We start from the raw sequence: 57,671 nt of genomic DNA, 5'->3' as shown, positions 1-57,671 counted from the left end.
GCAAATACTGGGATACCTAGGTTGTTAGCTTCTTTGATTGCGATGTGCTCACAGTCAGCGCCGATTACGAACATTGCGTCTGGTAGGCCGCCCATGTTCTTAATACCACCTAGTGACTTCTCAAGCTTTTCCATTTCACGAGTACGCATTAGCGCTTCTTTCTTGGTTAGCTTGTCGAAAGTACCATCAGTAGATTGAGCTTCAAGATCTTTAAGACGCTTGATTGATTGACGAACAGTTTTCCAGTTAGTCAACATACCACCCAACCAACGGTTGTTTACGTAGTACTGATCACAGCTGATTGCTGCTTCTTTGATTGATTCGCTAGCTGCGCGCTTAGTACCAACGAAAAGAACTTTACCCTTACGAGCTGCAATTTTTTCAATTTCAGCTAGTGCTGCATTGAACATTGGTACAGTTTTTTCTAGGTTGATGATGTGTACACGGTTACGAGCGCCGAAAATGAATGGCTTCATTTTTGGGTTCCAGTAACGAGTTTGGTGACCAAAGTGTACACCAGCCTGAAGCATGTCGCGCATTGATACAGTTGCCATTGAATAATCCTCTATGGGGTTAGGCGTCCACATATCCCATCTTAAAACCGACCCGATAATAACTATATAAAGCTATTGTTACCTTATTAGGTAACCGAGCACCCCGGCAGATGTGTCGATATGTGTGAATAATAAAATAAGTATGTGTGACTCAATCAAGTCGCACCTTCGTATCTAATATTAGTGCTTACGCAAAAACATAGGTTATCGAAAGAAACAAAATTACCGATCACGGCGCGCTTTATACCACATATTTAGGCGCTAAATCTAGTCAAATCTGGTTATGAGAATGAATCTTATCTTTCCATTAGCCCTAAGCGACTGGTAATATAGTGTTATAGCAAAACATACAAATAGAGACGATTATATGAGCATTAAGATCAAAACGGCTGAAGAAATTGAAAAAATGCGCGTTGCGGGCCGTTTGGCTGCTGAAGTGCTAGAAATGATCGAACCCCACGTTAAAGCTGGTGTAACTACAGAAGAGCTTGACCGTATTTGTCATGACTACATCACTAAAGATCAGCAAGCTATTCCAGCACCACTGAATTATCATGGTTTTCCAAAATCAATCTGTACTTCAATTAACCACGTAGTCTGTCATGGTATTCCAGCACTAACTGATGAAGAAGTACCAGAAGCAAATGGCAAGTACATTAAGCCTGCAGTGCTAAAAGATGGTGACATTATTAATATCGACGTAACCGTTATTAAAGATGGTTACCATGGCGATACATCAAAAATGTTTGAAGTAGGTGAAGTATCACTTGAAGACAAGCGTCTATGTCGAGTGGCACAAGAAAGCCTTTACTTAGCCATTAAAAAAGTAAAACCAGGTGCTCGTGTCGGTGATATTGGTACCGCTATTCAGAAGTTTATCAAATCTGGTAATAGCCGTTTCTCTATTGTTAAAGATTACTGTGGTCACGGTATCGGAAATGAGTTCCACGAAGAACCACAAGTAGTTCACTACAAAAACAGCGATCGTACCGTACTAAAAGAAGGCATGTGTTTCACTATCGAGCCAATGATCAACGCCGGTAAATTCGGTTGTGAATCTGATGATCAAGACGGTTGGACTGTTTACACTGTCGATGGTAAGAAATCAGCACAGTGGGAACATACCCTGCTAGTGACAAAAGATGGTTGTGAAATTTTAACACTTCGTACAGAAGAGACACTTCCACGCGTTATGCATAACGCATAACATACCGACTTCGTTAACACGATCATAAAAACCGACCTTCTGTGTCGGTTTTTTTCTCCCTATACATGTTGTTCCTCACTGGTAGTCGTTATAGTAAAGATAAGATTTAGCAATAGCACGGACTGCCATGACAGATACCCTCTCTCTTCAACTTGATCGTTACCTTGATCAAGACATCACCCTCGATAATTTACGTAATGCATTAACCACCTTTGCAGAACAACAAAAAGAAAGTTTTTTTCAGCATGTCCCTATTGCCGATCTAGTTACCGCTCGCAGTAACTATATAGATCAACTACTACAACGTTTATGGCATTTTTATGGATTTTCACAGCAATCAGATTTAGCTTTTGTTGCCGTCGGTGGTTATGGTCGTGGTGAGCTTCATCCCCTTTCGGATGTCGATATTTTAATTTTAAGTGAACAACCCATTAGCGATGAGATTGGCACAAAAGTCAGTGAATTTATTACGCTACTGTGGGATCTTCGATTAGAAGTAGGACAAAGTGTCCGTACTGTTGCTGAATGTATTGATGTAGGCAAAAATGACCTAACCGTTGCAACAAACTTAACCGAAGCCCGTTATTTATGCGGTAATAAAGGCACCTATAATCACCTTATTGAATCCCTTAATGATGGCGCATTCTGGCCAAGTCATACGTTTTATAAAGCCAAGTTAGAAGAACAAAAAAAACGCCACGCTCGTTATCACGATACCACCTATAATTTAGAACCTGATATAAAATCTAGCCCTGGCGGACTGCGAGATATTCATACCTTAAGTTGGGTTGCACGCCGACATTTTGGCGCCACCAGCTTATTTGAAATGAGTCGCCATGGTTTTTTAACTGATGCTGAGTATCGTGAACTGGTTGAATGTCAAAATGAGCTGTGGCGAATTCGCTTTGCATTACATATCGAACTTCGTCGTTATGATAATCGCCTTACTTTTGATCATCAGGCATCAGTGGCTAACAACTTAGGTTATCAAGGTGAAGGTAATCGCCATGTTGAAATGATGATGAAAGAGTTCTACCGTACGCTTCGTCGAGTAGCCGAACTCAATAAAATGCTACTACAGCTATTTGAACAAGCGATTATTACTCAACCAAAAGATACCGTACCCACGGTACTTGATGAAGACTTTCAAATTAGGGGGCATTTAATTGAAGCCACCAAGCCAGCGCTATTCCAAGCTCGCCCTGAAACTATTTTAGATATGTTCCTTCATGTTGCTAAAAACTCTGAGATTGAAGGTATTGCGGCGCCAACACTGCGTCAACTTCGCACCGCCCGTCGGCGACTGAATCTCTTTCTAATTGAAATCCCAACCGCTCGTGAAAAGTTCATGGAGTTGGTCCGACAACCCAACGCCTTGCAAAAAGCCTTTCGCTTGATGCATCGTCACGGCGTGTTATCCGCTTATCTACCGCAATGGAGCCACATTGTTGGGCAAATGCAATTTGATTTATTCCACGTTTATACCGTCGATGAACACAGTATTCGTGTGATCAAAAACCTGAATAAATTTAGCGATCCAGAAAATCAACAACGTCACCCGATTTGCTGTGAGATCTATCCCCGCATAGTTAAGAAAGAATTATTAATTCTAGCGGCTATTTTTCACGATATCGCCAAAGGTCGAAAAGGCGATCACTCTGAACTCGGTGCTGTCGATGCCTATGAATTTTGTATCCAACATGGGCTATCACGACCAGAAGCAAATATTGTTTCATGGTTAGTTAAAAAACACCTCCTCATGTCAGTAACCGCACAACGTCGCGATATTTACGATCCCGAAGTGGTCACTGAATTTGCTAAAGAAGTGCGAGATGAAGAACGTCTGGACTATTTAGTCTGCTTAACCGTTGCTGATATCTGTGCCACGAACCAAGACTTATGGAACAGTTGGAAGCGCACTCTCCTCTCCGAGCTTTACCACTCAACCCAAAAAGCATTACGTCGCGGTTTAGAAAATACACCGGATGTGCGTGACCGTATTCGTCACAATCAACAATTAGCCTCTGCTATGCTACGTAGTAAAGGTTTTCAGCCACGTGAAATTGAAGTGTTATGGCAACGCTTTAAAGCTGATTACTTTCTTCGCCATACCCACAAACAACTGGCGTGGCATGCTGAAGCATTACTCACGCACGATCATGACAAACCGCTCATCTTACTCAGTAAAAAAGCAACCCGTGGCGGTACTGAGGTATTCGTGTATAGCAAAGATAAAGCCAAGCTTTTTGCTATCGTCGTTTCAGAGCTAGATAAAAAGAACTTAAGTGTCCATGACGCGCAAATAATGAATAGTAAAGATGGTTACACACTTGATACCTTTATGGTGTTAGATCCTAACGGTAAAGCAATCAATGAAAACCGTCATACCACTATTCGACGCACGTTAACCAAAGCGTTAACCGTAATGAAATCTGAACGAAAAATCCGTCGAGCACCACGTAAGCTATTACACTTTAATGTAAAAACTAAAGTCAGTTTTCTACCGACCAAAACAGGCAAGAAAACGATGATGGAATTAGTTGCGTTAGACATGCCAGGATTATTAGCCAAAGTGGGAGCTGTATTTGCCGAACACAATATTAGTTTGCAAGCGGCAAAAATAACCACGATTGGTGAGCGCGCTGAGGACTTCTTTATTCTGGTTAATGATCAAGGTTGTAATCTTAGCGTTGAGCAGCAAGAAGTATTGGAAGCGTCGCTAATACGCACAATCAATCAACACGCATAACCGATAACGTATTAGGGTAAAAATAACAAAGCCTGCAATTACTGCAGGCTTTCTCTTTTATATCTGTGCAATAAAGGTGTCAAACCAACCTTTAGCGACATCTAACGGCTCAAAATGGATGCCCGCATCAATATCAAGGCGATCTTGTACAGGTTTAGCGCCTAACTCCACTAATAACGCATCAAATTGACGCCCAGCACCACAAAAGCGATCTTCACCATAGCTTGAATCCCCTAACGCTATCACACCAAATTGCTGTTGAGGTAAAAGAGGGAATTGATCTTGCAGTGCAACATAAAGCGGTAACAAGTTTTCAGGGATCTCACCCTGTCCCGTTGTCGATGAAATGATCAGTACATTATCATCTTTGTAATCAAGAAAATCATCTAGCGTGGGGTCAAAATAGACCTGCGTTTCAATTGACGTCGCACTCTCTGCTAATGCTTCTGCCAGATCTTCCGCACCACCATAAACAGATCCGATAAAAATACCTAATCGAGCCATAATGCCCTCCATTGCCACTATAAACTATCACCAATGTGGCAATGATAAGCTTAAAAATCAAGCACTATGATCCGATATAATTAAACTTCAATTAGTCTCGCACTAATAGATTGGGGGACCAATTAAACGCAGTCATGACTTTACGCCACGTCTCATCAATATCTGCACGAATATCAATAGAATCACCTGTGATCGGGTGATCAAATTGTAATCTTGATGCATGCAGCATTAAACGGTGACAATCATAATGTTCACGGAACATACGGTTATGGCGTCCATCACCATGATTTACATCACCAATAATATGATGACTTAAATGATGCATATGTCGACGTAGCTGGTGCTTCCGCCCAGTTTCTGGTTTCATTTCAACTAAACAATAGCGACTGGTTGAGTAGCGCCCTACCGCAATATCTGTTTCAACCGTTGCTAATGGCTCGTAAGCCGTTACAGCTGGTTGTGCTTCTTTCTCTTCTGATGCATTTTTATCAGCGATCTTATCAAGCTCAACCTTCAACGGATAATCGAGCACTGCCGCTTCTTTTATCCAACCACGCACCACGGCATGATACGTTTTATGCATATCGCGCCCAGCAAAAAGTGGCATCATTTGTGATGCAATCTCACTGGATAATCCAAACAACAAAACACCCGATGTTGGGCGATCTAAACGATGTAATGGAAAGACATGCTGGCCAATTTGATCTCGCAATGTTTGCATCACAAAAACAGTCTCATGACTATCTAGCCATGAACGGTGAACCAACATACCGGCAGGCTTGTTAACCGCAATCAAATAGTCATCGCGATATAAAATTTCAAGTTCCATTACATTCACTCAGTGTTGTTTAAATAGTAAATCTAGCTGACGTGTGACCGATAAAATATCGTTAACACCTACTTTTTCTTTCATTGCTTCTTCAATATAAGGACTAATCTCAAACTGTGCTGGTAACGGTAATTGTAAAGCAATCAGTTGTCCGAATTTGGGAATAAAAATCCATTGTAACCATTGGTGGCAATCTAATGTATCAATTGCAAATGGTTCAGTGCTTGTAAGTAACTGCTCATCAGGAGGCGTTAACTGCCAATGAGAATGTTGACGTAGTACCAACTCTAATTCTTCAAGTAAACGTTGACTATGATGATATTTATCCATCTTCCCCCCCTGATAGTAAGCCGCGCAGAATAGCACTTGAAACGAGATGCCCCAAGTAATTCAAGCGTCTTAGCATCGCGGTTATGAAACCTTTAGCCTACCCAATATAAATCCTTTAGTTAATAGGTATGCTTGGCTCACCGCAAAAGTTATACTGACTTTCTGACTTAGGAGCACAGATATGACCATGGATAAATTTCATACCCTGACCCAATTACTTGATAATGCAGGCTGCCAATACAACATTTTTGATCTCGGCCGCCGTGTGAATGAAATTGATGTTTCACAATTTAAAGCTGTCGAAGAAAATCGCCAGCCTTATCCATGGCCATTACAGCAACATGCGCATTTAGCTATTTCTTTTTGGCAACCTCAACATACACCGTGGATCTGGTTTCTTCGATTACCACTCGATGAGCGTGGCTTATTAAAACAAGCAGCTGTTGGTGATTTTATTAAGTATGTGATTGAAGCGATGGGCGCAACACTTAATAGCGAGCCGACTGAAGAAGAACAAGAAAAGCTAGCGGCTAATCCTTACACGTTTAAACCCACCGATGACAAGATGGCTATTTTTCACGCCCAGATCCGTCATCAATTGGATTTACCAGCAAGCCAATATTACGAACATGCTCAGCAATATTTATCCGGTAAATTAGATTGGCAACAGTGGCAAGGTGTTGGTTTACAAGGCATTGCCGATATTTGTGCGCGAATGAAGCAAGAAAATAATGCTACCTTTATTCGTAAAGCAATTGCAAACCTTCCTATGACGCCACTTTATGCCCTGCTTGGCTGCTTAGAGCACTGTACATTACCTGATCCTTTAAGTACTCGTATCAGTGAACATTTAAGTGCTGAAATCAATAGCCAAGATCCGGATCTATTTTTAGTTTCAGCGTTGATCCGTGCAATATCTGGCAGTGATAGCAAAGTCTTAAACCCTGCTCTTGAAAGTATTTTAGCCCAACCTGAATTGTGTCACCGCGAAGTGTTAATCGCTATTGCTGGTCGATGCTGGTCGGGGCTATTAACAACAGACAACGCTGCAAGATTTTTATTACGCCTTGCTGAGACAAACGATCAAGCACTGTTCAATCAATTATTTGCAGATTTAGTTATGCTTCCTGTATTACGCGGCACCATGCTTCAAGTATTACATGGTCAAGCTGAACCTGCTTTAGTCGCCGCGATTGAGAAATTACAGCAACATGCTCGTGGGCAATAAGAGAATAGGAATAAAAATTTGGACAATTTATTCGGAATACTGCTTATCGCTATCATCGGTTTTTTATTTTGGCAGCAAAGACGACAAACAGAGCTAGCGCAATATTTTATAGAGCAACGCTGTAAAAATATGGGACTGCAATTACTGAGCTTTGCGAGAGGAACACATAAAATCAAAGATCATCGTGGAGAATGGGGATGGCGTACTATCTTTGTCTTTGAGTTCTCTGCCGACGGGCATGATGCCTATCAAGGTTATTTAGAAATGAAGCGACTTAGAGCAAGCCATTTTTATATTCCCCCTCATCGTCTTCCTGAGGGTGAAGAGTATTAATTTTTTATAGTGATAAAAAGAACGGGCGCAACTTTCGTTGCGCCCTATGGCTTTACATGCAGCATTCCCGCTACTATGGTGCTCCTTGCCATCAATCCTTGATATACTTAAATCCCCAGTGTAGCTCCAAACTCTATCCTAGAGTTGCTCTTCGGTAGTTCCTTGACCCATCAATATTCCAATATTGACTCTCTCTTCCGTCCTGGAGGTGTCCTTTACTTCATCCTAAAGCTGTTCCTGACTTCATCAATGAAGATTAATCCCTACTCAATCCTAGAGTGTTCCACTCACTCCATCCTAGAGCGCTGTCCCTAAACTTCATCCTGAAGTGTTCCATGTCATCCAGACCAGTAAATATCCTATTTACCTCACTACATCCTGTAGTTTTCCCTGCACAATCCTTGTTAGATAGCTCCGCTATCTATCCTCATCCTGAGGTAGCTAATCCTTAGCTGTTCCGTTTCCTAATGCCGTTCCCTTTCGACAAGGTAGATATTACTAGATTAGTAATCATGAACAACACATATATAGATTATGAAAAATAAAGACTCTTTATTAAATCGCCAACCGCCAATCTAACTAATTGATCTTAAATAATAATCTATTTCCAATTACTATTTTTACGATTAAAAAAAAGAATTAATCCCACAGTGATGTAAGAGATCTCTTACAAAGTGAATAGATAAAAAGCGATGAAGCATAAAAATAAAGACAAAATAGAGAGAAGAGAGGCGTTGAATGTGAGATTAACGCATTAAAAGAAGTATAAAAAAGAGATATGAAAAGTTAGAAAGGCATAAAAAAGAGCGGGCGCGACTTTCGTCGCGCCCTTAGGTCTTACTTGCAGCATTCCCGCTACTATAGTGCTCCCTGCCTCATTCCTTTGACTGCCGATTCCTTCAGCATTGTCCTTGCGCTTCGTCCTGAAGTTGTTCCTTTGGTTATCCTAACCCGTCACCACATCCTGTTATGACTCTCTTCTCCTTCCTGGAGGTGTCCTTTACTTCGTCCTGAAGTGTTCCTTTTGTCATCCTGACTGGTAAACATCCTGCTTACCGAACTCTATCCTAGAGTGTTCCCTTCACAGTCCTTGTTTGATAAACCATCCTAGCTTATCAACCTCTCATCCTGAGACCACTACATCCTGTAGTATATTCCTGTTCCGTTCCGTCAGTTCCTTCCGACACCATTAATATTACGCCAATCACCTTAATAAACACAGACACCGAAATACATTTATTTTCTATTAAAAATAAACCAAACAGTCAAAAAAAAATAAGGTAATAATAATCATACACTTAACAGCACAAGGAAGACATCAAACACTGCTTAAACGACAGATATCCTACGCCTTTGTAAGAGATCTCGCACAACGAAACAAGAGATTAACGACATAAAAACTGAAATATTCTTTTATATTTAATCTTTTTACGCATAAATCGACATATACGTTAAGCTATAAAAACAACTTTCAGTATAAATAGGAGGAAAAGGAACAAAGATATTTTCCTTTAAACAAAAAGAGAGGGCGTGACTTTCGCCACGCCCTTAGGTCTTACTTGCAGCATTCCCGCTACTATAGTGCTCCCTGCCTCATTCCTTTGACTGCCGATTCCTTCAGCATTGTCCTTACGCTTCGTCCTGAAGTTGTTCCTTTGGTTATCCTAACCCGTCACCACATCCTGTTATGACTCTCTTCTCCTTCCTGGAGGTGTCCTTTACTTCGTCCTGAAGTGTTCCTTTTGTCATCCTGACTGGTAAACATCCTGCTTACCGAACTCTATCCTAGAGTGTTCCCTTCACAGTCCTTGTTTGATAAACCATCCTAGCCTATCAACTTCTCATCCTGAGACCACTACATCCTGTAGTATATTCCTGTTCCGTTCCGTCAGTTCCTTCCGACACCAATAAGATTACGCGATTTGCTTTTTTAAACAATAAAGCGCTAGCAATTATTTATAAAATATTTTTTGATAAAATAAACATCAATAAATAAGACATTTAAAATCAATAAGATAGTAAGTTAAGTAACGATAAGTGTTATGTTTGTAGGATTGTTTTCTCACGCTGTTGTAAGCGATCTCTCACAACAGGAATAGTAAAAAAGACAGTTTGAATACACTATACTTTGCTTAATATCTCGGTCATGATTATGAGGAAGCGATGATGGAACAATTTCAGCACAATTTATCTCATTTATTCAGCCAATTAGGACTTAATAATTCAGATGAGTTTATACAATCATTTATCATCCAACATCAGCTAGCCCAACATCAGAATATTGCTGAAGCACCTTTTTTCTCAGTTATACAACGTCGATTTATAAAGGAATGCCAAGAACAAGATGCTGACTGGTGCGAAGTGATTGATCAACTTGATGCTTTACTGAGAAAGTAAATGCGTTGTTATATGTAGGATACTTAAAACAATGTCGACAATTACCCAAGAATTAGAAAACGCAATTAATTCTTTAATCTCAGAGGGAAAAGAGCCTTCTGTTGCATTAATAAAGTCACGATTAGCGAGCCCTCTACCGATCCCGGTTATTATCAAAGCGCTTCAAGCATGGAAAAAAAATGCCAAAGTGCCAACGATTGAAAAGCAAACCAAAGCGCTCACCGCTGATGAACGTATCACTCAACTCGAACAACAAATCATCACACTTTCAACTCGCTTAGCTAAATTAGAAGCTCAGCAATAATAACAAGGCTCCTTTGATCAAATCAGGAGCCTTTTATATTATTGATAGTTCCACGATAAGTTTGAAACTAATCGACATTTATCGCACTTGAAATGAAATAAACCATGTAAAGGATCCTCTACACGCCAATCATTATCACATTTAGGACATGTTCGGTTTATTTCACTCTCGAGACTTTCTCCACCCACACGATAGAGGTAGTAATAAGTAGGGATCTGGGTTGTTGATTCGATCTGTTCACGTAATTTCTCACCACGAGAAAATAGTTCACTATCAACCTCACCAATTTCATCTAGTGCCACTTTTATTGCAGGTTGGCTCTTATTTGCCATCTGAATTTCATCAAAGGCTTGCCATTCTGTTTGCCATTTAACCAGTGCTTTATAATCACCATCAAGATGGGCGCCTGTCTGATAGAGTGGGATCGGCAATAATGAATCACCACTACGTAACGGCGAACATGTATGTACATAAGTTGTATAAAGCACTTGCCATGATGGCTTACTCTGCTCAGCTGCCGCTTCTGAGTTTAAATCAACACCTAACACTTTTATTTTTGGTGTCAGTAAACAAGCATCACTCAACTTTTCAATGCAACGTGTCACTTGTTCACTATTGTACTTGGGATGCAGACTGTCTTTTTCAGGGCATACGGCACGTACACGAAAAATCCCATCATCAATCGTAATCGGAAACTCACGTCCTAGCACTTGACCGTTATAACGTAAATCATCCATTAATCCATTAATGGCACGATCCACACGTGATAGCGTTGTATTATCAAAACACTCAAACTGTAACTCTACAACGTACACTATTTATTCCTCTATTATTACGGGGGTTAACTGAGTTAAGAACTCTTCAACATTAACCGCTAACACTTCACGAATATCTTTACCTAGCGTTTCTCGTAAGACATTCCCCGTTAAATTACAGATAGAGATCACTTCAAACTCAGCTTCTAATGCGGCAATAAAGACGGTTGGCTTTAGCTTTAAACGGCGTTGTGTCACTAAGTGGCCTAAAATATTTTGTTGTAAACGATCTATATCATCTTCATTAAAAGCTTGTAGTAAATCCAACTCAATATCACCAAATTTTGCCTGCATATCACCACTAAACTGTGAGCAGTAAAACGCATGAATATCGTCATGCAATGTCAGTTCAATGCCTTTTTCAACCCCATCTAAACGCCCCATTGGGGTTCTTAGTTCAGGTTTCCATGTCACAGCATCGCCAGAGTCATGAACAACGCAAGGTGAATCTAAGCCAACAAGATCCTGACTTTCTGGAAAACCGCGATCTGCATCACACCATGCTTGCAAATAACGAGAAGAAAAATCAGATAAAGCACAGGTAACTGGATGATTCATTCGCAACCTCATTAAAGATTCAGTAAACTTTAGACTTGAAAACCGTTTTTACGGACTATCAATTCTAATCCAAGAGTGTCATAGACAGTATGAGTAAATATAAAGACGCTAAAGAATTAGCTGGTTTAACCCTTGGTAAAACCACAGAGTATAAAGATCAGTACGACCCATCGCTACTACAAGCAGTGCCGAGAAGCCTAAACCGTACTGATCTCAATATTAGTGATGATGCACTCCCTTTCACTGGCTATGATATTTGGACGTTGTACGAATTGTCATGGTTAAATAGCAAAGGTCTACCACAAGTTGCCATTGGTGAAGTACGTCTACCAGCTTCAAGTCCAAACTTGATTGAATCTAAATCTTTCAAGCTTTACCTTAATAGCTTTAATCAAACACGATTTGAAAGTTGGCAAGGTATCGCAGACACACTGCAGATTGATCTGTCACGTTGTGTAGGTGCTGATGTTGATGTCACGATTCAACCGTTAGAAGATTTTAGCGAACAACCTATCGTGAACTTCTTTGGTACTTGTATTGATGATCAAGATATCGAAATTGAGGATTATGACTTCAACCCTGCACTACTTGAAAATGGTGTCGAGGAGGAAGAAGTAGAAGAAATCCTACATAGCCATTTATTAAAATCAAACTGTCTGATCACCAACCAGCCTGATTGGGGCAGTGTTCGTATTGCTTATAAAGGCAAACGTATTAATCGTGAAAAATTGCTACGTTATGTCGTTTCGTTCCGTAATCACAATGAATTCCATGAGCAATGTGTTGAGCGTATTTTCAGTGATATTATGAAATACTGTAAACCCGAATTATTGACGGTATATGCACGTTATACACGCCGTGGTGGCTTAGATATTAACCCTTATCGTACCAATATGGGTAAATCACCTAGCGACAACTTCCGTCTCGCTCGCCAGTAATTAGACTCTGTTAGCGAAATCAACATTAAGTCCAGCAAAAAACCTGTCTTTGCTGGACTTGATGCCTTAAGCCAGTAAAATCAACCCTATTCTTTTTTTGTTGTATTGGGATGATATGTTTTTTCGCCGTTTGCTTTGCACTGCTCTCTTTGTGTTCTCAATTTCTTTCAGCCTGCAAGCAAAAACCTACACCGTCCCGATGCTTTCTGAAGCTAACAGCTTGCTACTTAGTCAGCCTGAGCGAGCACTTTCTATCACCCAAAAATACCTTAGCCAACGTCGCTTAAGTAAACCTCAAGACCCAGCTAGAGTGCATATCAATGAAGAAAGTGATCATACTATCCGAACACCACTAAATACGGTGAATGCACTCCAAATTCAAGCTAAAGCGCTCTCGATTTTGCAGCGTTCAGAACAAGCTATTGGTGTTATCAAAAAAGCTGAAAAAATCGCAACTGAACATCACCTTATTTATCCTTTATATGAAAGCCAGTTATTGCTAGCTACATTCTATTGGGAAAACCTTCGCAATAGCACTACTGCATTAAAAATGCTCGATAATATTGATACTGAAAGTCGTAAAGCTCCCTCACTCAAGCTAACGAAGCAACTTCAAGTCCTTAAATATCGTTCATTAATGTTACGTGCCAACATTGAATCAAGTATTGGTGCTGATGAAAAAGCAGAAAAACTGTATATCAAAGCCAAAGGTTATTTAGTGGCATTAGATGATCAAGACGAGCTCATTAATTACCAATTGAAACTGGGGCAACATTATTTAAAGCATCACCACTATGATATGGCACTCGATCGTCTACTTAGTGGTTATTGGCTAGCGGTAGAAACGGATGATCAAGGACAAATAGCCCAAGCTAACTATTATTTAGCTGAATTATTTGATGAACGAAAAGTATTTGATAAAGCACTCGATCATGCCACCCAAGCGGGGGAGTTTTTCGAGCGCTATAAGCGCAGTCAGCAACTAGCTAAGACATTAACATTAATTGCTTCTATTTATGAACAACAAGGGCGTTATAACTTAGCGCTGGTTCACTATTTCAACGCGCTAGATCAAGAAAACCAACTTGACCACGATGTTCGCTCTGCACGGTTACGTCTAAATATTGCTCGCGTGTATTTGCATTTATACAACTACACCAAAGCAGAAGCTTATATCGTACAGGCACGTAACTTAGCGCTACAAACCGGTAATGAAAACATTGTAGCTGAAAGCCAAATATTACAAGGTCAATTAGAGCTTGCTGAAAACAAACTCGATGATGCGGTAACCTCTCTTCAAGCAGGTTTAATTTCAGCCAGTCGTATTGGCGCGGTCAAATTACAACTCCTGGGTGAATCCATTCTTTCTGAGGCCTTTGAAAAACAAAATGATTACTACAACGCGTTATTAAGTCAGCGCCGCTATGAACAGTTATATGCTGGCCAACAAGAAAGTATTGCAAGAAGTAATGTTGAAGTATTTAAACAACAACAAAAAATGATGGAACGCTCGCTTAAGCTTGAAGAGATGGAGCGTGAACAATTTGAAAGTGAAAAAGCCTTATATAAACAGCAAAAAATTACCATGGTTTTAATTGGGGTTTTAGCCTTTATGCTTCTGCTATTACTTCGCCGCCAACATCTGAATAAACAACTTAAACAACAACTAGCGCAACTGCGAACGGATTATTATACCCATCCCCGTAGTGGTCTACGTAATTTACGGATGCTCAATGCACGTTTAGCAAATTCACTTCAGCAAAGTAGTGCTAACTTTGAGCAGTGGCACTTAGGTGAAATCATCAATGAACCGCTAAGTGACCGATTACGCTTTGCGTTATTTGAAGTCTCTTGTTTAAAGCGAATTTACTTAGAGCAAGGCTATAAGCAAGGCTTAGATGCCGAAAAGGCCTTTGGTTTGTATTTACAAGAACAAGTGTTAGAACCGGCGAGGATCTATCACTTCTCCGATGCCATGTTCTTATATATAGAGCCGAACGCACGGTTAAGTTGCGATCCTAAACAATTAGCGGATTCATTACAGCAACTTGTTGATAACTATGCGCTTAAAAACAATCTCAATAATGATATTCAAATCGGTATGGCAGAGTACCCATTCTTGCCCCGCGCTTATACGGCGATTAATGATCAAGAGCTTATTGATATCTTATTGATGGCAGTCAATGCGGGAGTGAAAATGAATGACAGCGAACCGGGTAGCCATTGGGTACATTTATGCGCTATCGATGCCGCACCGGCAGCCAGCTTTGTCTGTGGTGACATTCGTCGATCTTGCATTGAAGGCATTGATAAAGGGCTGGTGAAAGTACGAAGCTCATCCAAATCCGATATTATCTGGAATAATGATCACAGTACTGACATAAATGTAAGTTAAGTTACTCAAGCTTTTTTTTTTAATGTCGAAAATAGTTGAGATACGTGTAAATTTAAGGGATTGAGGTAATAAACGCTCAATGAAGAAGATAGATATTAATGCTAATGATGAATACGTAATCCTGTGACAGATATTAATTCGGTTGTTTCTGAAGTGAGTAACTTGAAGCAACGCTTAGATCAAGCTCAACTTTCTTATCGTGATGCCTCTTTAAAGTCACGCCGTGAAATCGTGATCTTAAAACGCCTCATCACACGATTAGTTATCGCTTGTAAAGGAATAAATTCTGAACTCGATGAGCGTTTAGAAAGTATTCGTCACGAGTTAGAACAACCGACAGATATCAGTAAACTTATCCCTCGCTTAGCTGTTATTGAACGTTTAGTTAATCAACAAGCTGATATTGTTCATAAACAGAATCTACGTTTAAATCAAAAAATTCATCAAGCGGGAGAAACGCTTTCTCGCCACCGTGATTTACCTGTTCAGTTACGACGTGATCTACGCGCCGTACTGAACCATGACTCAGGTGTTTTACTCGACAACCATCGCCGTATTTTACGTTTGTTAGAACTTTATGAGCGAACGATAAAACTAGGTTCTGCGACCAAAGTTACCCATCCAGCAGACGTTGTAGAAAAGTCGACGCATCATCTAGAGCTAGTTGCCGAGTTACAACATCTTATTACTGAAATAGATTTTAACGGTGAGCATGGTAATCAGCTGATTGAGATCAAATCTCAACTTAACAACGAGCTTGATACTCAACAACTGACAAAAATTCAGTTCCAAGTATTGCGTTTGATATTAGATGCCACGTTGTATGAACGCCAAGCTTCACAAAGCTTTCTTAATAATATTAATAGTGACTTAGCCGAACTGCACAAAGATACCCATCAAACAGCAGACAAATCGCACATATTACATCAACACAGAAGCGAGTTGGATAACGAATTATCACAGATTACCCAACAACTAAAAATAAGCTTATCTGATAACGCCAACCTTGAAGATAAGCGTCCAACGCTTCATGCTGCTGCAAACGAGATAGACAGCATTGTTGAAAGAAATATCGCACTTCAAGAACGAGAGCGAGCACTGATTGAGCAACAGCAACATAACGAAAAACAAATTCAACAGTTGATCCAACAAACCCATAATTATCGTCAACGTCTGCATGATCAAGAACAAAGCATGCTACGAGACTCATTAACTCTAGCCTATAACCGTAATGCATTTATGGATCGTATTGAGCATGAATATCACAACTGGAAACGTTATGAATATGCACTACCTGTTGCGCTTATTGATGTTGATAGTTTCGGTGAGATCAACAATAAATTTGGTCACCTTGCTGGTGATAAAGCATTAAAAATTATCGCTAAAAAAATTCAACAATGTTTATCTGACACGGATTATTTAGCACGTTTTAGCAGCGATGAATTTATGCTTATCATGCCAGATTGTGATGAACAAACTCGCAATAAAAAGCTTGCTAATATTCGAGAAGCTATCAGCCAACTCCCCTTCCGATTTAAAGACCAAAACCTGTCTATTTCGGTCTCTATCGGCGCGACCTTATTTGAAGGTAATGATGACCATCATGTTGTTATCGAGCGAACCGTAAAAGCATTAGCAAGCGCAAAAAGTGCTGGCACTAATCGCTTAATTTGGATCTCTTAAAACGCTAAGCAAACACTTTTGCTTAAATACCTTTCTTAAAACGTAATATGATAGTGAAAACAGACGTCTGATTTTTTTTATTAACATCTAGTCAAATGCATATTCACTGTGTATGGTAATAAAAACAAACACTATTTTAGTGCTTCCTCCAAACACCTTCTATCGTAGATATCTGATGGGGGAATAACCTCAAAATCATCAACATACTCTGCTTGATTTTCGCATATAGCAAGAACCAAACTGAGCTTTCATTGTTTCCAGGGAGGTTACTATGATCACACATATCAGTCCTGTTGGGGCTATGTCCCTGCTTTCCCAAATAGAAGTTGATAGCTTAAAAGCAACCGCTTCCAGTGACTTATACCGCCTATATCGTAACTGTTCACTGGCAGTACTGAATTCCGGTAGCCATACCGATAACTCAAAAGAGCTATTAGAAAAAAACAAAGATTTTGATATCAACCTAAAACGTCGCGAACGTGGTATCAAGTTAGAGTTGGTCAACCCACCTGAGCATGCGTTTGTAGATGGTAAGATCATTACGGGTATTCAAGAGCATATGTTCTCAGTATTGCGCGATATTATTTATGTCGATATGCATGTTGCTCGTCGTAACGATATAGATCTTAGTAGTGCGCCACACATCACTGATTTTGTCTTTAGCTTATTGCGTAATGCTCGTACCCTTCATGCTGGTGAAGATCCCAATATTGTTGTTTGTTGGGGCGGTCACTCTATCAACCCTACTGAATACCAATACACCCGTGAAGTGGGTAATGAACTTGGTCTTCGTGAGCTCAATGTCTGTACCGGTTGTGGGCCTGGCGCAATGGAAGGGCCAATGAAAGGCGCTGCTATCGGTCATGCGAAGCAACGCTATGGCAGCAGTCGTTTTATAGGGTTAACGGAACCCTCAATTATTGCCGCAGAGCCACCAAACCCAATCGTTAATGAATTAGTCATTCTGCCTGATATTGAGAAGCGCCTAGAAGCTTTTGTTCGCGTTGGACACGGTATTATTATTTTCCCGGGCGGCGCTGGTACTGCGGAAGAATTGCTCTATATTCTAGGGGTGCTGATGCAGCCTGAAAATGCCGAACAACCGATGCCGGTAGTATTAACAGGGCCGAAAGAAAGTGAAGATTACTTCCGTACGCTTGATGATTTTATTCAGAATACTTTAGGCGAAGAAGCAACCAAGCATTATCAGATCATCATTGACGATCCTGAACAAGTCGCAAAAGTTATGAAAGACGCCATGACCAAAGTTAAAGAACATCGTCGAGAAATCGGAGATGCTTACTGCTTTAATTGGTCACTCAAGATCCCTGCAGAATTTCAGATGCCTTTTGCCCCCACTCATGAAGCAATGGCAAATTTGGATCTGCATATGGATCAACCCGTTGATAAACTGGCAGCCAACCTTCGCCGTGCTTTCTCTGGCATTGTCGCAGGTAACGTCAAAGAAGAAGGTATTCATGAAATTGAACGCCATGGCCGCTTCAAAATTGATGGTGATAAATATTTAATGGATCGGATGGATAAGCTGTTACAAGATTTCGTTAAACAGCAACGAATGAAGTTACCCGGCAGCAAATATGAGCCCTGTTATGAAATTATAACAGCCGATAAAGCAACAAAATAATCACAACATCGATGATTATAATTGCGTACAATAAGGAGCTTTAGTGCTCCTTTTTATTTACAAAGAATTTGTTTATGGCTATCCACCTTGTTGTTATTGATGCTCTTAATCTCATTCGTCGTGTTCATGCGGCTCGTCCCGGTGAACCTGATGTAAAAGCGACAGCTGAGACTTGTTGTCGAGCACTGAAAAAAATCATCAAGATCAGCCAACCAACCCATATTGTGGCAGTATTCGATCATCATGGTGATGATCGTGGCTGGCGAGCTGAACTTCTTCCTCACTACAAAGAAGGAAGAAAACCCATGCCTGATGAACTCATGACAGGAATGGATATTATTCAAGATGCCTTTATGGAGATAGGCATTGATTCACTGCTCTCTGATGGTGATGAAGCCGATGATCTCGTCGCCACCCTTGCGCTAAAAGTCGCCTCTCGTGGTGAGCAAGTCACCATCATTTCAACGGATAAAGGTTACTGCCAGTTATTACAACCGACGCTGCGCATTCGTGATTACTTCCAAGAACGCTGGCTCGATAGTGCTTTTATTGAAAAGGAATATGGCGTAGCGCCAGATAAGCTAACGGATTATTGGGGACTTGCTGGGATAAGTTCGAGTAAGATCCCTGGTGTTGCAGGTATCGGTCCTAAAGCCGCTGTAGAGTTACTCAACCTATACCCAACGCTAGAAACTATTTTGGCAGCAAATGATCTGCCTGCTAAATGGAAAAAGAAAATTGATGGTCACCACGATGTGGCACTTGCAAGTAAAGCGGTATCAAGTTTAAAAACTGATTTAGAGTTAGGTTTTAACCTACAAGATATTCGTTATATCATGCCACAATAAATAAAACATACTAAATATCATAAGCTATCATATTAATAACATGTGATAGCTTATGATTAAAGAATTATTATTCTTTACCCAGCTTTTCTCTAAGAGAGATAATTTTATCATTGATACTTTTGCTAGGTTTAATCTTATTATATGATTTTAATATTTCGTAATTTTTCTTTAAAAGAAAATTTGATATTAATGTACTTGAAAATTCAAGTAACCCTTTAATATTTTTTTTATTTATATAGCTGGGTAGATTAATATACTCAGCATTACTTTTATTTAAAATAGTTAGATATGAAAAGTCGGTTCTAAAAGTAATCTTATTTATATCTCTACCTGCTCTAATAGATATTAAAGGGTAAGTCACAGGTATATTGTGAATTCCTTTCCTTACCCAGTTTGCAATTATTATACTCAGTATTGCTTGTTCAGGTGTAGAGTGGTGAAATTGCGAATCTAACTCACCATACTGTTTACCGTTTATCCACTCTTCGTTACTACACGCGTCAAGCCACTCTTGTAACAACTGTATGGAGGCTTCCGATTTTCTTATTACAATAAACGCAGCCTGCAGTGCAGGGTATTCATATGAAAAAAAGTTATCCTCTCCGAGTTCTCTAATAATATTTGTTTTAGTTAATTCTCGGTTTTTTATTAAAGAATCATGATGAGGAATAAAAAAATCAAACCCACATAATGTTAAACATTGCTCCGCAATATTTTTAATATCATTATAATTAGATAGCTTTCTATATTTAAGAATATTAGAATCACGGTAAATTAAGATATCACCTTCATTCATCCTTTCCATTTCAAGCAATAAAATAAGTGGACGCCAAGCACAAAAACCAATTTTAGACATTCCAGGGTTTTGAGAGACTAAACCAGAACTATCATATTCTCTTACATAACCTTCAAATCCAAGATCTCTTAACTTTTTAGGCGTGTAGTAACTAATATTATCAACATGATCTTTCGCGGCATCTAGCACTAACTGCTTATTTTCACATAAGTCTAAAGCATTATCATTGGGAGCACCCTCTGAATAAAAAAAGACTAAATTTGTTTTATGTGAGGTTTCTTTGGTCATAAATATCCCCAATAAAAGATAAGCCAAGCAAAATTGGCTTATCTTTTGAATCTATTTTAGTGTGGAGAGCGTGTATCTAGACGCTGAATGTGAACCGTAATCTCTTCGCGATCATGGTATAAATGCTTAGCCTGTAGCTTGAACTTCACACCATTTTGAATAAGAAATACTTTCAGGTTTTCAATATCTTGAAGCACTTCATCATAACGACCTTTCATAGGTAGTTTTAAGTTAAAGATCGCTTCTTTTGCCCACGCTTTAATTAACCACTCACCCATTAAGTGAGCCACACGCGCTGGCTTTTCAATCATGTCACAAACAATCCACGTAACATTTTTACGTGCTGGCTCAAATTTAAAACCATCAACGGCATGGTATTTAACTTGACCTGTATCCATCAAGCTTTGTGCCATTGCGCCATTATCAATCGCGTGAACGAACATCGAGCGTTTCACCAATTGATATGTCCAACCACCAGGACAAGCACCTAAATCAACCCCCCACATACCTGGCGCTAAACGCTCATCCCACTCGTGGCGAGGAATAAATACGTGAAATGCTTCTTCTAATTTCAACGTTGAGCGACTTGGCGCATCTGCTGGGAATTTTAAGCGGGGAATGCCCATAAAGAACTGTGAGTTATTCGATGTATATGAATAACCTACAAAACAACAACCCGGTGCGACGAAACACACATGTAGCACAGGCTTTTTGTTGTTATCTTTCGCGTATAAAATCTCACGCTTACGCATTGCTTGACGAAGTGGCACCGTAAACTTACGACAGAATTTTAATAACTCTTTCGCTTCATTGGTATCAGGTGTTTCAACACGGAGATCACCACAACGTGGGAAGTCATCACCAATCACTTCTAAGATCGGAGAAATACGATCATCAGCCGGTAAATCCGTTAACATCTGTGATGCCGCAAACATTTGACGTGCGAAGATTAACTGTGAAAATGGTTGTAGCTGAATAAATTTATCCGCATCACCTGCTTGATAAAATTCAAATAACACATAACCTGAATTGTTTTTTACCCGAGGGAAACCAAACAATTCCAGCGTATTTGCTTTGTCTTGAACTTCACCTGCACATTCTTTTTCAAAGCCAGGACGACAATACAATAAAACATGATTCACGTTGGAACCCTCAAGCTGAACGCCAGGCTGCTACTGCAAGCATTACCCAGCCAATAATAAAACATACTCCGCCCATCGGTGTGATGGGACCAAACCACTTAATGCCTGTTAATGCCAATGCATATAAACTGCCACTAAAACAGATTATACCAAGGGTGAAAAACAGAGCGGCGTATGATACAGCTTTTGAAGACAAAAAGCGTGTCAATATTCCACAACCCAATAACGCGAATGTATGCCACGCTTGATATTGTACGCCAGTCTTAAATACATCGAGTAAATAAGGCGATAAATGCTGCTTTAAGCCGTGTGCAGCAAATGCCCCTAACCCCACCGTTAATGCACCACTCATTGCCGCGACAAAGAGCATCCAACGCGTTCGGTTTTGTAATGGTTCAGTCACCACAGCACTCCTTAATAAACCGCGCTAATCGCTCAATGGCCGTTGCTATATTGTTAGCTTCCGTAAAACCAGAGGCTTTTCGCGGTTTAAAACTATGATCACCGTCAGGAAGAAACGCAACCTCGACATTGGGAGAAAACGCCCATTGTGCTATTTCTGCTTTAGTACCAAACGTGTCTCGCTCACCTTGTAGGATCAATGTGGGTACCGAAATCGACGCCAAATGATCACCACGAAAATTTTCAGGTTTCCCCGGTGGATGAAAAGGAAAACCTAAACACACTACACCTTTCACTTTCGCTGCGCAGTTTTCTACATCCGGGCTTTGCTCGGCAACCTCTGTTGCCATAATACTCGCCATTCTACCGCCCATTGATTTACCGCCAATGACTAACGAACTGCCAGCAAAGGTTTCGATATGACGTTGAAAATCAATCAACAGTTTTGGTTGGCGATCAGGCGGTCGCTTTTTTCCATCTTCAGCACGTTTAACCATATATGGAAAATTAAACCGTACTACCCGAATATCTTGCAGCGCTAAACCTTCGGCTACCGCAGTCATAAAGGCATGATCCATTCCCGCACCAGCACCATGCGCAAACAGAAATGTTGCTACAGCGGTACCTGATTTAGGTTCGTTAATTATGTATTCAATGGCTAAGTTCGACATCAGGCATATCCTCTTGTTCACGACGTGCTTTAGCTAACACCCAATCTCTAAATATTTGAATTCGCCCAGTATCAGCTTGGCGCTCTTGGCAAACAAAATAGAAAGCGTTTTTACTCACTAACACTTCATCAAATGGACACACCAAGCGCCCAGCTTCTAATTCTGGTTGCGCTAATACATTATTTCCCAGCGCAATTCCCTGACCATGAGCCGCAGCTTGTAGCACCATGGTTGAGTGACTAAAAATAGGCCCTTGGTTAACGTTAACCCCTTGCACGTCATAATGACGAACATAATTCTTCCACTCTTTACGAGAAGTATCGTGTAATAAGGTATGTAGTTTTAAATCGTCTAATGTGCGCAGCGGTTTCGCCCCTGTCAGCAGCATTGGCGAACAAACAGGCATCATGAACTCTTGATACAATTTATCGGCACGCAGGCCAGACCAATTACCTCGACCATAATAAATCGCCACATCGACATCATCAGTGAGCGATCCTTCATCCAAATCAACCGCTTTAATACGTACGTCAATATCAGGGTGTTGTTCATTAAAATCGGTTAAACGTGGCACCAACCATTGGATGGCAAAACTAGGAGGTAAACTAATGGTTAATGCGCCTTTAGCACCACGTTCCAAGACCTTATCAGTCGCATCAGATATCGCTGAAAAGATATCTTTAATATCGAGAAAGTAGCCCTGTCCTTCCTCTGTTAGCAATAGAGAACGATTACGACGACGGAATAACTTTAAGCCTAGAAATTCTTCTAACGCTTTAATTTGATGACTAACTGCGGCTTGAGTAACAAATAATTCTTCAGCAGCACGAGTAAAACTCAAGTGTCTTGCTGCCGCCTCAAACACCTTTAATGAGTTGAGCGGAGGTAAACGTCTAGACATACTTTTCTCGACTATTTAATGCATTAGTTTTTTTAATCCTGAACATTATAAATTGTCCATTGTTCAACTACTAGAGAAACCCTATTATCTCTACGCAATATTGATTTAATCCTCTGTTCTTTGCCCTCTGGCTAACCAGCTTAATCAATATTGCGTGTTGTGTTTGCATATTATCCGAATCCTTTCGGACGGATGGAATAACCATCCTTTATTTCCTGTATTTTTGACTATACAGTCAAAGCTATTTTTAGCACTGCGCCCCAACGCAGTGCTATTTTTTTATCAATATAAAGCCATCAATACTTGCTCTCTGACTTATTTATTAGCATGATCCTTCGTTCAATCTTAGCTATGTGAACAACCATGACCACTCAATTTGATATCTCAACTATTTTGGCTCAATTCCCTGCCTTGCAACACACAGATGGTGAATTACCGCCAGTGTACCTAGACAGTGCAGCAACCGCACAAAAGCCAGCCGTGGTTATTGATACAATCACTGAGTACTATCGTGGTTATAATGCCAATGTGCATCGTGGCAGTCATAGCCTCACAGCGAATGCGACACTGCGCTTTGAACAAGCAAGAGAAACCGTACAACACTTCATTGGCGCAGCGCACAGCAAAGAAATTATTTGGACACGTGGCGCAACAGAAGCATTAAATTTAATTGCTCAAACTTATGCCCGCGCAAATCTAAGGGTAGGAGATGAAATTCTAGTCAGTGAGTTAGAGCATCACGCCAATATCGTGCCATGGCAAATGATAGCGGCAGAAACCGGTGCACGCGTCATTAAAATCCCGATGCGCGATGACTGTACTTTAGATCTAGATGCGTTTTATTCGCTCTTATCGGATAAAACAAAAATCGTTGCAGTAGCCCACATTACCAATGTTACGGGTACCCGTAACCCAATTGAAGAAATAATTCACGCAACTCACCAGCACAACGCAATTGCTGTAATTGATGGCGCACAAGGTATTGCTCATGAAGATATCGATGTCACTGCACTTGATGCTGACTTCTATGTCTTCTCAGGCCATAAAATATATGCTCCTGCTGGTATTGGCGTTCTTTATGGCAAGCAAGCGCTACTTGAAGCAATGCCACCTTGGCACGGCGGCGGTAAAATGGTGGAAAAAGTCTCTTTTGAAGGTACAACTTTCGCCGCACTACCGGGTAAATTTGAAGCTGGCACCCCAAATGTAGCAGGATGTTTAGCGTTAGCCGCAGCAATTAATTGGCTCAAGCAACTGGATAGACAAGGCGCTGAAGTACATATTGAAAACTTGCGCCACAAAGCCATCGAAGGCATTAAAAATATTGATGGCTTACGTATTATAGGATTACAACCGAAGGCAAGTTTATTTTCTTTTGTCGTTGATGGGGTGCACCATCAAGATATTGCGACCCTATTAGATCAACAAAATATCGCGCTGCGTGCTGGTCACCACTGTGCACATCCCATGCTTGATGCACTAGGCTTAACAGGAACATTACGCGTATCATTAGCGCTTTATAACACCGAGCAAGATGTAGAGCGCTTTATCACTGCACTACACAAAGCTTGTGATTTACTTTAATGCGGTTATCTGGATTGAATACTATGACTGAACTTACACTTCCCCATCACCCTTTCGGCACCGACATTTCAGATACAGACATTGTGGCTCAAATGCAAAACGCTTCAGGCTGGGAAGATCGCTACCGTACTGTCATTCAGCTAGGTAAGAAACTGCCGGTAATGGCAGAAGAAGACAAAGATGAGCAGTTAAAAGTCAGTGGTTGTGAATCGCAAGTTTGGCTTCGCCACCAGCAAGTTGGCGATCACTTTTATTTTCAAGCTGATTCTGACGCGCGTATTGTTCGCGGCTTAATAACACTCGTACTTGCCGCTTATCACGGTAAAACGCGTACAGAGATCAGTGAATTTGATATTGATGGCTACTTTGATTCACTCGGTTTAATTGCCCATTTGAGTCCGTCTCGTGGCAATGGGTTAAAAGCGATTGTTGAGCAAATAAAACAACTCGCACGCTAAACAAGATTTATCAGTCCTAGAAATAGCACAGCAACAAAAAAGGCAGATCATATGATCTGCCTTTTTCATGTCACTGCCTATCGATTACTGTTTATGTTTTTCGATAAGCTTACGTAATATTTGTGATACCGCGACAAAACCAAACGTTGCAGTCACAACGGTTGCCGCGCCAAAACCACTCGCGCAATCCATACGCTTGGGCCCTTCTGCTGTCGCTTTTACTGCACACACAGAGCCGTCGGCTTGTGGGTACTTCAGTTGCTCTGTTGAAAATACGCAATCAATACCAAACTTACGTTTTGGGTTTTTAGGGAAGTTATGATGACGACGCAAGGTATCACGTAACTTCTTCGCCAATGGATCTTGGATTGTCTTTGTCAAATCAGCGATCTGAATTTGTGTTGGGTCCATTTGACCGCCAGCACCACCTGTGGTGATCACCTTAATTTTATTACTCTTACAGTATGACAGCAGTGCCGCTTTTGGCTTCATGCTATCTATTGCATCGAGCACGTAATCAAAATCTTTTGACAAGTATTCAGCTTGATTTTCAGGTGTGATGAAATCGTCAATCAAATTGACCTTACATTCAGGATTGATTAGGTGAATACGCTCAGCCATCACTTCAATTTTGCTTTTACCTACCGTCCCTGTCATGGCATGAATTTGACGATTAATATTCGTCACACACACATCATCCATATCAATCAGGGTAAGCTCACCAATACCTGAACGCGCTAACGCTTCTGCCGCCCATGAACCTACACCACCAATACCAATCACACACACGTGTGCAGCACGAAGAATGTCTACTTCGCTATTGCCGTATAAACGACGTGTGCCGCCAAAACGTTGGTTATAACTGTCGGATGCTGGGGTATCAAGTTCGCGCATAGTATTTCTTCACTGATCTGATGGATAAAGAAAGAGTGCGTTTTTATACGCACTCTTAATAGGATTGTCCAGTTGTTAGCATCACTCAAACTTGTTGGAAATGCTTTCTAACAGTACCAAACTATGGCTTAAGCCAAGGGTCTTGTGTTGCAGTTCCTTCTAAGCCTAAACGCCATACACGACCAAAGTGCTTGTAGTGACCCGCATCAGTGCCTGCTTGCTTACCCATACCATGGTAAAGATCGAGGTGGTTTTTCTTCACAGCACCACCCGTGTCTAACGCAAGTAACAGGCGTAAAACGTGTTTACCCGTCCAGTTACCTTGAGCATCAAGCTCGGGTACTTCTGCAAGCAACGCAGAGCCCATAGGAATATATTTTCGATCTGCCGCTACAGCAGCATTAGCAAGCAACGGAATCCCCGCGCTACCCTTAACATCTAACGTTTTCGTTGGTTTAAAGAAAACAAATGATGGATTTTGCTCTAATAGTTCACGCACTTCAGCATCACTATGGGTAGATACCCACTCTTGAATGGCTTTCAGTGACATTTTTTCTTTCGGCACTTCACCACGATCAATCAATACTCGACCAATACTCACATAACGGTGACCATTTTTACCGTTATAACCAAAGTATTCTAATTGATCATTGTCTTCATAATGCACAAAGCCACTGCCTTGAACTTCCATCATGAAAATATCTAGCATGGATTTGCTGTAACCTAACTCCAAGCCCTTGCCTTTTAACGCACCATTGTAAATTTCAGCGCGAGATGGACAACGACCATTACACTTAGGCATTGCATATACAGGGTAACGGAACTCTGCATTTGGTGTATGACGAAGTTCAATAACAGGTGAATAATAACCAGTAAACATTACGTTACCTTTATTATCACCACCGCCCATTTGCGCCGCTTCAATACCGTAACTAGCCAGTTTACTTGGATCACCACCCGCACTGATCCACTTTTCTAGTTGCTTGTATAACGGGCCATATTTGCGTGCCATTGAGGGAGAACGTGTGACTACCATTTCAGCTTGGGGAGCAAAGGTTGTGTAATCGCGCTGCTTATCTGACTTAATGGTTGAAACACGATTTAATACATGTGGAAAATAGTTACCAAGATATTGGTGAGCTAATGGATTTTTTTGAATAGCGGTTTGTTCATTGGTTGATTGTGCATCATTATTCGATGCGCAACCAACTAAACCAAACATAATAATAGCGATTGCTGCTTTACGTAACACGATAGATAAGCCTATAAAATTTTAAAATGCGAGATACAGCTAATATGGTAGATATATGTGAATGAAGGCAATAGTAGCAAATCAATAACAATATAACGTAATAATCTTAAGTCATATTTATATCTAAATTTCATTGCAGTGCTTACATTTTCATTCAACGAATATAGATATTTATATTATTAATGATTCATCCAGTGTCATATTATTGTCACATACAAGCGATTTAATAAAATCGTCACAAAAAATAAACAACTCACAAACTAATAATAAAAATAACGCACTCATAAGGATATAAAGAGATGCAATCACCACTTAAAGTTGGCAAAGATACCTTGTTAGATCCCAATGCTATTGAATACCAGTGGATCAGAAATTTAACTAGCGAAGGAGTCCCTCAACACCAAATTAACCACGTGATCCAGCATTGTCTTGGCGGTACGCCACAGATAGCTGATCTCTTGAGACAAATAGCACTCAAACAAAGTTCCATCCATGAGCTACTAAAACTGATCTAATTAAGTAGTAATGGTGTGCGTACAAATGTAGAAATGTAATGTGCAGGCTGCTGACGAATAAAGTTATTATCATGATAAAGATAAGAGTAATGCTGTTCACCTAATTGATAGCTCAATGTTTGACCATCCCAGCAATACTGTGTCGTCACTAGCCTTCCATCACGATAAATACCCAGCGGGCGGATCTCAAAACTTTCTGCCACATATTGCGCGACATCATGCTCTTTCCAATAGCCATATATGGCTTCAGATGAAGGGGGCTTTAGCCAAGAAGATAATGCTGCTTTAGATACAAACAGGCCAGTGAGTGCTAAACCAGCGACTAATAGCAAGATCAAAATAATTGTTTGTGAATGTTTTGTCATCAGATAATAAGTACTGACTTTAGATGATTGTACTTTATCCAATTATCACCTCCACAAAAACTACTAATACAATTTAAACTAACAGATTGTTCGCAATGTTAATTAAAGATCACCGCCATAACATCTTGTAAATACTATCACTTAAATACTGTACAAATTGACAAATTAATTTACTTTATCCATATAAATTTTTTGTACATGGATGTCAGATAGTGAAAAGACGTAGTACACCGCTGGTTAAAGGATTCAGACAATCAGCTCCCTACCTAAATGCGCATGTTGGAAAAACCATGGTGATCATGGTAGGTGGAGAGGCATTTGCCGATCCCAATTTCGATAATATCGTCAATGATATCGCACTACTTAATAGCCTAGGCATTCAAATCGTTATTGTCTACGGTGCTCGCCCACAAATCAGTACATTACTGGCAGAGCAAGATTGTCATTCTCCTTATCATAAAGGGATCCGTATTACCGATGAACGAGCATTAGAAATTGCCAAGCAAGCAGCGGGACAACTTCAGTTAGATATCACCGCTCGCTTTTCAATGGGGATCCATAATACTCCAATGGCTGGCGCGCAGATTAATATCATTAGTGGTAATTTTATTATCGCCCAACCTCTCGGGGTCGATGACGGTGTAGATTATTGTCATAGTGGAAAAATTCGTCGTATTGATACCGATGCGATTAAACGTCAGTTAGAGCAAGGTTCCATTGTACTACTCGGCCCAATCGCGAGTTCAGTAACCGGAGAATGCTTTAACCTCACCTCTGAAGAAGTCGCAACCCAAGTAGCTATCCGCTTAAAAGCCGACAAACTTATTGGTTTCTGCTCAGAGCAAGGCGTCGTGGGCGATAACAATGAAATTATCTCTGAATTACTGCCAAACGAAGCCGATCATATCCATCAAAAACTTGTCGCACAGCGAGCGCAGGACTGTGGTACTGGGCGTTTCTTACGTGGTGCTATTAGTGCTTGTCGAGCTGGCGTTCCTCGCAGCCACCTGATCAGCTACAAAGAAGATGGGGCATTAATTCAAGAGCTTTTTTCTCTTGATGGTATCGGTACCCAAATTGTAATGGCGAGCGCAGAAAAAGTGCGACGCGCCAACATTAACGACATTGGTGGTATTCTGGATCTGATCCAACCATTAGAGCAAGACGGAATTTTAGTTCGACGCTCCCGAGAACAACTCGAGCAAGAAATTACTCAATTTACGATTGTAGAGCGTGACAATTTAATTATCGGCTGTGCTGCGCTTTATCCCTTTCCTGAAGAGAAAATGGCTGAAATGGCTTGTGTCGCGATTCATTCTGACTTTAGGGATGATAATCGCGGTGTATTACTGCTTAATGAGTTATGCCTACAAGCGCGCCAACAAAACCTCGAACACTTATTTGTATTAACCACTCGAAGCTTACACTGGTTCCGCGAACAGGGCTTTTCTGAATGTGATGTAGATAGGCTGCCAATGGCAAAAAAAGCACTTTATAATTACCAAAGAAGATCAAAAATCCTCATCACAAGAATAAAATAATTGACACAAAATTAACAAAATGGTGACTTAAGAGCGTAAAATTGTCTGTGTAGAGTTATTTTACTAAAAACATGCTCAACTAAGATAGCGCTACAAACATTATAAAAACACAAATTACTTCAGGTTAAATCAACTTATGATGAGTTTAATATTTCTATTACTTTTGATTGCAATGGTCAGCGCTTTCATTGGTAAAAAAAATGTAGGATATGCATTCTTTGCCGCATCCGTAATTATTGGTTTGTATTGGTTTCATCACCATGCCACTGATTCACTATCGATTTTATTATAGGGGGGAATGATTAATGAATAATAAACATGTAACCCTTCTTAATAGCTTGGGTCTATTAGGTATTACCTTTGTATTATTAATGGGCTCAGTATTACAAGTCGCTTGGAATGAATTACCTTGTCCACTGTGTTTATTGCAGCGTCTTGGTTTTGTTATGGTAATGTTCGGCTTTATGCTTAATGTCGTTTATGGCACTCAGCAACGCCATTATGGTGTGATCTTAGTCGGTGCATTATTTGGTGCAGCGACAGCGCTTCGCCAAGTATCACTACACGTTATCCCTGGCACACCAGGTTTTGGTAGCCCGATCCTTGGTATGCACTACTACACATGGGCATTTGTGATCTTTGCTATGGCTATCGCCGGTGTCGCACTACTTCTCCTACTTTGGAATAAAGAATGGACAAGCGAAAATTATCAAATGAACAAATTTGGTAAGTTTGTTTGTATTCTAGCGATTGTGGCCGTTCTAATTAATGTTATTTCTACATTCCTTGAATGTGGCCCTTACCAATGTCCAGATAACCCTGTTAGTTACTGGTTGTTAGACATGTTTAAGTAATACCTTAAATAACGAACAATAAAAAACGCCAGCACAAATGCTGGCGTTTTTATTGATAGATACAGGTTTACACTAACAATTCAGATAAGCCACTTGCCCGCTCAGTTCTTACTTGCACACTACGACGAATAACGTCTGGTTGAGCGTAAAGATACAATCTCGCTTTTGCACGTGTAATACCTGTATAAATCAACTCTCGAGTTAAGATCGGTGTAAAGTCATTCGGCAACACCATTACGGTATCAGCAAATTCAGATCCTTGTGATTTATGGATAGTCATCGCATACACCACTTCATGCTCTGGAATACGACTAGGCAAGAATCCACGGATCGTACCATCAGGCATCTCAAAATAGACCTTCAAACGACGCACACCATCGACGGCGTCCGTTTCTGGCTCTAACATAGTGATACCAATATCACCGTTATATAAACCAACGGCATGATCATTTCGGGTGATCATAATTGGGCGACCTTGATACCACGTATCGTCCCCTGGGTTAATTTTACCGCGGTGAGTTAACTCTTTTTCTATCCGGTAGTTTAACCCTACAACACCAAAATCACCTTCGCGCAATGCACATAACAAGCGCACATTCGCAAACGCATCTAGCACCAATTTAGGCTCACGTTGTTCGGCAATCGCATCTAAATAATCAAAGTAGAAGGTCGTCACTTGATTAATCATCGACTGATAACTGTCAGAAGATAAGGCGTAATGATGAATATCTTTAAAGCCTTGCTGCCAGACTTTTTCCACCAACGCAGGACGACCGCTGTTAATTGCTTTCGCTAACTGACCAATACCAGATTGAGCGTGGAAACGGTAACTCTTTTGTAGCATGCATAAACAATCGGCCACCAAACTTAAGTCGAGTGAGGTGCTATAAAGATCATAGCCCGTCAACTGGCTAAGCACTTGCCCTTGCGTTCCACTATAACCTTGATTAGCAAATGAGCAGATATCACCGAGCACAGCCCCCGCTTCAACCGATGCCAACTGATCTCTATCCCCTAATAAAATCAGTTTCGCGCCAGCAGGCATCGCATCGAGCAATCGTGCCATCATTGGTAAATCAACCATTGAGGCTTCATCAACCACTAACACATCAAGGTGTAAGGGATTATCTTTATGATGACGAAATTCAACGCGTCCCGGAATTGCCCCCAATAAACGGTGGATCGTACTCGATTGAGTCGGAATACGCTCTTTCACTGATGCCGCTACGGGCAATGATTTCACCGCAGAACTAATCGATTCTGTTAAACGTGCCGCCGCCTTACCTGTCGGTGCCACCAGCATAATATTAGGTACATGCTCATCACCGGCTTGCATTACTAATGCCGCAAGTAATTTAGCGACGGTGGTTGTTTTACCCGTACCTGGGCCGCCAGAAATCACTGCAAACTGACGTGTCAATGCCACTGCAGCTGCCACTTTCTGCCAATTTAAGCAGGCATCAAGTGGTATCACCCCATCTAATTGAGACAGATCTTTTTGCGATGTCGCATTGACTAAAATATGCTCGACTTTCGCCCAATCAACTTGCTCTGGTTTCACCACATCAAGCATGTCACACACTAATCTCTGGCGTGCATCAGCTGTTGTCGCGGTTGATAAGGCTTCATACAAGTAACCGTAAGTCACAGGAAATAAATCATCTAATGCCTGATGCATAACGTTGAGCTCAGTCGTACTAAATCGTACATCCTCTGATCCTGCATTGTTTGCCATCATGAGGATTTTATTGGCAACGGTTTGTTCAAATTGCCAATAACGACTGAGGTACAAACGACCATGTTCAATAACTAAGGGGGTCGCTTGCACCTTGCCTGTTTGCACACTTGATACCACAGCAAAATGGCTTAATAGCTCTCCCCATTGTGAAGGCTCAGGCACGCCTTCTAACAACTCAATTGCAACACGTGATGGCAAACTAAATAAACGCTGAAGCGAAAGTGTATCTAGCACTACGCAAACATGTCCCTTACCTAATTCATTACTGGCAAGAGCTGCCACAAGTGCGGCTAAATCAGCTTGATCTGCGGGGCTATGATGCGCGACAAATTTTGCGAACTGATAATCAAGCTGACGCAACACACCTTGTTTGGTTAACGCTTGAAGTCGTTTAAGCATGAGGTAATGCTCCATCAATTAATAAATCCAGTTCTTCTAACAATGCTTGCGATGGTTTCGCATGGAAAATTCCACTGTCACTACCAGCTTGAATACCACGTAGGAACAAGTAATACACACCACCGAAATGGGTCTCATAGTCGTAGTTTGGAATACGGCTACGCAAGAAACGTTGCAGCGCTAAGGCGTAAATTTGATACTGCAAGTCATAGCGGTGATCGCGCATCGCTTCAACCAACTGCTCACCACGATACACCTGTGGATCATCACCAAGATAATTCGATTTCCAGTCTAATACGTAATATTTACCCTGATGTTCAAACACCAAGTCAATAAAACCTTTAAGCATACCGCTGACCGTACTAAAGCCAAGCTCACCAGCTTTCGCGGAAATAGAATCATGCTTAGCAATGACTTTATTGAGTAGCGGTGATTGCAACATTTCAATCGGGAGTAAAAACTCCATTTCCGTTAAACGTTGTTGTGGTGTTTTTTCTGCCAATCGCAATTGTTCGCCATCTAATGGACAGTGCAAAACATCGTTAATTAATTGCTGTAATACAGGTAGCCACGCTAACTCGTAATGTTCAAGTTGCAATAGCTCCGTCAGTTTAGCGACAGTTTCTGGGCTATCGACAGGACGCGTAAACTCGATTTCTTCAAACACCGTATGTAAAAATGTCCCCGGACGCGCACCGCGAGGGAAAGTGTAAATAGAGTATTCAGGCTCTAACTCCACCTCCGTTTCACTGTTTTCTGGCGTTTCTTTCTGTACAGAATCGATATCAAATCCAGGAAGATCTAAACTGCTATCATGATGCGCTTGATGACCTTGTTTCACCAAGTTGGAGTAACTGGTCATCCACCAATTACGTTCAATCTGACGCTCAAATTCACGACGATTCAACGCCTCAGTTTGCTCATTTTGTCCTGCCCACTTATCGACAGGTAATACTGGAGGTTCAGCAATAGTGATCGTCGGTTGCGCTTCAGATAACTTAGCCAGTGCTAATTCTAGTGCTGCAACACCGCACTCTTCTCCATTTTGAATTAAATACCCCATCGCTGATTTGTGTAATCCAGTCGGCTCTTTGCTACTGCGACCATTACGTACAGGTGCCATACCAACAAAACAGCCATAAACTGCACGAGTTAACGCTACATAAATTAAACGTAAATCTTCTGCGAGGCGTTCTTTATCAGCTTTAGAAATAGAATCAGCATGCTTGGTAATATCTAAAATCGTCACGTTATCGTCTTCATCGTGATACTTCACTTCGCCTTTACTATCGACTTCACGATAGCTACAAACAAACGGCATAAAGACTAAATCGTATTCCAATCCTTTTGATTTGTGGATGGTAACAATCTGCACCAAATTACGTTCGGACTCTAAACGCAAAATTTGTTCATCAGAATTACCGTTTGGCTCAGCTACATTTTCAGCCAACCAACGTAATAGCGCATAATCACTGTCTAAGGTTTGACTCGCTTCTTGCAGTAATTCACCAATATGAAGTAAGTCAGTTAAACGACGTTCACCGCCTTCTTCCACTAATAAACGCTCAGCAATATTGTTTTTCGCCATCACGCTTCGTAGCATAGGCATCACGCCACGCTTGAGCCATTGTTGACGGTATTGCTTAAAGCTATTTACTGCAATTTCCCACTCATTCTCATCATTATTAAGCGTATCGAGCTCTATTGCGGTTAAAGAAAACAACCCTGACGCCAACGCAGCACGCAATGCGCGATCGTCATCAGGTGTTAGTACCGCTTGTAATAATCGCTGTACATCAGCCGCTTCTGCAGTAGAAAAAACGCTATCACGATTAGATAAATACACACTGGCAATCCCTTGTTTTGCCAGTGCTTCACGCACCAACTTACCTTCTCGTCCTGTACGTACTAACACCGCAATATCACCCGCTTTCACTGGGTGTTGAGTTTCTTTATCTAAAAAGTAGCCTTGCCCTTGTTGTGACTGCTCTAAAATATGCTGAATGTGTGCGGCTGTCGCCGTTGCCATCGTCGACTCATAATCGCCCTTGGTAATAGGCTTACCATCGAGGCTATCTTGCAACCAGAACGTGAGCGCGTGTTGTTGTTCGCCGTTTAGCCACCAGCTACGATCTGGTGCTTTCGGACTATGACCAACAGGGTCAAACGTAATATCTTGATCATAAATAAACGGGCTATTAGGGGTATCAAAGACACTATTTACCGACGCAATCATATCTGCCGTTGAACGCCAGTTGGTACCTAATGTGTAATGATCTTGAACCTGACGACGGGCTTGAATATAAGTAAAAATATCTGCCCCACGAAACGCATAAATCGCCTGCTTAGGATCACCGATCATAAACAATCCGCATTCAGGGTGATCGTGATACACCGAACTGAAGATACCGTACTGCAAGGGGTCGGTATCTTGGAATTCGTCGATCATCGCAACTGGATATTGGCTGCGGATCTTACTTGCCAGTAGATCATCTTGATCGTTGTCGATCGCAGCGCCTAACTGCGTTAAGAGATCATCAAACGATAACCACCCTTTATGGGCTTTTGCCTCCGCCAGTAAAATACGACAATGTTCAATCGCGTGCGCTAATAAGGGATCGCGTAATGTCGCTGGGTTATCAAGTAAATCTGCAACCGCAACAAATACCGCATGCTGTGGTGCTTCACCTTTCGGGGTTTTAGTGATCAGTTCCTGTTGGTGAAACTTCTCTAATTTATCCGGTAATTCATAATTCTCAGTCGATTGATTGGCCCATTCATTCACTTGAGCGAGCCACGTTGGTAGGCTCTTTTTGGTATAGCTACGTTTATTCACGTCTGAATTGGCAATTAACGCTTCTAAATCAGCGAAGTGCTGTTTCCATAATGCTTTAAATTCATTAATGCGTTCGATATTTTGCTGATGTAACTGCTCTAAACTTGCCGTCATAGCCGCTACAGAAAGTTTAACGGGAGCACCTGTTAAACTATTGCCAATATCTTTTAATAGCGCATGCGGCGATGACCATAAATCACGGATCTGACAAGCAAGCGCTCGTGGTAACTGATAGAAATGACTACGCCAGTAATCCGCAACCACCAAGTTCTTCAATTGGCTTTCATCGGTGACAAATTCATTGTTGAAACGACAGCCTGATTCAAACGCGTTTTGAGTCAACATTCGCTGACAAAAACCATGGATGGTATAAATAGCCGCTTCATCCATTTGACGTTCAGCTTGCAGTAAAATATTGGCTGCCGCTTTATGATCGGGATACTCTTGCAGTAACGGGGCTATAACGGGATCGCCACTCACACCACGACTAAACGCTAAACGCGCATCGTGAATACGGCCACGAATACGATCGCGAAGCTCTGCCGTTGCCGCTTCGGTAAAAGTCACCACCAGTATTTGATCAACCGTTAATTCAACAGCATGACGCGTTTCTGCATTACCATGACCGAGTAATAGACGCAGGTATAAACTGGCAATAGTAAATGTTTTGCCCGTACCGGCAGATGCTTCAATTAAACGTGTACCATGCAATGGAAAGGCCATTGGCTGCAAAATATTGGTTTGCGTTTGTACCGTCATGATTTTACTTGTCCCATATCGTAAAACTCGATCACTCCAATGATCCCTTGAAGCTCAAGGTGATCTTGCTCACATCACTACTGTGATCAAACACTTATAAGCGAATATTGAGCGATCAAATCTTGTTATATTCTAATATTGTGAGAACTTACTCACGGTTTGTATTACAGCGGTTGGTTAGTATCAGCGCCAGAAACTTGGTCACCTCTGGACCGGTGGCCGTACAGCAAGCACCCTACAACTAATAATGATTTGCTGGCGGCCACACTACCCCTTATTCCGGCTTTACTTCTTCACTATTTAATACTGCAGCCTGTAGTACTTTCAGTGCCAACACATAGCTATTCTGTGCAAGTTCATCATTCCAATGTGTCCATACTCGATTGATGTATTCATCCGCGCCTTCACCTGCAAAGAAGTAACCATCGTTAAAACAATCTGCCATTTTGCTGTAGGCTTTCTCGATGGTTTGTTCATCGTCTTTCCAGTTACCTTGCTTATCAACACACGCTTGAATACCTGCATGTGCTGTTTTCGGAAAATACGCTAAAGGTTGATTCAAACCTTGGTAATACAACTCGATAAGCTCTTGTAAATAACCTTGTGCTTTACTCGCTTCGATCGCATTAATGACAAGGTGCTTATCGGTACCAATAATATGTGTTTTCTGGTTCAATTCTGGCTGGCTAATCGCTAAACATAAGTGATCACACCAAGCCGCGAGTAAATCTACCGAGCGCACTTTACCACTACGAAAACGCATTAAACCTGATTGATAGCGCTGTTTCAGCCAACCTTGAAGTAATACGGCATGACCATTTATCGTTAGTGTTATTGCCACTTCCTGATCATCTAATGGCGCATGAATTAATGGCTCAATCTGGCTAACTAACTCACGTACTGCTAGACGACTGGCATCTAAATCAATATCACCAAATGCCGCTACAGGTAACTTGCCCGCTGCTTTTTGCTCTTGAGCGAAATGACTGAAGATCTGATCCGGATCTTTATTGGTCATTTGAGCATCAAGCAATAATGCTAATAGCTCATCTTTAACGTGATAACTTTCAAGATGATTCAGCACAAACGGTTCATCATCTTCCAATAATCCCATTGGCGGCTCAAAGTAGACTTTCAGACGACGGTTAAAGAAATAACGTACCGGTAAACGCCAGAAACGCTGCAACTCAGCAAGCTCTAATACTTGTTGTTGATCATCGGCAATCGGTTCTGGAGGAAGTTCACCTAATTGGAAAGGTTGGCTCGCTTGCCCTTCACGAGCAGCAGCGGGTAGCCATTCAATGGCATAACTGCTATTACTCCCGATAAAAGCACTCGGACTAAATGGCACTAAGGGATGGTGCTCAATCAGTTTTTGTTTAATGTTTTCGGCTGATTGATCGACAGGAAGAGATTCATCCCCCTCTAAGCAATAACCTTGCTGACAATATTCCACCAGCTCACTGACTAGCACAGACGCAATTTTTTCTGCGTTGTCTTGAATTGAGCGACCCACGTAGCTGATATATAAGGTTTCTTGCGCTGATAATAATGCTTCAAGGAAAAGATAACGGTCATCATCACGACGAGAACGATCGCCCGCTTTAGTGCGACCATTCATTAAATCAAACCCTTCAGGGGCAATATTTCGAGGGTAAGCACCATCATTCATGCCAAGCAAGCACACCACATCAAAGGGGATCGAACGCATTGGCATTAAGGTACAAAAATTCACTTGTCCAGCAAGGAAGCGTTGGCTTACTCGCTCACCCGATAACTTATCGCGTAAATATTGAGTTAGCACTGCTGGTGTGATCTCACCTTTATAACCCGCATCATCGAGTTGTTCGTGCAAGCGGTGTAAGTTATCGCGAATAGATTTAAGAACCAGTTCGCCTTCTAATTCCACCGCAAAAAAATCATCCAGCATTTGGTTAAGTGTATCCGCCCACTCTGTCACCAAATGTGGCTGTGCTAACACTTCACGGTAACTAATTAAGCAATCAATAAAGCCAGCTAACTGCCCAGCTAACTCCGCATCAATCCCCTGTACTTGATCGTAAGCAGAAATGCCTTCAAACAAACCAGTATTATGGGGCATGGCATAACCTAACAGCATGCGCTGAATACCAAACAGCCAAGTATTTTGCATCTGCTCAGGAAGATTAAATTGGCTCGATGTATGCTGATCTAAGCCCCAGCGAACTCCCGCTTCTTCGATCCACTGTTTTACTTTCTCAAAGCTTTGGCTATCAAAACCAAACTTATTCATCACCGCAGGCACTTCTAATAGCTCTAACAGTTCAGAAGCATGACAGCGACTATCAGGCAAAGTTAATAAACGTAAAAACGCCAACAATATTGGGTTTTCTTGCTCTGCGGTTCGGTCAGAAATCGAAAATGGAATATAACGGTTACCCGGCGCATTACCAAATACCGCTTGGATGGCGGGGCTGTAGGCATTGATGTCAGCCACCATCACGATCACATCACGTGGTTTCAGATCAGGGTTTGCCTCAAACATCGCTAACAGCTTGTCGTGAAGCACTTCAACTTCACGCATTGGGCTATGACATGCATGAATAGAGAGTGAGTTATCATCTGCAGCAATTGGGAATTTATGCTCGCTAGAATCTAATTGGGTATCATCTTGGCGATCAACCAAGTTTAAGATGTCAGCTTGAATGGCATGTAATAAAGTATCTGATTCAATATCAACGAAACCGGCATCCACTTCGTTAATTTGCATCTCCGATAACAAATACATGTTATCGCGACCAAGCTTACCCATAGAGGCTAATAAGCTATTACCGACCATGCCATTTTGCATCTCATCATCATAGTGGCTTTCATCGTTGTCTTTTAGTACTTCAATCGTGGCATCAATATCTTGTTGCTCTTCGATATTATGAAGTTTGACCCGCTTACTGGCAGCGAGTCGCGCAAGGTGTTTACGATCGCGAATATCTCCCCAATAATAACGACAAGGGTTAGTAAACATTAAATGCACATCAATATGCTCACCAATAGCAGCAAGTGCATCTAGATAACGTGGGGGTAATGATGAGATACCAAACACAAATAAACGCTGCGGTAAGCCTGCTGCTATTAATGCTTCTTTACCTTGTGATGCGTTGTAGTTTTGTAGCGTTTCAATAAAGTGTTCGTACAAGTTGGCACGATGATAAGGCGATTGTCCAAGTGCCAAGGTTTGATCATACAGTGCTTGCCATAAAATAGGCTGCCAAGGATGCTCATCTTCTAATTCAGCGACAACTTCCCCCGCTTCCCATTGTTGGATCCACTCAGGGCGATACACTAAATATTGGTCAAAAATATCGGCAATTTTTTCAGCTAACTGATAGCACTTTAAATTGTCGTCATCACCGTCTAAATACCGCTGTAGCGCTTCAAATTCAGGTTGCTCAAACTGTGCTGGTAGCACTTGCATTAACTTCCACGTCATCGCTTCTTTGTTAAATGCACTGCGCTCTGGTACATCAGCGAGGACCTGGGTAAACATCTTCCAAATAAAGGTCGCTGGCAGTGGAAAATCGATATTAGCAGCCACACCCAATGACTTTGCTAATTCCATTTTTAACCATTGCGACATTCCTGGACTTTGTACCAGAATCTGTTCTTTTTCAAATGGATTGGCTAATGGCTTTAGCTTAATAAGCTCCACCAGCAAAGATTTAAGCAAGTCTAGTTGATTTGAATGGTAGACGGTAAACACTAAGGTATCTCACAGCAGGTGATGAATAACTAAATTGTCTACCATGAATTGAACACTGTAAATACATACAGGCAGAAATATTAACAATATTGTCTTAGCCCTAAAACAAAAAAAGCCCGATCTTTCGATCGGGCAACACACAAAACATCAGTGATAGTACAGGCAAATAATCTTAACTCATCTGCCTGTATTACCATCGCTATCAGACATTTTGTGGACAGTGTTCACTGTTATTTTTAAGAAGTCCGAATGGACGATAAAATGCTAAATAACGAATTGCTACATAGCCAATGATAATCGTTGCGATATAAAGCTCAATGGTTGCTAGACCGTGAACTTGTGCCACATAGTGAGCATCAAAGCCGTAATTTTTCATCCACGCTGCAGTTTTAAATAGTGCTGTTGCACCAATTGCCATTGGGAACGTAAAAGCTGCGTAACCTGGGCTGAACTCTAAGCGTAATAAACGGAAGAAAGCTAAGTAAATTACCGCTGTCATCAATACTGCAATACCGGCTAGTAATGCAACCACTACTGGTGATGGGTTTGCCGTTACTGTTAAATAACCTGCGAGTGATAGGCTAGCAGGCGCTGCCATAATCGCAATGGTTGGTTTTGCAGCATCTGGCACTTCATCACGGAACATAAAGCGGTAAATCATCATTGGAAGCATGACTGCGTATGACAACATACCAAAGATTAACAATACGTTTGCTAATGGGTGTAGCTCTGCAATACCTGGGAACGACACATCAGCAACAATAATACCGATTGGCGGTACAAACCAACTTGGCACCATGTGGTGAAGATGGAAGTCACATGCACGGTGGTAAATAAATAGTGTTAAGAAAATAACGTGTAAAATTACCGCGAATAACCAAAGGTAAGCACCTGCTTGCGCTGATACATATAAACCAATCGCTTTTGATACCACCATTAATGCCATCGCAAATGTTGGTACAACACTACCCACTACATGGTGAGATAAATCACCCCATAATAATTTTGGATGGAATATAAATTTTGCAACTAAAACGAGTAGCATCAATGCCGCAATGACTGCACCTGTCATTTGTGCATAACCATGAAGTGTGGCACCATTTTCCCAGCACCATAAAACACTACCAATACCGAGTGCTAAACCTGCCATAGGCGTTGGCGCCCCTGCTACTTTTCTTTTCGTCGTCTTAATCATGTTCTCTCTCCGCCTTTATCTGATAGCTCTTAGCGAATTGTTTGTTTCTTTTGATGTAACTAAGTATATCCAGCTTGATTGTTTTAGAATATCTGAATATATTTAACCACATGTTAAGTTAAACTTAACCAATATTTTAAAGGCGAAATTTTACCGTCATTAATGATAAATAACGACCTTGCACAATGAGTTTTCAACAAAGGATAGTTATGAATATAGCGCTAAAACAATTGAAAGTTTTCGTAACCGTTGCCCAAGAACGTACCATTACCGCAGCCGCAGAAAAGTTATTTCTATCCAAGCCAGCAGTGAGCATGGCATTGTCTGAGCTAGAAAAGCAGCTTGATCATAAACTGTTTGATCGCAACAACAACCGCTTACTGATCAACGAACAAGGTAAGAAACTACTGCCTTTGGCTGACGAACTGTTAGCGCGTTCTAACACTATCGAAAAACTGTTTGATCAAGACGATGTTATTGCTGGTGAGCTAAAAATCGGTTCAAGTGATACTGTAGGCAATCAGCTAACACCTTTTTTAATTCGAGATTTCCGCTCAGCGACCCAACATCGTCACCAAAAACTGTTTATTTCTAACACCGCGCAAGTATGTCAGAAACTCACTGAATTTGAATTAGATGTGGGTTTTGTTGAAGGTAAAGTACAGCACCCAGATCTTATTGTGCAGCCGTGGCTCGAAGATAATATGGTGGTGGCTTGTCATCCTAATCATCCACTGACAAAAATTGAAGCATTACGCTTATCTGATCTGGAAGATTCTGAATGGGTTCTGCGCGAAACAGGCTCTGGCACACGTGAGTTTTTCTTAAATCGCTTAGCGCCACGTTTAGAGCATTGGACGCCAGCTTTTGAGCTAAATACTACAGAAGCGATCATCAATAGTGTTTCCGCAGGACTTGGGATCACCTGTATTTCACAACGTGCGGCATTACATGCAGTTGAAGAAAAGCGCATTGTATTACTGCCAATGCCATTAGATATGCGCCGCCAATATTGGCTGATTTTCCATAAAGAAAAGTACCAAAGTCCATTGCTAGAATCTTTTATTCAATTTAGCCAGCAATGGACATTTGATTAACCGTCATACTCGTCTTAAAGAGGTCAGTTAAACACGATTATCACCCACACTGTAAGCAATGATTTGGCTGATCTCAGTTAATGATCGGCCAGATTCTTGTTGCCAATCATTAAACGCATGTTGCGCATTTCGCCATGATTTTAATGTGTCTCGTCCACCATCCACAATATCCGTATGACGCAAATAACTTTCCACATCTTTGGTAAACAAGAAACTGTCTTTACCCATCGCACGTAAACTATAAGCACCAGTTTTGCCGCCTAGACGTTTGCCATGTTTTTTTAAGTACAACCATAAGCCAACGATATCTTGCTCTGGCCACTCGGCAACCATATTGGCAAATGAGCCATGCTCGACTGCTGCACGGTGGATCATATTGGCGTTTTCAGGGATCGTCATTACCTTCTTTAAATCACGAATAATTTCGGGATTTTGCGCTTTACGTTCCCACATTTCCTCAGGCATTAAACCCATTTTTTCAATATTAAAACCAAAAAATACCTCTTCAAAGCCAGCCCATTTATTGCGTACAACCTGCCAGCGAATCCCGCACTGAAAGATTTTTTGAGTTAAACACGCAAGCCACCGATCATCTGTGATCGCTTTTAATTCATTGCAACTAAGTGGCAGTGATAATCGCTGTTCTAATGCGATATCGCCCCCTTTTCTTTCTGCTGCTCTGATGTAAATTTGGTCAAATTTTTCTTTGGTCATCACATTAACACGCTTAGCACTGGACGAAGCTAGTATGCTACTGTATAAACAGCCAGTAAATCAATTTCGGAGAGGATGACCATGGCTGTTATCGTCAAATATGTAGTTGAGCGCAACGGAGAAGAAAAGATGACTTTCACCTCTAAATCCGAAGCCGACGCATACGACAAAATGCTAGATATGGCTGACGAGATGTTTACTTTACTTAGCGAAAGTGAGCTTTTCGAAGATGAAGCCAAGCAAGAAGAACTATCTATGTTCTTAGCGCAAAAGCGTGAAGAAGTATTAATTGCGTTAGGCGCGAAAAAAGCAAAACCAGTAGCAAAAAAGAAGGTCGCAAAACCTGAAGTTGTTGCTGATACCCCAGAGCAAGAAGACGCAGCATAATTTTTAAAATTATCCCGTTCGCTGTTGAAAGCCTCCTCACTGGAGGTTTTTTTATAACTCAGCAATAAAAACTCAATTCTACAGCAAATATCAGCCAGTAATTTGTCCCATCTTAAAGGGCTATTCCCTTCTTTTAAGCCAACAGATTCGTAAAAAAAACATCATTTTGCTCTGATTTTTCTTTCGGCTCTTCTATATCTTACCAAGTGTCTTTATTATGGTTTTATTAATCGGGAGTTATCTGCTCGTTGCAAATGATTTCTCGGGCTTATCTTGATGTTCCACCTTACTGTAAGGTGTATTTAACATCACATTTTTTGTAATGGAGAACAGGTAACCATGTCTAGCTTTTCACTTGCCCTAGGTACAGCCACTAAAAACCGTGATGGAAAAATCATTGAAGCGTTTTTCCCAACCCCAACGCTTCATCCATCAGAACAATTAGTAAAAGATATTGCGACGATTGTTGGCTACCGTGGCGGCAACCAAGCGATTGAAGTAACACCAGAACAATGTGCAGCTATCGCTTCTGCATTTGAAGATGCTGACGATGAAGTAAGTGCACAGTTTGCAGCAAAAGCAACACTGTCTTCTCAGCCGCTTGTTATGGTGATGCTAAAAACAGATCTCGCTCCATCATCTGTTGCTGAAGGTTTCTTAAAGCTGCAACTTATCTCGCACCGTTTAGTGAAACCTCATGGCGTTGTGCTTGACGGTATCTTCGGCTTACTGCACAACATCGCATGGACAAACAAAGGTCCAATTGATCTTCCTGAGCTTGCTGATCGTCAAATGGAAGCCCGTTTAAACGGTGAAACGATCACTGTCGATTGTGTTGATAAATTCCCTAAAATGGTGGACTACGTGGTACCAACAGGTGTTCGTATTGCTGATACATCTCGTGTACGTCTTGGCGCACACGTGGGTGAAGGTACGACAGTTATGCACGAAGGTTTCATCAACTTTAACGCAGGTACTACTGGCGTAAGTATGGTCGAAGGCCGTATCTCTGCAGGTGTTGTTGTGGGTGATGGCTCTGATATCGGTGGTGGTGCATCTATCATGGGTACCCTTTCTGGTGGTGGTAAAGTAGTGGTTTCTATCGGTGAAAACAGCCTACTAGGTGCCAACGCGGGTCTTGGTTTCCCTATGGGGGATCGTTGTACTATCGAATCTGGTCTATATGTAACTGCTGGCTCTAAAGTACAAATGCTTGATGCTAACGGTAAGCCTGTAGAAGTGGTTAAAGCGCGCGATCTTGCTGGTAAGCCTGATCTACTGTTCCGTCGTAACTCTATGACAGGTCAAATCGAATGTCTAACCAACAAAACTGCGATTGAGCTAAACAGCGAATTACACAGCAATAACTAATTTTATTGTCGATAGATAATCGATAAAAAAAAGCGGCTCACTATTTTAGTGAGCCGCTTTTTTTTAAAAGATTAATACTTATTTTTCTGGTTTAGTGTTATCTACTTTCTTTTTAATAATATAAATAAACGGATTATTAAAAGAAAACTTACTACCTTGAGTCGTTAGTCGACGATCTTTCATCGCCCCTAGTACTTCTTTCTGCGCTTTAATTAAAGCAAAAAATCGCAACATGATAAAACCTATAAGTACCGGTAAAAAGATTGAACCAGCCTCATTAGATTTCAAAATAAAACTAATAGCTAACCAGCCAGCAATCATTGCTAATAACAAATAAAAAGGGGCGGTCTTCAGTTCTATACGTATTTCAGAGTCCGTTTCACTGCGTTGAAAAAAGAATTTCACTATATTATCCATCTATTAAATCCTTAAACTTAGAATCTCATAGACCGATTAATGCTATCAAGTAAATTTATTTATTCTATTTCTAATAAGCGCTCATTTAATTTAGATAAGCATAAAAAACAACCACTTCTACTCTTTTTATTCATTAAAACAACATTAATATTTGCAACTTAAAGTATTTTTTTTAGGAATGTTAAATGCAAATGCTTGATGCTACTTTTCTTGCCATTAGGTAACACCTGTCTCCATATAACGTTTATTAAAATGTTATACGCCTACAAGGACACCTAACCCACGCATGTTAAATATGGAAATATAAGTAGGTTTTTATGGCTAGTAACGACAAAATAAATAAAGGGAGGATCGGCGTATTTGCCTTAGCAATGTTAAACATTGTTGCCGTGGTGAGTTTACGTGGTCTTCCTGCTGAAGCGGAATATGGTTTAAGTTCAATCTTTTATTATATTTTTGCTGCGGTTGTTTTTCTTATTCCTGTATCACTGGTTGCCGCAGAGCTCGCAACAGGTTGGTCGGAAAAAGGTGGTATCTTCCGCTGGGTAGGTGAAGCATTTGGTCCAAAACTGGCGCTTGTTGCTATTTTTATGTTGTGGATTGAGGTGACCGTTTGGTTCCCAACAGCACTAACATTCGGTTCTGTTTCCCTTGCCTTTATGGGACCTAACCATACCTTTGACCAAGCCCTATCAGAAAATAAATTCTTCGTACTTGCCATTGTTCTCGCTATTTATTGGATAGCCACTTTCATTGCTCTACGTGGTACTGAAGCTTTCTCTAAAGTCGCTAAGTGGGGCGGTTTAATTGGTACTGTTATTCCTGGTATCGTATTAATTGTATTAGGCTTTTCTTATTTCTTCGCCGGTAATACGCCACAAATTCAATTAGGCTGGGATAAACTCATTCCTGACTTCTCTAACTTTAATAATGTTGTTCTTGCTGCCAGCATCTTCTTGTTCTACGCCGGTATGGAAATGAACGCTATTCACGTTAAAGAAGTTGATGATGCGCCACGTAACTACCCTATCGCGATCGGTATTGCTGCACTTGGTACGGTATGTGTATTCGTACTCGGTACATTAGCTATTGCGTTTGTTATTCCTCAAAAAGACATTAGCTTAACTCAAAGCTTACTTGTTACTTACGATGACATGTTCGCTTGGGCTGGTATTAGCTGGGCTGCCCCTGTCATGGCTGGTTGTTTAGCTCTAGGTGTACTAGCGGGGGTTGTTGGTTGGGTTGCTGGTCCTTCTTCAGCGCTACTTGTGGTGGCAAAAGGCGGTTACTTACCTCGTTTTTGGCAATACACAAACAAACACGGCATGGCATCACATATCATGTTGATGCAAGGTCTACTTGTTACTGCTCTATCAGTCGTATTTGTGGTACTTCCTTCTGTACAAGCGGCTTATCAGATCTTAAGTCAGCTTACAGTGATCTTATATCTTGTGATGTACCTATTAATGTTTGCTGCTGCCATTCACTTACGTTATAGCCAACCAAACCGCCCACGTGCATTCAAAATCCCAGGGGGTAATGGTGGTATGTGGTTTGTTGGTGGCGTAGGTTTTGTTGGCTCTTTAACTGCCTTCATCTTCTCATTCATTCCACCCGGTCAGATCTCTGTCGGTAGCCCTCAAGAATACGTAGGTATCTTAGTTGTGCTAACCATCATCTTTGTATCTGTTCCGCTATTTATCTACAAAGCCCGCAAACCTCACTGGAAAGATCCAGCGGTTACAGACTTTGCGCCATTCACTTGGGAAATTGAAAACGTTCATCCAGGTGTAATTAACCCATCAGACAAAGTTACTCACACATTGAATCAGTAAGGAAATGAATATGTCGTGTTGTAAAAAAGATGTCGCTGCCGTTATGCAACAAGCGTTTGATTTGCATAAAGGCAACAAAGATGGCGCTAATGCTTCTTACATCCCGTTCCTAGCATCGGTTCCATCTGATTTATGTGGATTGGCTTTCGTCTCTGTCACCGGCGAAGTCATTAAAATCCAAGATGTTGACTATAAATATGCCATTGAATCTATCTCAAAGATCATGACATTAGGGTTAGCACTAGAACAATCAGGTGCAGATGCCATTCACAGTAAAGTCGGTGCTGAACCAACGGGCTTACCGTTTAATTCAGTGATGGCGCTTGAACTCCATAACGGTAAGCCACTAACACCGCTTGTCAATGCAGGTGCAATGGCAACGGTAAGCCTAATTGAAGCTGATGATAAAGAACAACGCTGGCAGAAAATTCTGGCGTTTCAATCAGCGCTAGCTGGCGAAAACATTGAGCTTTCAGAGGATGTTAATCAGTCAGAGCAAACAACCAACGCCCATAATCGCGCAATTGCTTTGTTACTAGAATCATCAAACCGTATCTACTCTGATCCACTTGAAGCGTGTGATGTTTACACTCGTCAGTGTTCGACGCTATTCAATACTGTTGAATTGGCAATAGTAGGGGCTACGTATGCTAATGGCGGTAAAAACCCAATTTCAGGACAACAGCTTGTTAGCCCTGAAAATGCCTCTCATATCTTAGCTGAAATGATGATGGAAGGGCTTTACGACACATCGGGCGACTGGGCTTATGATGTTGGTTTACCAGGAAAAAGTGGTGTTGGTGGTGGTTTAGTTACCATTATTCCAAACGTAGGTGCACTGGCTGCATTCTCACCTCGTATCGACCAATTTGGTAATAGCGTACGCGGACAATTAATGATCAAACATGTCGCTCAAACTATGGGCTGGAACTTGTTTAACAGTAAGCAACACTAAGGTAGGAAGAAAATTATGGCTCTTCATGAAGTAACACGTAAAACTGGTAATGATCCAATCTATGGCTCAGATACTATTCATAACGTTGCGGCAACTACCAAGCTACCACAGCAAGAACAAGCACCTAACGTGATCTATCAAATGATCCGTGATGAACTTTACCTTGATGGTAATGCACGTCAAAACCTTGCAACCTTCTGCCAAACATGGGAAGAAGATGAAGTGCATAAATTAATGGATCTATCCATTGATAAGAACATGATTGATAAAGATGAATACCCTCAGTCTGCTGAAATAGAAGGTCGCTGTGTTCATATTTTAGCGGATTTATGGAATTCACCAGAATCAGTAACTACAGTTGGTACCTCAACTACAGGCTCAAGTGAAGCCTGTATGCTAGGTGGTTTGGCTGCCTTATGGCGCTGGCGTGAAAAACGTCGTGCACTAGGTCAACCAACCGATAAACCAAACATGGTCTGTGGCCCTGTCCAAGTTTGTTGGGAAAAATTTGCCCGCTACTGGGACATTGAAATGCGCGAAACAAAGATGGCTGATGGTCATTACTGTATGACCCCAGAAGACATGTTAGAACTTGTCGATGCAAACACTATCATGGTGGTACCGACTTTCGGTCAAACTTTCACCGGTTTATACGAAACAGTAAAACCGTTATCTGATGCACTAGATACTTACGAGCATGACACTGGTAACTCGATTGATATCCACGTTGACGGCGCAAGCGGCGCAATGCTAGCTCCATTTTGTGCCACAGAAATTGAACCTTGGGATTTCCGCTTAGAGCGAGTTAAATCAATCAGTACTTCTGGCCACAAGTTTGGTTTATCGCCATTAGGCGTTGGCTGGGTTGTATGGCGTAGTAAAGAAGATTTACCTGAAGGCTTAGTATTCCATGTTAACTACTTAGGTGGTGACATGCCGACTTTCGCCTTGAATTTCTCTCGCCCTGCAGGACAAATCATTGCGCAATACTACAACTTCCTACGTTTAGGTTATGAAGGCTACAAACGTATTCATGATGCAAGTTACGATGTATGCGAATACCTCGTCAAAGAGTTAAACAAATTTAATCTGTTTGAATTCTTGTTTGACGGTAACCGTGAAAAAGGTATTCCAGCAATTTCATGGCGCTTAAAAAATGATGCTGATGTTTCATTTAGCCTATATGACTTAGCAGATCGTCTACGGACTCGTGGCTGGTTAGTGCCTGCTTATAGCTTACCTGCAAACGCGCAAGATCTTGTGGTACAACGTATCTTAGTTAAACAAGGTCTAACGATTGATTTAGCTAATTTATTGATTGCTGACTTTAAACGTTCAATTGATTTTCTAAATACACATGCACAAGCTAAATGCACTGCTGAAGATGTAAAAACATTTGATCATAGTGGTCGCTAATTATATTTACATCTATTTTAAATAAAGGCTGGTTTTGCCAGCCTTTATTTAACTAATATTAATAAACCAAAATCGCCTACTATTATTAATCGCCAAATTCTCTTTAATATTATCAAAGTAACCTTTCAATCGCCCCTTCAGCTTATCTGCAGATAAAAACAAATAAAAAGAGTCTTAATAAATAATTTAAACCCTCCCATAAAATAACCTAAAAACAGTCACTAAAAACAGTCACTAAAAACAGTCACTAAAAACAGTCACTAAAAACAGTCACTAAAAACAGTCACTAAAAACAGTCACTAAAAACAGTCACTAAAAACAGTCACTAAAAACAGTCACTAAAAAATTAATAATAGACCACTAGAAAAATATTACCAAACATAATTCCAATAATACTTCTCATATCATAAAGTTAACTTTAATTATTGATATATAATCCACAAATATAAACAATAATAATTATCCACCTTAATTTACGTACTACTCTATTGATGTTTTTTCTCACATATAATTACAACATGAATTAATTTTTCATATTGTAATATTAGTTTAATGCACTAAATATAAGTTGGTTAACAATGACAAATTCAATTAAAACGAAAAAAGGGGGGATCAGCATTTTCGCTCTCGCAATGTTAAACATTGTTGCAGTAGTGAGTTTGCGCGGTCTTCCAGCAGAAGCTGAATACGGATTAAGCTCCATTTTTTATTATATTTTTGCCGCCGTAGTATTTCTGGTTCCTGTATCATTAGTTGCCGCTGAGCTTGCGACAGGTTGGTCTGAAAAAGGCGGTGTATTCCGCTGGGTCGGCGAAGCTTTTGGAGCTCGAATAGCGTTAGTTGCGATCTTCATGCTATGGATTGAAGTGACTGTTTGGTTTCCAACCGCATTAACTTTTGGCTCTGTTTCACTTGCATTTATGGGTCCAGATAAATCATGGGATCAAGCATTATCTCAAAATAAATTCTTCGTACTAGGAATAGTATTAGCCATTTATTGGCTCGCAACTTTCATCGCTTTACGCGGCACTGCAGCCTTTTCTAAAGTGGCTAAATGGGGCGGGTTAATTGGTACTGTTATTCCTGGTATCGTATTAATTATTTTAGGTTTCTCTTACCTATTCTTCTCAGGTAAGCCACCACAAATTCAACTTTCTTGGCACGATATTATTCCTGACTTTTCTAACTTTAATAACGTAGTTTTAGCGGCAAGTATCTTCTTATTCTATGCCGGTATGGAAATGAACGCGATTCACGTTAAAGAAGTTGATAATGCGCCGCGTAACTACCCAATTGCGATTGCGATTGCTGCGATTGGTACTGTCTGTGTATTCGTACTTGGCACGCTGGCAATTGCATTTGTTATTCCACAACAAGACATCAGCTTAACTCAAAGTTTATTAGTCGCTTACAATGATATGTTTGCTTGGGCTGGCATCAGCTGGGCTGCGCCAATTATGGCAGCTTGTTTAGCGCTAGGTGTACTTGCTGGAGTTGTTGGCTGGGTTGCAGGTCCTTCATCGGCATTACTTGTGGTTGCTAAAGGTGGTTATTTACCACGCTTTTGGCAATACACCAACAAAAATGGTATGGCAACCCATATCATGATGGCACAAGCGTTCTTAGTGACCATGATTTCTACTGTGTTTGTAGTATTACCTTCAGTTCAAGCTGCTTATCAAATTCTAAGTCAATTAACGGTCGTTCTTTACCTCATCATGTACTTATTAATGTTTGCTGCAGCGATTCATTTACGCTACAGCCAACCTAATCGCCCTCGTCCATACAAAATCCCTGGTGGTGATATGGGAATGTGGATCATAGCTGGTGTTGGCTTTTCTGGTTCACTATTAGCATTCATCTTCTCTTTCATTCCACCAAGTCAAATTTCAGTCGGTAGCCCTGAAGAATACATTGGCTTCTTAGTGGTACTAACGGTGATATTTGTAGCTGTTCCATTATTCATCTACAAAGCCCGTAAACCGCACTGGAAAGATCCAACAGTCTCAGACTTTGCACCCTTTACTTGGGAAATAGAAGATACTCATCCAGGTGTGATCAATCCATCAGACAAAGTAACTCATACATTAAATCAATAAGAGTTAAGGATGCGTCAAATGCCACCACTAAATGAAAAGCTTGCTGTCATTATGCAGCAAGCACTGAATGAAGCAAAAACGAATAACGACGGCGAAAACGCCTCATATATTCCGTTTCTTGCATCAGTACCGTCAGAACTTACAGGCTTAGCCTTTGTGTCTGTTACTGGCGAGATTATTCAATTACAAGACTGTGATTATAAATTTGCTATTGAATCTATCTCAAAAATTATGACGCTTGGATTAGTTCTTGAACAATCAGGCGCCGATGCGCTGCACAGTAAAGTCGGTGCAGAACCAACAGGGATGCCATTTAATTCCGTTTTGGCACTTGAACTCCATAACGGTAAACCCCTAACCCCTCTCGTTAATGCCGGTGCAATGGCAACAGTGAGCTTAGTTAAAGCGACAGATAAAGAGCAACGCTGGCAGCAGATTTTGAACTTTCAATCCCTGCTAGCAAACAGCGAAATATCGCTCTCTGACGAAGTCAATCAGTCTGAACAAACGACCAATACTCATAACCGTGCTATCGCATTGTTATTAGAATCATCTGGGCGTATGTATTCAGAGCCACTTGAAGCGTGTGATGTTTATACACGCCAATGTTCTACCCTCTTTAATACGGTAGAACTTGCCACCGTAGGCGCAACACTGGCCAATGGTGGTAAAAACCCATGCTCAGGTCAACAGGTGATTGACCCTCAAAACATTCCCCACATTCTCGCAGAGATGGTAATGGAAGGGCTTTACGATACTTCTGGTGATTGGGCATATGATGTCGGTTTACCAGCAAAGAGTGGCGTTGGCGGCGGTTTAGTAACGGTTATTCCAAACGTAGGTGCACTGGCTGCATTCTCGCCACGACTAGACCCATTTGGTAACAGTATCCGTGGTCAACAAATGATTAAGCATGTTACTCAAGCAATGGCTTGGAACTTATTTAGCAGTAAGCAACACTAAGGTAGGGAAAAATTATGGCTCTTCATGAAGTAAACCGTAAAACAGGTAATGATCCAATCTATGGCTCAGATACTATTCATAACGTTGCGGCAACGACCAAACTACCACAGCAAGAACAAGCACCTAAAGTGATCTATCAAATGATCCGTGATGAACTTTACCTAGATGGTAATGCACGTCAAAATCTTGCGACCTTCTGCCAAACATGGGAAGAAGATGAAGTGCATAAATTAATGGATCTATCCATTGATAAGAACATGATTGATAAAGATGAATACCCTCAATCTGCTGAAATTGAAGGTCGTTGTGTTCATATGTTAGCGGATTTATGGAATGCACCTGATTCTGTTACAACAGTCGGAACTTCAACCACAGGTTCAAGTGAAGCCTGTATGCTAGGTGGTTTGGCTGCCCTATGGCGCTGGCGTGAAAAACGTCGTGCTCTTGGTCAACCAACCGATAAACCAAACATGGTCTGTGGCCCTGTCCAAGTTTGTTGGGAAAAATTTGCCCGCTACTGGGACGTTGAAATGCGCGAAACTAAAATGGACGACGGTCATTATTTTATGACCCCAGAAGACATGTTAGAACTCGTTGATGATAACACTATTATGGTGGTACCGACTTTCGGTCAAACTTTCACCGGTTTATACGAAACAGTAAAACCGTTATCTGATGCACTAGATACTTACGAGCATGACACTGGTAACTCGATTGATATCCACGTTGACGGCGCAAGCGGCGCAATGCTAGCCCCATTTTGTGCCACAGAAATTGAACCTTGGGATTTCCGCTTAGAGCGGGTTAAATCAATCAGTACTTCTGGCCACAAGTTTGGTTTATCGCCATTAGGCGTTGGCTGGGTTGTATGGCGTAGCAAAGAAGATTTACCTGAAGGCTTAGTATTCCATGTTAACTACTTAGGTGGTGACATGCCGACTTTCGCCTTGAATTTCTCTCGTCCAGCAGGACAAATCATTGCACAATACTACAACTTTCTACGTTTAGGTTATGAAGGTTACAAACGTATTCATGATGCAAGTTACGATGTGTGCGAATACCTCGTTAAAGAGTTAAACAAATTTGATCTGTTTGAGTTCTTGTTTGACGGCAATCGTGAAAAAGGTATTCCAGCCATTTCATGGCGCTTAAAAAATAATGCTAACGTTTCATTTAGCTTATATGACTTAGCGGATCGCCTACGTACTCGAGGCTGGTTAGTACCTGCTTATAGCTTGCCTGCAAACGCGAAAGATATTGTGGTACAACGTATCTTAGTTAAACAAGGCTTTACAGTAGACCTTGCTAGCTTATTAATTGCTGACTTCCAACGCTCGCTTGATTTTTTAAACTCTCATCCGACAGCGCAGTGTACAGCTGATGATACACAAAACTTTGATCATAGCGGTCGCTGATACCAATGAAAGCAAAGGTTAGTTTAATACTGACCTTTGCTATTATTGAAAACACTAACTTCACTATTTGCTCTCCCATTTAATATCTAACATGCTAATATTTTTCAATTAATAATAAAATCAATCACCACACTATAGGCGCTTAAATGTTTATTCACACGATTGAAATTATTTGTATTATTGCCTTCGCATTAAGTGCCGTGATCAGTGAATCTAATAAAGGTAAAGATATCGTCAGCATCATGGTGATTGGATGGGTAACAGCACTCGGAGGCGGAACCGTAAGAGATATTATACTATCCACAAATCAGGTTTTTTGGATAAGAGATCCATCCTATTTTTGGACAGCATTACTCAGCTCTTTTATAGGTTTTTTCCTTGCTCCACATTTACGACACGTAAAAGTCGAACGTATTATTGTAACTCTGGATGCGATTGGTATTTCCATGTTCTCAGTGTTAGTCACTAAAGATCTGACCGCTCAACATTATGCGCCCTATGTTGCGATCACTATGGGGATGATCACTGCGGTATTTGGTGGCGTACTACGTGACATTCTCACCAACCGTCCAACCATGTTTAACAATACGGAGTTTTATGCCAGTCCCGTTATTATCGGCTGTTACTTATATATTCTCCAAACTGAGCACCACATTAACCCAGATGTCGCAACCTTGAGCAGTATTATCTTTATTATTGCTTTACGCATGTACATTGTAATAAAGAAAAAAAAATTCCCCGATTTTTTATTGCTTAAATAATTCATTTTCTAGTGATGCACTTGCCATAGATCGCTTGCCCAGCAAGGCAAAAAGCAGCCCTATGAGAGACGTAATAAATATAATGGCTGTAAGTGAGTAATAATTATCAAGATTAAGCTGCCATGCGATAAAAATAAAAATCGCTGAGAATAACATTTGTCCGCCACCAGAGAGCGCACTTACTGTTCCTAATTGATTACTGTAAGGTACCAATAATAAGGATTGGGAACAGGGATAAATAAGCGCTTGAGCAACAGCCACACCAATAAAGCCAATTGTTAGCGTTAATAGTGACATTGGTTGTGATAAAAAGATCATAACCACACTCAATTGAATAACAGGAGCAATAAAAACAATATGGTGCGTACCGTAAGACTTCCTCAATATAAAGCATAATGTACTTGCAAGTAAAAACGCCACTGCAGGAATAATAGACCAATAAGCATAATTTTCTGAAGTAATATGTAATTGTGATTCTAAAATAAATGGCGCTAATGAACCGGTAAATATGACAAGTGCCCAGTTAACCCAACCGATCATCGCATAAGAAAGAAAGTATCTATCTTTTAGCAAGGAGCCATAATATTGAAATATAGGAATAAATGAAATAGAGACACGAGGTGTAGATAATGTTTCAGGCAAATAGAAAAATAAAATGAGAAAACCTAGAACGGTATAGATAAACAAGCAAATAAAAACCGCAAACCAACCAAAATGGTGATTCACTAACCCTCCCATAATCGGTGAAAATATAGGAGTAAAAGCAGAAATAATAGATAGTCCCGTCATTGCTGATAAAAAGAATTTATTTTTATAGCTATCATGTAGCATTGAACGTGCAATAACTGATTCACACCCTCCACCAACACCTTGAATAAAGCGTCCTATAATCAAAATAGAAAAGTCATGGTGAAAAGTTAAGATAACTCCTAAACCAAGGATAGATATCAACAAACCTATTAATAATACATGACGCCGCCCATAAACATAAGATAACGGCCCATAGAATAATTGTGATGGACCATATCCGATCAAATAACTAACAATCAGTCCTTCCGCAAGATTTTGATTAATTTTAAAATCAAGATGGATCCAAGGTAACAAAGGAAAGACTAAGCCTAAACTAAGCTGACCGATGCTAACTATTAATATAGCGAGAAATAGGATATTCCAGTTCTCTTTAATAACACCTTTGACTTGATCGGCTAAAAGGATTTCTGTTGAATTATTCATTCCAACAAGCCCACTCAGTGATGATAATAATTAACCGCGTTATTTTAGTCCTCATTTTAAAGTGATTTATATTTACTTAATCAATTTAAGTTTCTTATTTTAGTCCTTTATTAAAAAATAAAACCAGCTATTTCCATCCATATGCTAAATCAACAACATCCGATCCATTCAATATTTTACTATTAGCTTACATTTAAATCACAACGCTCTGTCATTAAACAGGAACGAATCAGGAGAATAGACTTCATAAAATTAAGGAGAGATATAATGAAAAAACATATGATTGTGGGTCTAAGTGCACTGGTTGCTATTTCAAGCTTATCGTTAACAGGGTGTAATGAAAAATCTCACGCTAGCGAACCAACAGAAGCAAAAGTTTTATCAGTAAAAGCCGTCACTAAAACAGTAACAACACCACACCAAGTCTGTGAGCAAGTTGCTGTGACTCATAAAGTAGCTCCTAAAGACGAAAATAAAGTGTTAGGTACGCTTGCCGGTGCTGTTGCCGGTGGTGTACTAGGACACCAAGTTGGTGGTGGTAACGGTAAGAAAGTCGCAACAGTAGCTGGTGCAGTAGCCGGTGGCGTTGCTGGTAATATGGCTCAAGGTAAATACCAAGAAGGCCATACAACAACAACAATGGAAAAACGTTGTCACACAGAAAATAGCAAAACAGAACAAACCATTGGCTATGATGTAACCTACCAACTAGGCGATGACAAAGACACAATTCGTATGGATAAAAAACCAACTGGCGATACGCTAGCGGTTAAAAACGGTAAAGTTGTTATCTAATCTATAGTCACAATAAGAATATTCTAAGCCCTGCTAGTAATAGCGGGGCTTTTTTATTTAATAATGGTAGGTTCCACACCTAATACCAGCGCATCCCAGCGTGACCAGCCGTTAAGCTTCTCAATTTTAAATCTTAACCAAACAAACTACCCCACTATCATATTCATTTCTTACAAACGAAAAAAAGCCCTAGTCTTTCGACTAGGGCTTAATATAAGTGGCGGAGCGGACGGGACTCGAACCCGCGACCCCCGGCGTGACAGGCCGGTATTCTAACCAACTGAACTACCGCTCCACACGGAGATAAAACTTTCGTTTTATCCGATATCCATAGTTCAAACGAATATCTTAACTTTTTGTCTTCACTTTTTGTAAAAGTGAAAACGAATTTGAAGCCTGGCGATGTCCTACTCTCACATGGGGAGACCCCACACTACCATCGGCGCTATTACGTTTCACTACTGAGTTCGGCATGGGATCAGGTGGGTCCATAATGCTATGGTCGCCAAGCAAATTCGGTTTATTTATTGTCATCGACAATAAATAGCAATCTGGGAAAAGTTAACTAGT

At 40.9% G+C, this 57,671-nt stretch carries 49 protein-coding genes, 1 tRNA gene and 1 rRNA gene (1 of these 51 running past the window's edge); 28 read left to right on the top strand and 23 right to left on the bottom strand.

The features are described from left to right. Window positions 1–554, bottom strand: the 5' portion of a protein-coding gene (rpsB, locus tag C9J42_RS17210; RefSeq protein ID WP_005371655.1) for a 30S ribosomal protein S2. Its footprint begins 175 nt before the window's first position; the window shows 554 of its 729 coding nt (coding positions 1–554); the start codon lies at window positions 552–554; its stop codon lies beyond the left edge, outside the window. Between the two features lie 367 nt (window positions 555–921). Between rpsB and map the strand changes: the two genes are divergently transcribed. Together map and glnD are read left to right on the top strand one after the other, a co-directional pair. Continuing rightward, window positions 922–1,761: a type I methionyl aminopeptidase gene (gene map, locus C9J42_RS17205; RefSeq protein WP_107207725.1), complete on the top strand. Its 840-nt coding sequence runs from the start codon at window positions 922–924 to the stop codon at window positions 1,759–1,761. 127 nt (window positions 1,762–1,888) lie between these two features. Continuing rightward, window positions 1,889–4,510, top strand: coding sequence for a bifunctional uridylyltransferase/uridylyl-removing protein GlnD (gene glnD, locus C9J42_RS17200; RefSeq protein ID WP_107207726.1), 2,622 nt, complete (start codon window positions 1,889–1,891; stop codon window positions 4,508–4,510). 57 nt (window positions 4,511–4,567) lie between these two features. Here the strand turns inward: glnD and C9J42_RS17195 are convergent, their stop codons facing one another. The 3 genes from C9J42_RS17195 to C9J42_RS17185 form a co-directional block, all read right to left on the bottom strand. Next, on the bottom strand, window positions 4,568–5,014 hold the full coding sequence (locus tag C9J42_RS17195; RefSeq protein ID WP_107207727.1) for a flavodoxin: 447 nt from the start codon (window positions 5,012–5,014) through the stop codon (window positions 4,568–4,570). A gap of 91 nt (window positions 5,015–5,105) precedes the next feature. Beyond that, window positions 5,106–5,843 (bottom strand): tRNA pseudouridine(65) synthase TruC, encoded by a 738-nt coding sequence (gene truC, locus C9J42_RS17190; RefSeq protein WP_105060867.1) that lies wholly within the window; start codon window positions 5,841–5,843, stop codon window positions 5,106–5,108. A 9-nt stretch (window positions 5,844–5,852) separates the two neighbouring features. Further along, entirely contained in the window at window positions 5,853–6,173 is a 321-nt protein-coding gene (locus tag C9J42_RS17185; RefSeq protein ID WP_105060868.1) for a YqcC family protein, read from the bottom strand. A 187-nt stretch (window positions 6,174–6,360) separates the two neighbouring features. Here C9J42_RS17185 and C9J42_RS17180 point away from each other — a divergent pair, with 187 nt between their 5' ends. From C9J42_RS17180 to C9J42_RS17155, 4 genes are all read left to right on the top strand, one after another. After that, window positions 6,361–7,401, top strand: a complete 1,041-nt coding sequence (locus tag C9J42_RS17180; RefSeq protein WP_198038459.1) for a DUF3549 family protein — start codon at window positions 6,361–6,363, stop codon at window positions 7,399–7,401. Between the two features lie 18 nt (window positions 7,402–7,419). Then, a complete protein-coding gene (locus C9J42_RS17175; RefSeq protein WP_107207728.1) occupies window positions 7,420–7,734 on the top strand; it encodes a DUF3301 domain-containing protein in 315 nt (104 codons plus the stop codon). Window positions 7,735–9,900: 2,166 nt separating this feature from the next. Further along, window positions 9,901–10,131 carry a DUF2789 domain-containing protein gene (locus C9J42_RS17160; RefSeq protein WP_005371635.1) on the top strand — a complete coding sequence of 77 codons (231 nt, stop codon included), beginning with the start codon at window positions 9,901–9,903 and terminating at the stop codon, window positions 10,129–10,131. Window positions 10,132–10,162: 31 nt separating this feature from the next. After that, a complete protein-coding gene (locus C9J42_RS17155) occupies window positions 10,163–10,435 on the top strand; it encodes a hypothetical protein (protein WP_107207729.1) in 273 nt (90 codons plus the stop codon). Window positions 10,436–10,473: 38 nt separating this feature from the next. Here C9J42_RS17155 and C9J42_RS17150 read toward each other — a convergent pair whose 3' ends face one another. Continuing rightward, a complete protein-coding gene (locus tag C9J42_RS17150) occupies window positions 10,474–11,250 on the bottom strand; it encodes a Zn-ribbon-containing protein (RefSeq protein ID WP_107207730.1) in 777 nt (258 codons plus the stop codon). 3 nt (window positions 11,251–11,253) lie between these two features. Further along, window positions 11,254–11,808 (bottom strand): SecY-interacting protein, encoded by a 555-nt coding sequence (gene syd, locus C9J42_RS17145; protein ID WP_107207731.1) that lies wholly within the window; start codon window positions 11,806–11,808, stop codon window positions 11,254–11,256. 89 nt (window positions 11,809–11,897) lie between these two features. On the opposite strand from syd, the gene queF reads away from it, so the two are divergent. The 5 genes from queF (at window position 11,898) to xni (ending at window position 19,317) form a co-directional block, all read left to right on the top strand. Next, entirely contained in the window at window positions 11,898–12,746 is an 849-nt protein-coding gene (gene queF / locus C9J42_RS17140) for an NADPH-dependent 7-cyano-7-deazaguanine reductase QueF (RefSeq protein ID WP_107207732.1), read from the top strand. Between the two features lie 115 nt (window positions 12,747–12,861). Further along, complete coding sequence (locus C9J42_RS17135; protein WP_107207733.1) at window positions 12,862–15,141, top strand: tetratricopeptide repeat protein; 2,280 nt, start codon at window positions 12,862–12,864, stop codon at window positions 15,139–15,141. 123 nt (window positions 15,142–15,264) lie between these two features. Further along, window positions 15,265–16,824, top strand: a complete 1,560-nt coding sequence (locus C9J42_RS17130) for a GGDEF domain-containing protein (protein WP_107292828.1) — start codon at window positions 15,265–15,267, stop codon at window positions 16,822–16,824. A gap of 271 nt (window positions 16,825–17,095) precedes the next feature. Then, window positions 17,096–18,469: a nucleotide 5'-monophosphate nucleosidase PpnN gene (ppnN, locus tag C9J42_RS17125; RefSeq protein WP_107261041.1), complete on the top strand. Its 1,374-nt coding sequence runs from the start codon at window positions 17,096–17,098 to the stop codon at window positions 18,467–18,469. Between the two features lie 74 nt (window positions 18,470–18,543). Further along, window positions 18,544–19,317 (top strand): flap endonuclease Xni, encoded by a 774-nt coding sequence (gene xni, locus C9J42_RS17120; RefSeq protein ID WP_107207736.1) that lies wholly within the window; start codon window positions 18,544–18,546, stop codon window positions 19,315–19,317. Between the two features lie 67 nt (window positions 19,318–19,384). Here the strand turns inward: xni and C9J42_RS17115 are convergent, their stop codons facing one another. Genes C9J42_RS17115 through C9J42_RS17095 form a run of 5 tightly spaced genes read right to left on the bottom strand, consistent with a single transcriptional unit; the run spans window position 19,385 to window position 23,517 of the window. Continuing rightward, window positions 19,385–20,401 (bottom strand): hypothetical protein, encoded by a 1,017-nt coding sequence (locus C9J42_RS17115; RefSeq protein ID WP_107207737.1) that lies wholly within the window; start codon window positions 20,399–20,401, stop codon window positions 19,385–19,387. 56 nt (window positions 20,402–20,457) lie between these two features. Beyond that, a complete protein-coding gene (rlmM, locus tag C9J42_RS17110) occupies window positions 20,458–21,543 on the bottom strand; it encodes a 23S rRNA (cytidine(2498)-2'-O)-methyltransferase RlmM (RefSeq protein ID WP_107207738.1) in 1,086 nt (361 codons plus the stop codon). A 10-nt stretch (window positions 21,544–21,553) separates the two neighbouring features. Beyond that, a complete protein-coding gene (locus tag C9J42_RS17105) occupies window positions 21,554–21,913 on the bottom strand; it encodes a DUF423 domain-containing protein (RefSeq protein ID WP_039872794.1) in 360 nt (119 codons plus the stop codon). 25 nt (window positions 21,914–21,938) lie between these two features. Then, window positions 21,939–22,616: an alpha/beta family hydrolase gene (locus C9J42_RS17100; protein WP_107287839.1), complete on the bottom strand. Its 678-nt coding sequence runs from the start codon at window positions 22,614–22,616 to the stop codon at window positions 21,939–21,941. Continuing rightward, a complete protein-coding gene (locus C9J42_RS17095; RefSeq protein WP_107287838.1) occupies window positions 22,597–23,517 on the bottom strand; it encodes a transcriptional regulator GcvA in 921 nt (306 codons plus the stop codon). The genes C9J42_RS17100 and C9J42_RS17095 overlap by 20 nt, the downstream gene beginning before the upstream one ends. A gap of 363 nt (window positions 23,518–23,880) precedes the next feature. Here C9J42_RS17095 and csdA point away from each other — a divergent pair, with 363 nt between their 5' ends. Together csdA and csdE are read left to right on the top strand one after the other, a co-directional pair. After that, window positions 23,881–25,101 (top strand): cysteine desulfurase CsdA, encoded by a 1,221-nt coding sequence (gene csdA, locus C9J42_RS17090; RefSeq protein WP_107287837.1) that lies wholly within the window; start codon window positions 23,881–23,883, stop codon window positions 25,099–25,101. Window positions 25,102–25,124: 23 nt separating this feature from the next. Beyond that, complete coding sequence (gene csdE / locus C9J42_RS17085; RefSeq protein ID WP_105060883.1) at window positions 25,125–25,559, top strand: cysteine desulfurase sulfur acceptor subunit CsdE; 435 nt, start codon at window positions 25,125–25,127, stop codon at window positions 25,557–25,559. An 84-nt stretch (window positions 25,560–25,643) separates the two neighbouring features. Here csdE and tcdA read toward each other — a convergent pair whose 3' ends face one another. Together tcdA and mltA are read right to left on the bottom strand one after the other, a co-directional pair. Then, a complete protein-coding gene (tcdA, locus tag C9J42_RS17080) occupies window positions 25,644–26,453 on the bottom strand; it encodes a tRNA cyclic N6-threonylcarbamoyladenosine(37) synthase TcdA (protein WP_045084836.1) in 810 nt (269 codons plus the stop codon). A 121-nt stretch (window positions 26,454–26,574) separates the two neighbouring features. Then, the gene (gene mltA, locus C9J42_RS17075; protein ID WP_107207741.1) at window positions 26,575–27,705 is read right to left on the bottom strand and encodes a murein transglycosylase A; all 1,131 of its coding nucleotides are present in this window, start codon (window positions 27,703–27,705) and stop codon (window positions 26,575–26,577) included. Between the two features lie 299 nt (window positions 27,706–28,004). Here mltA and C9J42_RS17070 point away from each other — a divergent pair, with 299 nt between their 5' ends. Next, entirely contained in the window at window positions 28,005–28,220 is a 216-nt protein-coding gene (locus C9J42_RS17070) for a hypothetical protein (protein WP_005371580.1), read from the top strand. Here C9J42_RS17070 and C9J42_RS17065 read toward each other — a convergent pair. After that, window positions 28,217–28,627 carry a DUF2850 domain-containing protein gene (locus C9J42_RS17065; protein WP_107261027.1) on the bottom strand — a complete coding sequence of 137 codons (411 nt, stop codon included), beginning with the start codon at window positions 28,625–28,627 and terminating at the stop codon, window positions 28,217–28,219. The two genes, C9J42_RS17070 and C9J42_RS17065, sit on opposite strands and share 4 nt — an antisense overlap. Window positions 28,628–28,797: 170 nt before the next feature. Between C9J42_RS17065 and argA the strand changes: the two genes are divergently transcribed. From argA to C9J42_RS17055, 3 genes are all read left to right on the top strand, one after another. Then, window positions 28,798–30,126, top strand: a complete 1,329-nt coding sequence (gene argA / locus C9J42_RS17060) for an amino-acid N-acetyltransferase (protein ID WP_107207743.1) — start codon at window positions 28,798–28,800, stop codon at window positions 30,124–30,126. Window positions 30,127–30,262: 136 nt separating this feature from the next. Beyond that, complete coding sequence (locus C9J42_RS21745) at window positions 30,263–30,418, top strand: DUF5993 family protein (protein WP_005371575.1); 156 nt, start codon at window positions 30,263–30,265, stop codon at window positions 30,416–30,418. A gap of 13 nt (window positions 30,419–30,431) precedes the next feature. Beyond that, window positions 30,432–30,980 (top strand): disulfide bond formation protein B, encoded by a 549-nt coding sequence (locus tag C9J42_RS17055; RefSeq protein WP_005371573.1) that lies wholly within the window; start codon window positions 30,432–30,434, stop codon window positions 30,978–30,980. A gap of 67 nt (window positions 30,981–31,047) precedes the next feature. Here the strand turns inward: C9J42_RS17055 and recD are convergent, their stop codons facing one another. From recD to C9J42_RS17035, 4 genes are all read right to left on the bottom strand, one after another. Beyond that, window positions 31,048–33,117, bottom strand: a complete 2,070-nt coding sequence (gene recD / locus C9J42_RS17050) for an exodeoxyribonuclease V subunit alpha (protein WP_107302209.1) — start codon at window positions 33,115–33,117, stop codon at window positions 31,048–31,050. Further along, complete coding sequence (recB, locus tag C9J42_RS17045) at window positions 33,110–36,712, bottom strand: exodeoxyribonuclease V subunit beta (RefSeq protein ID WP_107302208.1); 3,603 nt, start codon at window positions 36,710–36,712, stop codon at window positions 33,110–33,112. Before recB ends, recD begins: the two co-directional genes overlap by 8 nt. Window positions 36,713–36,986: 274 nt before the next feature. Beyond that, window positions 36,987–40,448, bottom strand: a complete 3,462-nt coding sequence (gene recC, locus C9J42_RS17040) for an exodeoxyribonuclease V subunit gamma (RefSeq protein ID WP_107302207.1) — start codon at window positions 40,446–40,448, stop codon at window positions 36,987–36,989. Between the two features lie 202 nt (window positions 40,449–40,650). Further along, on the bottom strand, window positions 40,651–41,643 hold the full coding sequence (locus tag C9J42_RS17035; RefSeq protein ID WP_107207747.1) for a TDT family transporter: 993 nt from the start codon (window positions 41,641–41,643) through the stop codon (window positions 40,651–40,653). A gap of 209 nt (window positions 41,644–41,852) precedes the next feature. Here C9J42_RS17035 and C9J42_RS17030 point away from each other — a divergent pair, with 209 nt between their 5' ends. Then, on the top strand, window positions 41,853–42,740 hold the full coding sequence (locus C9J42_RS17030; RefSeq protein WP_107247503.1) for a LysR substrate-binding domain-containing protein: 888 nt from the start codon (window positions 41,853–41,855) through the stop codon (window positions 42,738–42,740). Between the two features lie 27 nt (window positions 42,741–42,767). Here C9J42_RS17030 and C9J42_RS17025 read toward each other — a convergent pair whose 3' ends face one another. Then, window positions 42,768–43,454, bottom strand: coding sequence for a DNA-3-methyladenine glycosylase I (locus tag C9J42_RS17025; protein ID WP_107207749.1), 687 nt, complete (start codon window positions 43,452–43,454; stop codon window positions 42,768–42,770). Between the two features lie 81 nt (window positions 43,455–43,535). Between C9J42_RS17025 and C9J42_RS17020 the strand changes: the two genes are divergently transcribed. Then, on the top strand, window positions 43,536–43,841 hold the full coding sequence (locus C9J42_RS17020) for a YebG family protein (RefSeq protein ID WP_107207750.1): 306 nt from the start codon (window positions 43,536–43,538) through the stop codon (window positions 43,839–43,841). Between the two features lie 339 nt (window positions 43,842–44,180). Further along, complete coding sequence (dapD, locus tag C9J42_RS17015) at window positions 44,181–45,212, top strand: 2,3,4,5-tetrahydropyridine-2,6-dicarboxylate N-succinyltransferase (RefSeq protein WP_005371559.1); 1,032 nt, start codon at window positions 44,181–44,183, stop codon at window positions 45,210–45,212. A 78-nt stretch (window positions 45,213–45,290) separates the two neighbouring features. On the opposite strand, the gene C9J42_RS17010 is transcribed toward dapD, so the two are convergent. Continuing rightward, entirely contained in the window at window positions 45,291–45,629 is a 339-nt protein-coding gene (locus tag C9J42_RS17010) for a hypothetical protein (RefSeq protein WP_107207751.1), read from the bottom strand. A gap of 317 nt (window positions 45,630–45,946) precedes the next feature. Here C9J42_RS17010 and gadC (C9J42_RS17005) point away from each other — a divergent pair, with 317 nt between their 5' ends. The 7 genes from gadC (C9J42_RS17005) (at window position 45,947) to C9J42_RS16975 (ending at window position 55,073) form a co-directional block, all read left to right on the top strand. After that, window positions 45,947–47,464, top strand: coding sequence for a putative glutamine/gamma-aminobutyrate antiporter GadC (gadC, locus tag C9J42_RS17005; protein WP_107247502.1), 1,518 nt, complete (start codon window positions 45,947–45,949; stop codon window positions 47,462–47,464). Window positions 47,465–47,474: 10 nt separating this feature from the next. Then, window positions 47,475–48,419, top strand: a complete 945-nt coding sequence (glsA, locus tag C9J42_RS17000; protein ID WP_107302206.1) for a glutaminase A — start codon at window positions 47,475–47,477, stop codon at window positions 48,417–48,419. A gap of 15 nt (window positions 48,420–48,434) precedes the next feature. Further along, window positions 48,435–49,835, top strand: a complete 1,401-nt coding sequence (locus tag C9J42_RS16995) for a glutamate decarboxylase (protein WP_107302205.1) — start codon at window positions 48,435–48,437, stop codon at window positions 49,833–49,835. A gap of 578 nt (window positions 49,836–50,413) precedes the next feature. Then, the gene (gene gadC, locus C9J42_RS16990; protein ID WP_107207754.1) at window positions 50,414–51,934 is read left to right on the top strand and encodes a putative glutamine/gamma-aminobutyrate antiporter GadC; all 1,521 of its coding nucleotides are present in this window, start codon (window positions 50,414–50,416) and stop codon (window positions 51,932–51,934) included. A gap of 18 nt (window positions 51,935–51,952) precedes the next feature. Next, a complete protein-coding gene (gene glsA / locus C9J42_RS16985; protein WP_107207760.1) occupies window positions 51,953–52,897 on the top strand; it encodes a glutaminase A in 945 nt (314 codons plus the stop codon). A gap of 14 nt (window positions 52,898–52,911) precedes the next feature. Then, window positions 52,912–54,312, top strand: a complete 1,401-nt coding sequence (locus tag C9J42_RS16980; RefSeq protein WP_107207755.1) for a glutamate decarboxylase — start codon at window positions 52,912–52,914, stop codon at window positions 54,310–54,312. A 146-nt stretch (window positions 54,313–54,458) separates the two neighbouring features. Beyond that, the gene (locus tag C9J42_RS16975) at window positions 54,459–55,073 is read left to right on the top strand and encodes a trimeric intracellular cation channel family protein (protein ID WP_107207756.1); all 615 of its coding nucleotides are present in this window, start codon (window positions 54,459–54,461) and stop codon (window positions 55,071–55,073) included. Here the strand turns inward: C9J42_RS16975 and C9J42_RS16970 are convergent. Further along, window positions 55,059–56,306: an MFS transporter gene (locus C9J42_RS16970; protein WP_107207757.1), complete on the bottom strand. Its 1,248-nt coding sequence runs from the start codon at window positions 56,304–56,306 to the stop codon at window positions 55,059–55,061. The genes C9J42_RS16975 and C9J42_RS16970 overlap by 15 nt on opposite strands. A 267-nt stretch (window positions 56,307–56,573) precedes the next feature. On the opposite strand from C9J42_RS16970, the gene C9J42_RS16965 reads away from it, so the two are divergent. After that, window positions 56,574–57,101 (top strand): glycine zipper 2TM domain-containing protein, encoded by a 528-nt coding sequence (locus C9J42_RS16965; protein ID WP_107207758.1) that lies wholly within the window; start codon window positions 56,574–56,576, stop codon window positions 57,099–57,101. Between the two features lie 218 nt (window positions 57,102–57,319). Here C9J42_RS16965 and C9J42_RS16960 read toward each other — a convergent pair. Further along, window positions 57,320–57,396, bottom strand: a tRNA-Asp gene (locus tag C9J42_RS16960). Between the two features lie 99 nt (window positions 57,397–57,495). Then, window positions 57,496–57,611, bottom strand: a 5S ribosomal RNA gene (gene rrf, locus C9J42_RS16955). Window positions 57,612–57,671 lie beyond the last annotated feature (60 nt).

This window comes from Photobacterium sp. GB-56, assembly GCF_003026105.1.
In the GTDB taxonomy this organism is placed as follows: domain Bacteria; phylum Pseudomonadota; class Gammaproteobacteria; order Enterobacterales; family Vibrionaceae; genus Photobacterium.
The sequence above is the reverse complement of the archived record's forward strand: the minus strand, read 5'-3'. Positions and strand labels throughout refer to the sequence as shown.

Excerpts from the sequence above, each read along its gene's own strand:
- C9J42_RS17160 (WP_005371635.1), top strand. The coding sequence starts at position 9,901 with ATGGAACAATTTCAGCACAATTTATCTCATTTATTCAGCCAATTAGGA.
- csdA (WP_107287837.1), top strand. The coding sequence starts at position 23,881 with ATGACCACTCAATTTGATATCTCAACTATTTTGGCTCAATTCCCTGCC.
- syd (WP_107207731.1), bottom strand. The coding sequence starts at position 11,808 with ATGAATCATCCAGTTACCTGTGCTTTATCTGATTTTTCTTCTCGTTAT.
- gadC (WP_107207754.1), top strand. The coding sequence starts at position 50,414 with ATGACAAATTCAATTAAAACGAAAAAAGGGGGGATCAGCATTTTCGCT.
- glnD (WP_107207726.1), top strand. The coding sequence starts at position 1,889 with ATGACAGATACCCTCTCTCTTCAACTTGATCGTTACCTTGATCAAGAC.
- C9J42_RS16995 (WP_107302205.1), top strand. The coding sequence starts at position 48,435 with ATGGCTCTTCATGAAGTAACACGTAAAACTGGTAATGATCCAATCTAT.
- C9J42_RS16975 (WP_107207756.1), top strand. The coding sequence starts at position 54,459 with ATGTTTATTCACACGATTGAAATTATTTGTATTATTGCCTTCGCATTA.
- C9J42_RS17025 (WP_107207749.1), bottom strand. The coding sequence starts at position 43,454 with ATGACCAAAGAAAAATTTGACCAAATTTACATCAGAGCAGCAGAAAGA.
- C9J42_RS17030 (WP_107247503.1), top strand. The coding sequence starts at position 41,853 with ATGAATATAGCGCTAAAACAATTGAAAGTTTTCGTAACCGTTGCCCAA.
- C9J42_RS16970 (WP_107207757.1), bottom strand. The coding sequence starts at position 56,306 with ATGAATAATTCAACAGAAATCCTTTTAGCCGATCAAGTCAAAGGTGTT.
- xni (WP_107207736.1), top strand. The coding sequence starts at position 18,544 with ATGGCTATCCACCTTGTTGTTATTGATGCTCTTAATCTCATTCGTCGT.
- C9J42_RS17180 (WP_198038459.1), top strand. The coding sequence starts at position 6,361 with ATGGATAAATTTCATACCCTGACCCAATTACTTGATAATGCAGGCTGC.
- C9J42_RS17010 (WP_107207751.1), bottom strand. The coding sequence starts at position 45,629 with ATGGATAATATAGTGAAATTCTTTTTTCAACGCAGTGAAACGGACTCT.
- C9J42_RS17185 (WP_105060868.1), bottom strand. The coding sequence starts at position 6,173 with ATGGATAAATATCATCATAGTCAACGTTTACTTGAAGAATTAGAGTTG.
- tcdA (WP_045084836.1), bottom strand. The coding sequence starts at position 26,453 with ATGCGCGAACTTGATACCCCAGCATCCGACAGTTATAACCAACGTTTT.
- C9J42_RS17055 (WP_005371573.1), top strand. The coding sequence starts at position 30,432 with ATGAATAATAAACATGTAACCCTTCTTAATAGCTTGGGTCTATTAGGT.
- C9J42_RS21745 (WP_005371575.1), top strand. The coding sequence starts at position 30,263 with ATGATGAGTTTAATATTTCTATTACTTTTGATTGCAATGGTCAGCGCT.
- recB (WP_107302208.1), bottom strand. The coding sequence starts at position 36,712 with ATGACGGTACAAACGCAAACCAATATTTTGCAGCCAATGGCCTTTCCA.
- C9J42_RS17155 (WP_107207729.1), top strand. The coding sequence starts at position 10,163 with ATGTCGACAATTACCCAAGAATTAGAAAACGCAATTAATTCTTTAATC.
- C9J42_RS16965 (WP_107207758.1), top strand. The coding sequence starts at position 56,574 with ATGAAAAAACATATGATTGTGGGTCTAAGTGCACTGGTTGCTATTTCA.
- truC (WP_105060867.1), bottom strand. The coding sequence starts at position 5,843 with ATGGAACTTGAAATTTTATATCGCGATGACTATTTGATTGCGGTTAAC.
- queF (WP_107207732.1), top strand. The coding sequence starts at position 11,898 with ATGAGTAAATATAAAGACGCTAAAGAATTAGCTGGTTTAACCCTTGGT.
- recD (WP_107302209.1), bottom strand. The coding sequence starts at position 33,117 with ATGCTTAAACGACTTCAAGCGTTAACCAAACAAGGTGTGTTGCGTCAG.
- csdE (WP_105060883.1), top strand. The coding sequence starts at position 25,125 with ATGACTGAACTTACACTTCCCCATCACCCTTTCGGCACCGACATTTCA.
- C9J42_RS17135 (WP_107207733.1), top strand. The coding sequence starts at position 12,862 with ATGTTTTTTCGCCGTTTGCTTTGCACTGCTCTCTTTGTGTTCTCAATT.
- C9J42_RS17105 (WP_039872794.1), bottom strand. The coding sequence starts at position 21,913 with ATGCTCTTTGTCGCGGCAATGAGTGGTGCATTAACGGTGGGGTTAGGG.
- C9J42_RS17195 (WP_107207727.1), bottom strand. The coding sequence starts at position 5,014 with ATGGCTCGATTAGGTATTTTTATCGGATCTGTTTATGGTGGTGCGGAA.
- glsA (WP_107207760.1), top strand. The coding sequence starts at position 51,953 with ATGCCACCACTAAATGAAAAGCTTGCTGTCATTATGCAGCAAGCACTG.
- C9J42_RS17070 (WP_005371580.1), top strand. The coding sequence starts at position 28,005 with ATGCAATCACCACTTAAAGTTGGCAAAGATACCTTGTTAGATCCCAAT.
- glsA (WP_107302206.1), top strand. The coding sequence starts at position 47,475 with ATGTCGTGTTGTAAAAAAGATGTCGCTGCCGTTATGCAACAAGCGTTT.
- dapD (WP_005371559.1), top strand. The coding sequence starts at position 44,181 with ATGTCTAGCTTTTCACTTGCCCTAGGTACAGCCACTAAAAACCGTGAT.
- C9J42_RS17035 (WP_107207747.1), bottom strand. The coding sequence starts at position 41,643 with ATGATTAAGACGACGAAAAGAAAAGTAGCAGGGGCGCCAACGCCTATG.
- ppnN (WP_107261041.1), top strand. The coding sequence starts at position 17,096 with ATGATCACACATATCAGTCCTGTTGGGGCTATGTCCCTGCTTTCCCAA.
- C9J42_RS17095 (WP_107287838.1), bottom strand. The coding sequence starts at position 23,517 with ATGTCTAGACGTTTACCTCCGCTCAACTCATTAAAGGTGTTTGAGGCG.
- C9J42_RS17100 (WP_107287839.1), bottom strand. The coding sequence starts at position 22,616 with ATGTCGAACTTAGCCATTGAATACATAATTAACGAACCTAAATCAGGT.
- C9J42_RS17020 (WP_107207750.1), top strand. The coding sequence starts at position 43,536 with ATGGCTGTTATCGTCAAATATGTAGTTGAGCGCAACGGAGAAGAAAAG.
- C9J42_RS17115 (WP_107207737.1), bottom strand. The coding sequence starts at position 20,401 with ATGACCAAAGAAACCTCACATAAAACAAATTTAGTCTTTTTTTATTCA.
- map (WP_107207725.1), top strand. The coding sequence starts at position 922 with ATGAGCATTAAGATCAAAACGGCTGAAGAAATTGAAAAAATGCGCGTT.
- C9J42_RS16980 (WP_107207755.1), top strand. The coding sequence starts at position 52,912 with ATGGCTCTTCATGAAGTAAACCGTAAAACAGGTAATGATCCAATCTAT.
- gadC (WP_107247502.1), top strand. The coding sequence starts at position 45,947 with ATGGCTAGTAACGACAAAATAAATAAAGGGAGGATCGGCGTATTTGCC.